The 56,479-nt window shown below is 69.0% G+C and carries 52 protein-coding genes (1 of these 52 running past the window's edge); 23 read left to right on the top strand and 29 right to left on the bottom strand.

What is annotated here, in order from left to right:
* Positions 1-113 carry the final stretch of a ribonuclease H gene (locus ACFYWJ_RS05780; protein ID WP_355275260.1) on the top strand. 409 nt of this gene lie to the left of the window's left edge, so the window shows 113 of its 522 coding nt (coding positions 410-522); its start codon lies beyond the left edge, outside the window; its stop codon occupies positions 111-113.
* A 91-nt stretch (positions 114-204) separates the two neighbouring features.
* Here ACFYWJ_RS05780 and ACFYWJ_RS05775 read toward each other — a convergent pair whose 3' ends face one another.
* The 9 genes from ACFYWJ_RS05775 to ACFYWJ_RS05735 all read right to left on the bottom strand — a co-directional run bounded on the left by ACFYWJ_RS05775 (position 205) and on the right by ACFYWJ_RS05735 (position 9,729).
* On the bottom strand, positions 205-960 hold the full coding sequence (locus ACFYWJ_RS05775; protein WP_355275262.1) for a hypothetical protein: 756 nt from the start codon (positions 958-960) through the stop codon (positions 205-207).
* A 130-nt stretch (positions 961-1,090) separates the two neighbouring features.
* Entirely contained in the window at positions 1,091-2,269 is a 1,179-nt protein-coding gene (locus tag ACFYWJ_RS05770) for an MlaD family protein (RefSeq protein WP_355275263.1), read from the bottom strand.
* Positions 2,266-3,357, bottom strand: coding sequence for an MCE family protein (locus tag ACFYWJ_RS05765; RefSeq protein ID WP_355275265.1), 1,092 nt, complete (start codon positions 3,355-3,357; stop codon positions 2,266-2,268). The genes ACFYWJ_RS05770 and ACFYWJ_RS05765 overlap by 4 nt, the downstream gene beginning before the upstream one ends.
* An 8-nt stretch (positions 3,358-3,365) precedes the next feature.
* Entirely contained in the window at positions 3,366-4,478 is a 1,113-nt protein-coding gene (locus ACFYWJ_RS05760; protein WP_355275267.1) for an MlaD family protein, read from the bottom strand.
* A complete protein-coding gene (locus tag ACFYWJ_RS05755) occupies positions 4,475-5,470 on the bottom strand; it encodes an MCE family protein (protein WP_355275269.1) in 996 nt (331 codons plus the stop codon). The genes ACFYWJ_RS05760 and ACFYWJ_RS05755 overlap by 4 nt, the downstream gene beginning before the upstream one ends.
* The gene (locus ACFYWJ_RS05750; protein ID WP_355275271.1) at positions 5,467-6,492 is read right to left on the bottom strand and encodes an MCE family protein; all 1,026 of its coding nucleotides are present in this window, start codon (positions 6,490-6,492) and stop codon (positions 5,467-5,469) included. The genes ACFYWJ_RS05755 and ACFYWJ_RS05750 overlap by 4 nt, the downstream gene beginning before the upstream one ends.
* Positions 6,489-7,967, bottom strand: a complete 1,479-nt coding sequence (locus ACFYWJ_RS05745; protein WP_355275273.1) for an MCE family protein — start codon at positions 7,965-7,967, stop codon at positions 6,489-6,491. Before ACFYWJ_RS05745 ends, ACFYWJ_RS05750 begins: the two co-directional genes overlap by 4 nt.
* Before the next feature lie 40 nt (positions 7,968-8,007).
* Complete coding sequence (locus ACFYWJ_RS05740; protein ID WP_355275275.1) at positions 8,008-8,871, bottom strand: ABC transporter permease; 864 nt, start codon at positions 8,869-8,871, stop codon at positions 8,008-8,010.
* 3 nt (positions 8,872-8,874) lie between these two features.
* Entirely contained in the window at positions 8,875-9,729 is an 855-nt protein-coding gene (locus ACFYWJ_RS05735) for an ABC transporter permease (protein ID WP_355275277.1), read from the bottom strand.
* A 461-nt stretch (positions 9,730-10,190) separates the two neighbouring features.
* Here ACFYWJ_RS05735 and ACFYWJ_RS05730 point away from each other — a divergent pair, with 461 nt between their 5' ends.
* Positions 10,191-10,865, top strand: a complete 675-nt coding sequence (locus ACFYWJ_RS05730) for a serine protease (protein WP_355275279.1) — start codon at positions 10,191-10,193, stop codon at positions 10,863-10,865.
* Between the two features lie 63 nt (positions 10,866-10,928).
* Here ACFYWJ_RS05730 and ACFYWJ_RS05725 read toward each other — a convergent pair whose 3' ends face one another.
* The gene (locus ACFYWJ_RS05725) at positions 10,929-12,380 is read right to left on the bottom strand and encodes an MFS transporter (protein WP_355275281.1); all 1,452 of its coding nucleotides are present in this window, start codon (positions 12,378-12,380) and stop codon (positions 10,929-10,931) included.
* A 38-nt stretch (positions 12,381-12,418) separates the two neighbouring features.
* Complete coding sequence (locus tag ACFYWJ_RS05720) at positions 12,419-13,039, bottom strand: hypothetical protein (RefSeq protein ID WP_355275283.1); 621 nt, start codon at positions 13,037-13,039, stop codon at positions 12,419-12,421.
* A 191-nt stretch (positions 13,040-13,230) separates the two neighbouring features.
* Here ACFYWJ_RS05720 and ACFYWJ_RS05715 point away from each other — a divergent pair, with 191 nt between their 5' ends.
* The 3 genes from ACFYWJ_RS05715 to ACFYWJ_RS05705 all read left to right on the top strand — a co-directional run bounded on the left by ACFYWJ_RS05715 (position 13,231) and on the right by ACFYWJ_RS05705 (position 16,829).
* The gene (locus ACFYWJ_RS05715; protein ID WP_355275445.1) at positions 13,231-14,439 is read left to right on the top strand and encodes a serine hydrolase domain-containing protein; all 1,209 of its coding nucleotides are present in this window, start codon (positions 13,231-13,233) and stop codon (positions 14,437-14,439) included.
* Between the two features lie 44 nt (positions 14,440-14,483).
* Positions 14,484-15,827, top strand: coding sequence for a cytochrome P450 (locus ACFYWJ_RS05710; protein ID WP_355275284.1), 1,344 nt, complete (start codon positions 14,484-14,486; stop codon positions 15,825-15,827).
* A gap of 81 nt (positions 15,828-15,908) precedes the next feature.
* Positions 15,909-16,829: an alpha/beta fold hydrolase gene (locus tag ACFYWJ_RS05705; protein ID WP_355275285.1), complete on the top strand. Its 921-nt coding sequence runs from the start codon at positions 15,909-15,911 to the stop codon at positions 16,827-16,829.
* 40 nt (positions 16,830-16,869) lie between these two features.
* Here the strand turns inward: ACFYWJ_RS05705 and ACFYWJ_RS05700 are convergent, their stop codons facing one another.
* Positions 16,870-17,310, bottom strand: coding sequence for a helix-turn-helix domain-containing protein (locus tag ACFYWJ_RS05700; RefSeq protein ID WP_355275287.1), 441 nt, complete (start codon positions 17,308-17,310; stop codon positions 16,870-16,872).
* Between the two features lie 63 nt (positions 17,311-17,373).
* The gene (locus ACFYWJ_RS05695) at positions 17,374-17,517 is read right to left on the bottom strand and encodes a hypothetical protein (RefSeq protein WP_355275460.1); all 144 of its coding nucleotides are present in this window, start codon (positions 17,515-17,517) and stop codon (positions 17,374-17,376) included.
* Between the two features lie 65 nt (positions 17,518-17,582).
* Here ACFYWJ_RS05695 and ACFYWJ_RS05690 point away from each other — a divergent pair, with 65 nt between their 5' ends.
* From ACFYWJ_RS05690 to ACFYWJ_RS05665, 6 genes are all read left to right on the top strand, one after another.
* Positions 17,583-17,972, top strand: a complete 390-nt coding sequence (locus ACFYWJ_RS05690; protein WP_355275288.1) for a hypothetical protein — start codon at positions 17,583-17,585, stop codon at positions 17,970-17,972.
* Positions 17,973-18,315: 343 nt separating this feature from the next.
* Entirely contained in the window at positions 18,316-19,200 is an 885-nt protein-coding gene (locus ACFYWJ_RS05685; protein ID WP_387160929.1) for a L,D-transpeptidase, read from the top strand.
* Positions 19,201-19,323: 123 nt separating this feature from the next.
* On the top strand, positions 19,324-20,274 hold the full coding sequence (locus ACFYWJ_RS05680; protein WP_387161415.1) for a carbohydrate ABC transporter permease: 951 nt from the start codon (positions 19,324-19,326) through the stop codon (positions 20,272-20,274).
* Between the two features lie 71 nt (positions 20,275-20,345).
* Entirely contained in the window at positions 20,346-21,137 is a 792-nt protein-coding gene (locus ACFYWJ_RS05675) for a carbohydrate ABC transporter permease (RefSeq protein ID WP_355275449.1), read from the top strand.
* A 20-nt stretch (positions 21,138-21,157) separates the two neighbouring features.
* A complete protein-coding gene (locus tag ACFYWJ_RS05670) occupies positions 21,158-22,486 on the top strand; it encodes an ABC transporter substrate-binding protein (RefSeq protein WP_355275290.1) in 1,329 nt (442 codons plus the stop codon).
* 63 nt (positions 22,487-22,549) lie between these two features.
* Entirely contained in the window at positions 22,550-23,626 is a 1,077-nt protein-coding gene (locus tag ACFYWJ_RS05665) for a sn-glycerol-3-phosphate ABC transporter ATP-binding protein UgpC (RefSeq protein ID WP_355275292.1), read from the top strand.
* Positions 23,627-23,637: 11 nt separating this feature from the next.
* Here the strand turns inward: ACFYWJ_RS05665 and ACFYWJ_RS05660 are convergent, their stop codons facing one another.
* The 5 genes from ACFYWJ_RS05660 to ACFYWJ_RS05640 all read right to left on the bottom strand — a co-directional run bounded on the left by ACFYWJ_RS05660 (position 23,638) and on the right by ACFYWJ_RS05640 (position 29,053).
* Entirely contained in the window at positions 23,638-24,813 is a 1,176-nt protein-coding gene (locus ACFYWJ_RS05660) for a Fic family protein (protein ID WP_355275293.1), read from the bottom strand.
* 105 nt (positions 24,814-24,918) lie between these two features.
* Positions 24,919-25,665 carry an MBL fold metallo-hydrolase gene (locus tag ACFYWJ_RS05655; RefSeq protein ID WP_355275295.1) on the bottom strand — a complete coding sequence of 249 codons (747 nt, stop codon included), beginning with the start codon at positions 25,663-25,665 and terminating at the stop codon, positions 24,919-24,921.
* 69 nt (positions 25,666-25,734) lie between these two features.
* On the bottom strand, positions 25,735-27,750 hold the full coding sequence (locus ACFYWJ_RS05650) for a M13-type metalloendopeptidase (RefSeq protein WP_355275297.1): 2,016 nt from the start codon (positions 27,748-27,750) through the stop codon (positions 25,735-25,737).
* A 75-nt stretch (positions 27,751-27,825) separates the two neighbouring features.
* Positions 27,826-28,191, bottom strand: a complete 366-nt coding sequence (locus ACFYWJ_RS05645) for a DUF397 domain-containing protein (protein ID WP_355275299.1) — start codon at positions 28,189-28,191, stop codon at positions 27,826-27,828.
* Positions 28,192-28,201: 10 nt separating this feature from the next.
* On the bottom strand, positions 28,202-29,053 hold the full coding sequence (locus tag ACFYWJ_RS05640; protein ID WP_355275301.1) for a helix-turn-helix transcriptional regulator: 852 nt from the start codon (positions 29,051-29,053) through the stop codon (positions 28,202-28,204).
* A 209-nt stretch (positions 29,054-29,262) separates the two neighbouring features.
* On the opposite strand from ACFYWJ_RS05640, the gene ACFYWJ_RS05635 reads away from it, so the two are divergent.
* Positions 29,263-29,790 carry a hypothetical protein gene (locus ACFYWJ_RS05635; protein WP_218722251.1) on the top strand — a complete coding sequence of 176 codons (528 nt, stop codon included), beginning with the start codon at positions 29,263-29,265 and terminating at the stop codon, positions 29,788-29,790.
* Between the two features lie 3 nt (positions 29,791-29,793).
* On the opposite strand, the gene ACFYWJ_RS05630 is transcribed toward ACFYWJ_RS05635, so the two are convergent.
* Positions 29,794-30,570 (bottom strand): pirin family protein, encoded by a 777-nt coding sequence (locus tag ACFYWJ_RS05630; RefSeq protein ID WP_355275302.1) that lies wholly within the window; start codon positions 30,568-30,570, stop codon positions 29,794-29,796.
* Between the two features lie 165 nt (positions 30,571-30,735).
* Here ACFYWJ_RS05630 and ACFYWJ_RS05625 point away from each other — a divergent pair, with 165 nt between their 5' ends.
* Positions 30,736-31,998, top strand: coding sequence for an MFS transporter (locus ACFYWJ_RS05625; RefSeq protein WP_355275451.1), 1,263 nt, complete (start codon positions 30,736-30,738; stop codon positions 31,996-31,998).
* On the opposite strand, the gene ACFYWJ_RS05620 is transcribed toward ACFYWJ_RS05625, so the two are convergent.
* Positions 31,967-32,425 (bottom strand): hypothetical protein, encoded by a 459-nt coding sequence (locus tag ACFYWJ_RS05620; RefSeq protein WP_355275304.1) that lies wholly within the window; start codon positions 32,423-32,425, stop codon positions 31,967-31,969. The genes ACFYWJ_RS05625 and ACFYWJ_RS05620 overlap by 32 nt on opposite strands.
* A 100-nt stretch (positions 32,426-32,525) precedes the next feature.
* Here ACFYWJ_RS05620 and ACFYWJ_RS05615 point away from each other — a divergent pair, with 100 nt between their 5' ends.
* Complete coding sequence (locus ACFYWJ_RS05615; RefSeq protein WP_355275306.1) at positions 32,526-34,076, top strand: DUF4185 domain-containing protein; 1,551 nt, start codon at positions 32,526-32,528, stop codon at positions 34,074-34,076.
* Here ACFYWJ_RS05615 and ACFYWJ_RS05610 read toward each other — a convergent pair whose 3' ends face one another.
* From ACFYWJ_RS05610 to ACFYWJ_RS05600, 3 genes are read right to left on the bottom strand one after another with little or no spacing between them, the layout of a single operon-like run.
* A complete protein-coding gene (locus ACFYWJ_RS05610) occupies positions 34,077-34,934 on the bottom strand; it encodes a biotin-dependent carboxyltransferase family protein (protein WP_355275308.1) in 858 nt (285 codons plus the stop codon).
* A gap of 55 nt (positions 34,935-34,989) precedes the next feature.
* Positions 34,990-35,700: an allophanate hydrolase subunit 1 gene (locus ACFYWJ_RS05605; RefSeq protein ID WP_355275309.1), complete on the bottom strand. Its 711-nt coding sequence runs from the start codon at positions 35,698-35,700 to the stop codon at positions 34,990-34,992.
* A 14-nt stretch (positions 35,701-35,714) separates the two neighbouring features.
* Positions 35,715-36,470 (bottom strand): 5-oxoprolinase subunit PxpA, encoded by a 756-nt coding sequence (locus tag ACFYWJ_RS05600; RefSeq protein WP_355275311.1) that lies wholly within the window; start codon positions 36,468-36,470, stop codon positions 35,715-35,717.
* 160 nt (positions 36,471-36,630) lie between these two features.
* Here ACFYWJ_RS05600 and ACFYWJ_RS05595 point away from each other — a divergent pair, with 160 nt between their 5' ends.
* On the top strand, positions 36,631-37,485 hold the full coding sequence (locus ACFYWJ_RS05595) for a hypothetical protein (RefSeq protein ID WP_355275313.1): 855 nt from the start codon (positions 36,631-36,633) through the stop codon (positions 37,483-37,485).
* Here ACFYWJ_RS05595 and ACFYWJ_RS05590 read toward each other — a convergent pair whose 3' ends face one another.
* Positions 37,486-38,922, bottom strand: coding sequence for a CCA tRNA nucleotidyltransferase (locus ACFYWJ_RS05590; protein WP_355275315.1), 1,437 nt, complete (start codon positions 38,920-38,922; stop codon positions 37,486-37,488).
* 223 nt (positions 38,923-39,145) lie between these two features.
* Here ACFYWJ_RS05590 and ACFYWJ_RS05585 point away from each other — a divergent pair, with 223 nt between their 5' ends.
* Together ACFYWJ_RS05585 and ACFYWJ_RS05580 are read left to right on the top strand one after the other, a co-directional pair.
* Positions 39,146-39,601 carry an NUDIX hydrolase gene (locus tag ACFYWJ_RS05585; protein WP_280346635.1) on the top strand — a complete coding sequence of 152 codons (456 nt, stop codon included), beginning with the start codon at positions 39,146-39,148 and terminating at the stop codon, positions 39,599-39,601.
* Positions 39,598-42,027: a DUF6049 family protein gene (locus tag ACFYWJ_RS05580; protein ID WP_355275316.1), complete on the top strand. Its 2,430-nt coding sequence runs from the start codon at positions 39,598-39,600 to the stop codon at positions 42,025-42,027. The genes ACFYWJ_RS05585 and ACFYWJ_RS05580 overlap by 4 nt, the downstream gene beginning before the upstream one ends.
* Before the next feature lie 387 nt (positions 42,028-42,414).
* On the opposite strand, the gene ACFYWJ_RS05575 is transcribed toward ACFYWJ_RS05580, so the two are convergent.
* Together ACFYWJ_RS05575 and ACFYWJ_RS05570 are read right to left on the bottom strand one after the other, a co-directional pair.
* The gene (locus tag ACFYWJ_RS05575; RefSeq protein WP_355275318.1) at positions 42,415-42,600 is read right to left on the bottom strand and encodes a hypothetical protein; all 186 of its coding nucleotides are present in this window, start codon (positions 42,598-42,600) and stop codon (positions 42,415-42,417) included.
* A 135-nt stretch (positions 42,601-42,735) separates the two neighbouring features.
* Positions 42,736-43,467 (bottom strand): hypothetical protein, encoded by a 732-nt coding sequence (locus ACFYWJ_RS05570; RefSeq protein WP_355275320.1) that lies wholly within the window; start codon positions 43,465-43,467, stop codon positions 42,736-42,738.
* A gap of 222 nt (positions 43,468-43,689) precedes the next feature.
* Between ACFYWJ_RS05570 and ACFYWJ_RS05565 the strand changes: the two genes are divergently transcribed.
* The 6 genes from ACFYWJ_RS05565 to ACFYWJ_RS05540 all read left to right on the top strand — a co-directional run bounded on the left by ACFYWJ_RS05565 (position 43,690) and on the right by ACFYWJ_RS05540 (position 52,110).
* Positions 43,690-47,508 carry a murein biosynthesis integral membrane protein MurJ gene (locus ACFYWJ_RS05565; RefSeq protein WP_355275322.1) on the top strand — a complete coding sequence of 1,273 codons (3,819 nt, stop codon included), beginning with the start codon at positions 43,690-43,692 and terminating at the stop codon, positions 47,506-47,508.
* 248 nt (positions 47,509-47,756) lie between these two features.
* The gene (gene sigM, locus ACFYWJ_RS05560) at positions 47,757-48,392 is read left to right on the top strand and encodes an RNA polymerase sigma factor SigM (protein ID WP_387160917.1); all 636 of its coding nucleotides are present in this window, start codon (positions 47,757-47,759) and stop codon (positions 48,390-48,392) included.
* Positions 48,393-48,488: 96 nt separating this feature from the next.
* The gene (locus ACFYWJ_RS05555) at positions 48,489-49,328 is read left to right on the top strand and encodes a hypothetical protein (RefSeq protein ID WP_355275324.1); all 840 of its coding nucleotides are present in this window, start codon (positions 48,489-48,491) and stop codon (positions 49,326-49,328) included.
* Between the two features lie 97 nt (positions 49,329-49,425).
* The gene (gene trxB, locus ACFYWJ_RS05550) at positions 49,426-50,412 is read left to right on the top strand and encodes a thioredoxin-disulfide reductase (RefSeq protein ID WP_355275326.1); all 987 of its coding nucleotides are present in this window, start codon (positions 49,426-49,428) and stop codon (positions 50,410-50,412) included.
* 41 nt (positions 50,413-50,453) lie between these two features.
* Positions 50,454-50,786 carry a thioredoxin gene (trxA, locus tag ACFYWJ_RS05545; protein WP_019050115.1) on the top strand — a complete coding sequence of 111 codons (333 nt, stop codon included), beginning with the start codon at positions 50,454-50,456 and terminating at the stop codon, positions 50,784-50,786.
* A 130-nt stretch (positions 50,787-50,916) separates the two neighbouring features.
* Entirely contained in the window at positions 50,917-52,110 is a 1,194-nt protein-coding gene (locus ACFYWJ_RS05540) for an N-acetylmuramoyl-L-alanine amidase (protein WP_355275328.1), read from the top strand.
* A 61-nt stretch (positions 52,111-52,171) separates the two neighbouring features.
* On the opposite strand, the gene ACFYWJ_RS05535 is transcribed toward ACFYWJ_RS05540, so the two are convergent.
* From ACFYWJ_RS05535 to ACFYWJ_RS05525, 3 genes are all read right to left on the bottom strand, one after another.
* Positions 52,172-52,897 (bottom strand): GNAT family N-acetyltransferase, encoded by a 726-nt coding sequence (locus ACFYWJ_RS05535; protein WP_355275330.1) that lies wholly within the window; start codon positions 52,895-52,897, stop codon positions 52,172-52,174.
* A 106-nt stretch (positions 52,898-53,003) separates the two neighbouring features.
* A complete protein-coding gene (locus ACFYWJ_RS05530; RefSeq protein WP_355275332.1) occupies positions 53,004-54,035 on the bottom strand; it encodes a ParB/RepB/Spo0J family partition protein in 1,032 nt (343 codons plus the stop codon).
* Positions 54,036-54,069: 34 nt separating this feature from the next.
* Positions 54,070-55,011: a ParA family protein gene (locus ACFYWJ_RS05525; protein ID WP_387160912.1), complete on the bottom strand. Its 942-nt coding sequence runs from the start codon at positions 55,009-55,011 to the stop codon at positions 54,070-54,072.
* Positions 55,012-56,479: the final 1,468 nt, after the last annotated feature.

The raw sequence follows: 56,479 nt of genomic DNA, 5'->3' as shown, positions 1-56,479 counted from the left end.
CCGCCCGCGAGGCCGCCGCCCGCCCGGCGCAAGTCGCCGAACCCACCAGACCGCGGACCACGGGGAAGCCGGTCGAGCCGGCGGCGCCGTCCGGGACACTCACCCTGTTCTGAGGCGCCGACGCGACCGGAGTTGGTCCGCACGAAAACGCCTCCGGCGGCAGAGTCGCTCTGCCGCCGGAGGCGTTCGCCGATTACTCGTCGATCAGTTGCCCGGCGTCGGCGCGGGCGCCTGCGGGGTCGGCACGGTCTGACCGGGGGCTGCGCCGCCGGGGACCTGGCTGCCGTTCTTGAGCAGCGGCGAGTCCAGCTTGCTGACCAGCCACTTGCCGTCGTCGGACTTCTCGAGGGTCATCTCGATGGCGAACATCATCCGGTCCGGTTCGGTCTGGGTGAAGTTGGTCCGGTACTGGGTCATGGTGACCATGGCCTTGACATCCTCGGTGCTGCCCGAGATGTAGGCGCACTGCACGTCCTCGCCGCGCGACTTCACCTGGGCCTGGACCATCGCGCCCTTGAGCGCCTCGCTGGCGTCGCTGAATTCCTTCAGGTAGTCGCCGGTGGCCCCCGCCTTCATCGAGGCGATGTAGCCGTCGAGGTCCTTGGAGTAGTCGTAGTTGGCGAGGATGTTGCCGTAGTCGCAGGCCGCCTTCGTCGACTCCGCGATGGCGTCGAGCTTGTCGCCCTTGTCGCTGCTCTGCAGGAAGAACACCACGGCCGCGGTGGCCGCACCGAGAGCGACCACACCGGCCACACCGGCGGCGATCCAACCCGTCGAGCTCGATTTCCCGGCCGACGCGGGCGCCGGCGCCTGCGCTTCGGGCACGGTCGCCGCCTTCACCGTCGGGGCGTCCGTTTCGGGGGTGGCCGCGGCGCCCTTGACGGTCGCGTCGGCCTTGGCCAGATCGGGCTTGTCCGCCGCGGCAGCTTCCTTCTTGCTCTCGGCGTCGTCGCTGGTCATCGAATCAATCCTGCTCTTTCCCGGCACACATATCGCACCGATATCCTTCATGGGCCCGTGAGCCGGACCACACGCTCTCCCCAGCGAGTATGCCCGGTCCGGTCCGCGAGGGACCGGGCCGGGCAGCAACTCAGTTCACCGGGATGGGTGTCCGCTCGTTGGGATCGACACCAGGGGGCATCTGCGCGCCGTTGTTGGGCACGTTCGGACGCGGCGCGTTGGCCGAACCGCGGATCTGCTGATCGGCGGGCGGGTTCACGCAGTAGTTCCACTTCGGGATCGACCCGTCCTGGACTTCCTCGTTGCGGCGGTACTCGGTGGCGTAGTAGCACGTCGGCCGCGGCCAGATGTCGATGACGGTGTGGAACTCGCCGTCGTGGGCGGGCACCGCGATCGACTCCAGACCCAGCGCCAGCGACGGGAACAGCAGTCGCAGCGCGGGCTGACGCAGCTGCGCCGCCCTGGTGATGGCGACGAAGTTGGCCGCCAGACCGGTGATCGGATCGGCCGTCTTGTCCAGCACGGCGCCGAGCGCCTCGAACTGCGCGGGCGCGTTGTCCAGCACGCTCTGCAGCTCGGCGTTGGCGTTGTTGAACTGGGTCAGCAGCGCGCCCGAGTTACTGGTCAGGGTCTGCAGATCCGGCTGCGCGTGCGAGGTGGTCTCGGCGATCACCCGCAGGTTCGCGATGAGGTTCACCGTCTGCGGCAGCAGGTTGTCCAGGCCCGCCACCACCAGGCTGACGCCGTTGATCAGGCCACGCAGCTGATCCGGGCCCGCGCCGAGCGCGGTGTCGAGCTCGGACAGGATCGTCTTGAACTGCTGCGGGTTGACCTGGGCGATCAGCGCGCTGGTGTCGTCGAGCACCGCCCACACCGGGGTGGGGGTCTTGATCTGCTCGGGGTTGTACTTGATCACCGCGCCGTCGCCGAGGAACGGGCCGACATCGCTCTTCGGACGGAAGTCGATGTACTGCTCGCCCGCCGCCGACAGGGCCGCCACCTGGATCATGGTGTCGACCGGGATCTTGTAGCTCTTGTCGATCTGCGCCTTGGCGGCGATCGACTGCCCCTGGTCGATCAGCTCGACCGAGGTGACCTTGCCGATCCGGTGCCCGCGCAGGGTCACGTCGTTGCCCGGCTGCAGACCACCCGACCGGTCCAGGTTGACCGTCACCGCGTACTCCGAGCGCAGCGGGTTCACCCGCATGACGTTGACCAGCAGGTAGGTGGCACCGACGATCAGCACCACGACCAGCGCGGCGTTGGCCAGCAGGATCTTGTTACCGAAGAACTTCTTCGCCTTGCTCATCGGTGGCCTCCCACTCGGCCCTGAACGATCTGCAGCACCTGGATGAAGGTGCCGACGAAGTCGTTCACGTCCTTCAGATCGGGGAACTTGCTGTTGGCCGGATCGGTGAGCAACCCGATGTCGAGGTTGGTCAGCGTCGCGTACGGCGCCAGCGACTTGCCCTGGAACGTGGCGTTCGCGCCGGGCCGGATCGCGTGCAGCTGATCCAGCACGTACCCGAAGTTGTCGCCGGAGGCCGCCAGCGCGGTCATCAGGTTGTCCAGGTTGGTGAGCAGCTCGGAGAGCTGATCACCGGTGGTGTTGGAGTAGTCGCCGAGCGCGGCGCTGGCCGTGGCCACCTTGGTGAGCAGGTCACCGATCGCCTTGTTGTTCTCGGCGATGGCGCCGATGGCCTGCGGCAGGGTGTCGGCCACCTGACCCAGCTGGGTCTTGTTGTTCTCGATGGTGTTGGCGAGGGTGTTGAACTCGGTCAGCACCGTGTCGACCTTGGCGCTGTTGTTGTTCAGTTCGCCGATGACGCCGGTCATCTCGGTGATCAGGTGCGACAGGTTGCCGCCCTGCCCGTTGAGGATCGAGCCGAGTTCGGTGCCGAGCCGGCTGAGGCTGGCCACGCCACCGCCGTTGAACAGCATCGACACCGAGATCAGCAGCTCTTCCACGGTGGCGCCCGCGGAGGTGTACTCGCGGGTGAGCGTGGCGCCGTCCTGCAGCGGCGGGCCCGTGGGGGCGCCGTTCTTCGGCTTGGACAGCGCGATGAAGACGTCACCGAGCGGGGTCGCCTGGCGCAGCTCGGCCGTGCTGCCCTGGGGCAGCACGATGTCCTTGCTGATCTGCATGTCGATCTTGGCTTGGAAGTTCTTGGTGGAGATGCCGGAGACCACCCCGACATCGGAACCACCGATCTTCACCTTCGCCTGATCGGGCAGGTTCAGCGCGTTGTCGAACTCCGCGTGGATCGTGTAGGTGTCGCCTTCGGCGCCCGGCTTGGGCAGCGGCAGATCCTCCACGGTGAATCCACACCCGGAGGTGATCGCCACGGTGGCCGTCGCGGCCGCGGCGACCAGCGCGCGGCGGGCTTTCATCGTCATACGTAGGGTCATTTCGTCAGTCCGAGCAGTGCGGCGGTGAGCCCGTAGTCCGGGCCGAAGTCCTGCATGTTCCCGGAACGGCAGCCATCGGACTTCATCTGGACCCGCTCACAGAAGACGCTGACGATCTCGCCGGAGAGGGCGGTACCGATCAGGCCGTGCAGGCGGACGAAGCGGCCTTCCTTGTTCATCGCGCCGTCGATGTTCTGCATCAGCAGCGGCACGATGTCGACGATCTCGACCATCGCGCCGGAGTTGGCGCGCAGCTGGTTGGTGACGTTGGTCAGCCCCGTCAGCGAGGTCTCCAGCTCGTCGGCGTGCTCGCCGAACATCGTGGAGGTGTTGGCCAGGAACGCGTTCAGCTGATCCAGCGTGGCTTGCAGGCCGGGAGCCTGTTCGGCCAGCAGGCCCGACATGGCGGTGACCCGGTTGCTGAAGTCGCGCACCGACTGGTCGTTGTCGGCCAGCATCGTCGTCAGCTCGTTGAGCTTGATGATGATGTTGGAGATGGCGTCCTTGTTGTCGACACCGATCTTCAACGCCGAAGACAGGGCGTCGAGGGTTTCGCGGATCTTCTGGCCATTGCCATTGAGCACCGGGTAGAGCACCCGGCCAGAGAGTGGGCCGAGTCCTTCCTGACCCGGTTCCGGCTTCAGCGAGGCGGAGAACTGGTCGATGGTCTTGATCATCGTGTCCAGCTCGACCGGGGTCCTGGTGCGTGCCTTGGGCAGGTGCTCACCGGACTTCATCGACTCACCGCCGGTGAAGGGCGGGGTGATCTCGATGTGGCGGTCGGTCACGATCGAGGGGGAGATGATCGCGGCGATCGCTTCCTTGGGGATCTTCACGCCACCGTCGATGGTCATGTGGACCTCGACGTAGGTGCCCTTGGGAATGATCTTGTCGACCTTGCCGACCGCCAGGCCCAGGACCATGACGTCGTTGCCCTCGTACATGCCCGCGATGTTCTCGAAGTCGGCCGTGATCTTGGTCGACATGCCGAGCGCGTCGTTCACCTGATTGGGCAGCAGCGAGCAGCTGCCCAGGGTCAAGGCGGTGGCGCCGATCATGAGCGATCGGGCCAGCGTCTTGCCGCCGCGGAATCTCGAGGTCAGTTTCATCCTGCGCACCCCTGAATCACCTGAACGAAGCACAGCCAGTTGTCGGGGAACAGCCACGGCAGCGAGACGTCGCCGTAGTTGCCGTTGCCGAGCGCGTTGTTGAAGTAGCGCGCGGTCGGCTGCCCGATCTGCAGCAGGCGGTCGAGGTTGTCCTTGTTCTTCTGCAGACCCTCGGCCATGGTGTTGAGCTGACCGATGGTGCCGCCGAACTGGTTACCGTTCTCGGCGCCGATCTCCTCCAGCTGACGAGTCAGCGTGGCGATGTTGTCGAGCAGCTGCCGCAGCAGGTTCTGCCGCTCCATCACCCGGTTGGCGATGGCCTCGCCCTGGGTGATGACCAGCAGGATCGAGTTGCGGTTGTCTGCCAGCAGCTGGGTGACCCGGTTCAGGTCCTTCAGCAGGCTGTCGACCTCGCTCTTGCGTCGGTCGACGACCTTGGCCAGGGCGCCGACGCTGTCGATCGCCTGCGCGACGAGCTCCGGCGAGTCACCGAGCTGGCTGTTGATCGTGTTGAGCGAGGCGGCCAGCTTCTTGGTGTCGAGTTCCTCGAACTTGGGCGTACCGACCTGCACGACATCGGCGATGTTGTACGGCACGTCGGTGTTGGAGCGCGGGATGGTCTTGTTCTTCAGACCCGACCCGTCGCCCGGCTGCAGGTCGACGTAGCGCGCGCCGAGCAGCGTGGCCATCTTGATCGCGGCGTGCGCGTCGGGGCCGAACTTCAGCGACTTGTCGACATCGAGGGTGATCACCACGTGATCGCCCTCGATCTTGGCGCCGGTGACCGTGCCGACCTGCACACCCGAGACCGCGACCTTGTCGCCGGTCTTGATGCCCGCGGCCTGCACGAACTCCGCTTCGATCGACTGCCTGCCGATCCCGATGAACTGGTAGACCGTCGAACCGACCAGCAGCAGCACGATGACCAGCGAGCCGATCACACCGAGCCAGAAGTTGCGGTTGCCGAGGAAGGTCTTCTTGAGCTTGCTCATCTGCAGACCTCCGAGTGGGAGGTGCCACCGATCTGGCTGAACAGACCGCGCGGGAAGAGCACCCCGTAGAGCGAGACGTCGAGGCTGCACAGGTAGGCGTTGGCGTGCGTGCCCTCGGAGGTCATCCGGCCCAGGTCGGCGAGCATCGACGGCATGTCGATCGCGGCCTGGTCGAGCTTGGCGCCGTTGGCCAGCAGCAGGTTCAGCGCCGCGGTGGTCGAGTTCTGCGCCGCCGACAGCTTCGGCTGGATCTTGCCGACCATGCCGACCAGCGAGGTCGTCGCGTCGGCCAGGGTGGCCGTGGACGCCTGCAGCGACTGACCCTGTTCGTAGAGCCCGCCGATCAGCGCCCGGGTCTGGGTGACCAGGGTCTCCAATTCATCCCCTCGCTTGGCCAACCCGGCCATCACGCCGGACAGGTTGGTGATCACGTCGGAGAGAATCGCGTCCCGACGCTGGAAATCCGTGGCCAGCTGCGCGGCCTGGACGATGAAGGACGACAGCGAGACACCGTCACCCTGCAGCGCCTGGATCAGCGTCTCCGACATGGCGTTGACCTCGGCCGGCTCCAGCGCCTGGAACAGCGGCTGGAAACCGTTGAGCAGCGCGGAGATGTCGAACGAGGGCTCGGTGCGGTCGATCGGGATGACCGAACCGCTCTTCAGCTCCTGCGGGCTCGGCGCCGAGCCCGGGGTCAGCGCGACGTAGCGCTGGCCGATCAGGTTCTGGTAGCGGACAAGGGCTTTGGTGTCGTCGAAGACCGTCTGGTCGCTCTGCACAATGAACGACACCTTGGCGTCGTTCTTGCCGTCGAGCTCGATCTTCTCGACCTTGCCGACGCGCACGCCCGCCATGCGGACGTCGTCGCCGGGGCGCAGGCCCAGGACATCGGTGAAGATCGCGGTGTACTTGCGGGTGTCTCCGTCGACCGTGCGGGCGAGCGTATTCCACACGACCACGATGACCAGCATGGAAACGATCGCGAAGATACTGAACCCGATCAGTGGCTTGCGGATGCTCATGCGCCACCCCCGTTTTCGGACACTTGCAGGGTTCCGCCCTTCAGAATCGGACCGAGCAGCAGGAATTCGGATGCCGTCGGCTTACGCCCCAGCAGTTGAGTCATCGCCGCTTCGCCCTGGTAGGAGATCGGCTTGGCGGCCGGGGCCACCGCTGGCTGCGGTGCGTCGGCCGGGGCAGCGGGACCGGCGGCGGGCGCGGGGGCGCCACCGCCGAGCAGACCCGGCAGGCCCGGGATCTGGATCGACGGCACCAGGCCCTCGAGCGGCGTCCCGGCGAACGGCTTGACCTCGGTGCCGTTGGCGGTCTGCATCGGCGCGAGGCCCGGCGTGGTGAGGCCGGGGATGGCGGGCATGCCGGGGATCGCGACCAGCGGCGGCAGGCCGGCGGCCGACGCGAGCGCCTTCGGGCGCACGCTCTCCGGCATCGGCGGAAGGCTGACCGTGGCTGGCGCGGTGAAGCAGCTCGGGCCGAGCAGTTCGCCGTAGCGCGGGCAGTCGGCGACGGTGTTCGGCTTGTACGGGGTGAACGTCAGGCCCGCGTTCCAGACCATCTGCTTGGACGGACCACCGTGCATGGTGGTGTTCAGCGCCGCCAGCGACGGACCGAAGACCTCGAAGGTCTTGGTGATCGAGCTCGGATCGGCGGCCAGCGCGCCCAGGGTCGCGTTCATCCCTCCGGTGACCTCCTTGCCGACATCGGGGTTGGTCGCGAACAGGTCGTTCACCTGGTCGGTGGTGGCGCTCGCACCGGCCAGCAGCGCGATCAGCTGATCCCGCTTGGTGGCGATGGTGTTGGCGGTCTGCACCGAGCTGCCGAGCACGTCGAGCAGTTCCGGTGCCGACTGGTTGAGCGCGTGCGCCGAGGCCGCGAAGTTGTCGAGCATGCCGCCCAGGTTCGGGCCGGCGTCGGCGACGGTGGTGAGCCAGTGGTCGAGGCGCTGGATGGTGGAGCCGGGGACCCGGCCGCTGCCGTCGAGCGCCTGGGTCAGGGTGCCGAGCACCCGGCCCAGCTGCACCGGGTCGACCTCGTTGAGGATGTCGCGCACCGTGGTGAGCGTGTCCTGCAGCGCGATCGTGCCCTGGCTGGTGTCCTCGGGGATCTGCGAACCCTCGTGCAGGTACTGGTCGGACGCGCCGTTGAAGACCAGCTCGACCGAGGTGACGGCGAACAGGTTGCTCGGCACGACGCGAGCGGTGACGTTGGACGGGATGTCGCCCGCGAACTCGGGCTTGAGCTCGATGTTCACCTTCTGGGTGGCGCCCTTGTCGGTGATCTCGACGTCCTTGACGGCGCCGACGAGCACGCCGCGGAACTTCACGTCGGCGTCCGAGGGGAGGCCGTCACCGGTGGTGGTCAGGTTGGCGGCCACGTTGACCTTGGGCACGAAGTAGCCCTGGTACCTCGCCATCAGGAACCCGAGGATCACCGCGAAGACGATGACGCCACAGGTACCGGCGATGTACAGCTGTTTCATCGTGGGACCGCGCCCACTGGGATCGATGATCATCGCGCGCCTACCCCGAGATCCGGATTCCGGGGTTGACGCCCCAGATCGCCAAAGTCATGAACAGGTCGGCGAACACGACCAGGATGATGCACATCTTGATCGCGCGGCCGGCCGCGACGCCGACGCCCTCGGGACCACCCGAGGCGAAGAAGCCGTAGTAGCACTGGATGAAGGTCGTGATCATGACGAACACGACCGCCTTGAGCAGCGAGTACAGCACGTCGGTCGGTACCAGGAATTGGTAGAAGTAGTGCGAGTAGGTACCGGCCGCGGTGCCACCTATCAGCTGGACCGTGATCGAGCAGGACACGTAGGCCATCACCAGGCCGATGCAGTACAGCGGCACGATCGCGATGACCGCGGCCATCATCCGGGTGCTGACCAGGTAGGGCAGCGGCCGGATGGCGATCGAGTCGAGCGCGTCGATCTCCTCGGAGATGCGCATGGCGCCGAGCTGGGCGGTGAATCGACAGCCCGCCTGTGCCGCGAACGCCAGCGCCGCCAGCAGCGGGCCGAGCTCGCGGGTGGTGGCGAAGGCCGAGATGGCACCGGTGATCGGGCTCAGGCCGAGCAGGTTCAGCGAGGTGTGACCCTGGATGGCGACCGTCATGCCGCCGAAGGCGCTGATGATCAGGATGACGCCGATGGTGCCACCACCGACGACGATGTTGCCGTTACCCCAGGTGACGTCGGAGAGCAGCCGCCAGACTTCCTTCGGGTACTGCTTGAAGGCCAGCGGAATCGAGCCGACGGAACGCAGGAAGAAGAAGACCTGGTGGCCGAGCCGCGCGAGCAGATCGATGGGCGCCTTGCCGACCGCCTTGAGCTGGCGCAGCGGCCGCAGCAGCGGGGGTACATACGTTGATGACATGGCTCAGACCACCTGTGGGGGGAAGACTGCGGCGTAGATCTGGGTGATCGCCACGTTGACACCGAGCAGCATCACCATGGAGCTGACCACCGCCGAGTTCACCGCGTTGGCGACGCCACCGGGGCCGCCGCGCGCGTTCAGGCCGGAGTCGCAGGCGATGATCGCGGCGATGATGCCGAAGATCACCGACTTGAGCAGCGCCACCGCGAGGTCGCGGGTGACCGCGAACGAGGCGAAGGTGCTCATGTAGGAGCCGGGGGTACCCGCCTGGGCGAAGATGTTGAACATGTAGCCGGTGATGAAGCCGACGAAGACGACGAAGCCGCAGAGCAGGAAGCTGACGATCATCGCGGCGCCGAGCCGGGGGGCGACCAGCCTGCGCAGCGGATCGACGCCCATCACCTTCATGGCGTCGATCTCTTCACGGATGGTGCGCGAGCCGAGGTCGGCGCAGACCGCCGAGCCGACCGCGCCGGCGATCATGATCGAGGTGACCAGTGGCGCGCCCTGCTGGATGATGCCGAGGCCGTTCGCCGCGCCGATGAACGAGGTCGCGCCGACCTGACCGGCGACCGCGCCGACCTGGATGGAGACGATCACCGCGATCGGGATGGCGACGAGCAGGGTGGGCGCCGCGGCGACGTTGGCCATGAACGCGCATTGCCGCACGAACTCGTCGAAGGGGAAGCGGCGACGGAAGATCGCGACGATCAACTCCGTGATCGCTTCGAAACCCATCGTGATCTGTCGACCGAAGGTCTCGAGTGACTTCTTCGGATGGTCGTCCCAAAGGCCCTTGGTCCGGTCGACAGCTTCGCTGACTCGTGAACGGGCGGGTGGACTCTCGGTCGACTGCACTGCTTTTACCCCTCTCGACGCCAGGTCATCAACACCCCGACGACTTGTTTGCTTGACGCACCTTACTACGGAGTAGCGCAGAACACACCACCGACATGTGAGCGCCGTCATAGACAGAGGTCACCGTCACGAACAGCTATGAGTCCTGCCATGTCGGACCATACAGCCCACAATTGTGGCGGTATCGACGATTGCGTCGGATGTCGTTTTCCGCGCGGATTCCCAGCACTGGCGGCTGCGCCGAATAAATATTGCGGAAAACTGTCATTCATAACGAACCCCCCGACCGAATACTCCGGCAGATCACAGACCGATGGCATAACTGGACAATTGATCATTCCATTGATAGATATCAGCTATCACTAAGAAGTGCGCCGTGGGCGGGGCGCGCCCGGGACGGAATACAGGCACGATAGGCAGAGCGAATTGATATCGTGCGGGCTTCCGACGTCTGGAGGGACATGTTCACCACACTCGCCAAGGTGGCCAACGCCGCCTTCGCCGTCGCCCTCGGTGCAGCACTGCTCGGCACCGGCGCGGGCGCTTCGCAGGCTCAACCCGGCCCGCCGGTGATCGGCGGCGGCTCCGGAATCGTCATCGACAGCATGTTCGAGTGCACCGTCACCACGGTCGGCTACGACGGTGCGGGCAGACTCGTCGGACTGACCGCGGGCCACTGCGGCGACGCGGGCGCGAGCGTCACCGCCGAGGTGGACCGTGGCTACGGCGAGATCGGCCGGTTCGCCTACAGCAACTCCGAACTCGACTACGCGATCATCGAGTTCACGCCGGGGCGGATCATCCCGGTGAACCGGATCGGCAACGTCACCATCACCGGCATCGGCGGGCCAGCCCAGTTCCCGACGATCGTCTGCAAGGAAGGCCGGACCACCGGCAACACCTGCGGCATCACCTGGGGTGACGTCTTCCAGACCAATACCGAGACCTGGGCCCAGATGTGTGTGATCGAAGGCGATTCCGGTGCGCCGGTGGTCGTCGGCTCGACCCTGGTGGGCATGGTGAACGCCTACCTGGCCGTGGCCTGCTTCGGCCCCGAGGTCGGCACGAACATGAGCGCGATCATGAACGACGTCAACGGCCGCGGCGGCGTCGGCGCGGGATTCCATCCCATCTAGCCCGCCCGTTCGGATCGCCGGAAGCACTGCGGGTCGCGTGGATTCACCTCCACGCGGCCCGCTTCATTTCTGTCCGAGGGGCGCCAGCGCCGGACCGTCGGCGCCCGCGCAGTGCGGCAGGCAATCGACCCGGTCGGGTTCCGGCGCGCGCCGCGGGACCCGCAGCAGCACCCCGGCCACGACCGCTCCGACCAGCAGCAGCGCAGCGCACCAGCGCATCGCGGTGTCGAAGCCGGCGGCGAAGGCGACCGGATCGTCGAAGGCGCCAGCCAGGCCCGCCAAGCCGGGCAACGCGGCGACGGCCAGCAGCTGCGCCGTCCTGGCGACGGCGTTGTTGACCCCGGAGGCGATGCCAGCGTCGGCGGTGGGCACCGCGGCCAGCACCGCGCCGGTCAGCGGCGCGACCATGATCGAGAGCCCGAGCCCGAAGATCAGCACGCCGGGCAGGACATCGGTGAGATAGTTCGCGTCGGCCCCGACCCGTTGCAGCGCGAAGACACCGCCCGCGGCCAGCAGCGGACCCACGGTCATCGGGATCCGCGGCCCGTGCCGTTGCGCCCAGCGCCCGGCCGGGGCCGACAGCACCAGCATCAGCACCGTCACCGGCAGACTCGCCGCGCCCGAGGCCATCGGCGAATACCCGGAGACCAGTTGCAGCTGCAGGACCAGCAGGAAGAAGACGCCGCCCAGCGCGGCGTAGACGAAGAACGTCACCAGATTCGCGACGGTGAACACGCGCGAGCCGAACAGCGAGGGCGGGACCAGCGGATTCGGGCTGCGCAGCTCGACCACCACGAACAGCGCCAGCGCGACCAGCCCGACCCCGATCAGCACCGGAAGCGCCTCGATCAGCCCGAGCGTGAGCGCCCCGAGCGCGATGGCGACGATCACCGCGCCCGGCACGTCGATCCGCGACGGCGCGTCCGGATCCCGGCTCTCCGGCACGAACCGGATCGCCACCACCGCGACGACCAGCGCCAGCGGCACATTGAGCAGGAAGATCGCGCGCCAGCCGACCAGATCGATGAGCCCGCCGCCGAGCAGCGGCCCGAACGCGCCCGCCACGCCGCCGAAACCGGACCACAGGCCGATCGCGCTGCCCTGATCCTCGTGATCGATCGACGCCGAGATCAGCGCGAGGCTGCCCGGGGTGAGCAGCGCGCCCGCCAAGCCCTGCAGCAATCGGGCCACGACCAGCAGCTCGATATTCATCGCGACCGCGCACAGCAGCGAGGTGACCGCGAATCCGGCCACCCCCCAGACGAACACGCGCTTGCGGCCGAGCCGGTCGCCCAGCGACCCGCCGAGCAGGATGAACGAGGCCAGGGTGAGCGTGTAGCCGTTGACCGTCCACTGCAGACCCGCGACATCGGTGTGCAGCGACTCGCCGATGCGCGGCAGCGCGACCGCGACCACCGTGGCGTCCAGCGACGCCATCGAGGAGCCCAGGATGGTGGCGAGCAGGATCCACCGCCCCGTGGCCGAATTCAGCCGAACCGTCTGGGTCGGGGGCACCTCACCAAACTAGCGCCTCGCGCCGGTCTTTCGCCTAACTACAGGCTCTGGACGCAGACCACGACTTTGCGCTCGGGGTACTTGAAGCCCGAATCGGCGACGTCGGGGCAGTCGTCGACGCTGTCGGTGCCGGTCTTGATCGTGATGACCTTGACCGCCTCGGACCCGGACTCGGTGCACTCGATGCGCTTGGGCTCGTCGCCGCCGACATCCATGCAGCCGCCGACGACCCAGTCGATATCCAGGCACAGCGCGCCGGTCTCGATGCCGTTGAGGGTCTCGGCGTAGAAGTTGTCGCGGTCGCTGACGCAGCCGGTGCTGTTCTTGGCCTTGCCGATGACCTTGTAGTTCGACGACCGGCTGCCGCACGACGCCTTGGCGATGGTGGCGTCGTTGACGGTGCCACCGAGTGCGACGCAATCGCCGACATTGGCCTGGAAGTCGGTGTTGCCGCCCCTGGTCGAGGTCTGCGCGGGTTTGCTCGTGGTCGGCTTGCCCGAGGGTTTGGTGGTGGGGCCGGCGCTGCTGGTCGCCGGGACGACATCGATCGCGGGCTGCGCGTGGCCGTCGATGGTGCCACCGCATCCACTCGCGACGAAGGCGGTCACCGTGATGGCGACCGCGCCGACGAGCCGGCCGATGGACAGGTCTGCAAACACCTACTGTGAATACACCACCGGAGCCACCGGCGTCGACTCCATCCCGATGGTCGGGGTGCTGGGTTACCCTTGGGATTCCGGCCCCCCGGCCGTACCTGCATCAGGAGGTGAACCCGATGGTGGCAGCAACGGCGGGAGATTTCGGCCCCCTGACCCGGCCCGGCGGCACGCCGATCGCGGCGCCGCGCCAAATGCTGGTCGATCCCCGGTTCATCCGGCTGGCCGACCATTTCTTCGGACTCTTCCCGCAGCCCAGCCGTGGCGGCGGCGCGCTGGCCATCTATCTGGACGGCAGGCCGGTCGTCGACATCTGGGCGGGCTGGGCGGCCAAGGATCAACGCTGGAACGGCGAGAACGTCGCGCTCACCTTCTCCACCGGCAAGGGCGTCGCGGCCACGGTCGTGCACCGGCTGGCCGAGCGCGGCCTGATCGACTACGAGGCGCCGGTCGCGCGGTACTGGCCGGAGTTCGCCGCGCACGGCAAGCACGACATCACCGTGCGCGACGTGCTCTCGCACCGCGCGGGCCTGCACCGCGTGCGCGGGCTGGTGCCGGGCCGCGAGGGGATCCTCGACTACGACAAGGTGGTCACCGCGCTGGCGGAGAGCCCGGCCGACCCGCGCCGCATCCGCACCTCGGGCTATCACGCGATCACCTTCGGCTGGCTGGTCGCCGAGATCGTGCAGCGGGTGACCGGCGAGCCGTTCACCACGGTGCTGGAGCGAGAAGTGGCGCAGCCGTTGGGAACCGACGAATTCTGGTTCCAGGTGCCCGCCGCGCAGCGGTACCGGATCGCCAAGATCTTCCCGCACCTGGCACCGCCGGGAATCCGGTGGAACACCGCGTCCTCGGTGCTGTCGTGGGTGCGGCCCGCGCGCGGATTGGCCGAGGCGGGCATGCCGGAGAGCTTCGACGAACTGGTGCGCGACCCCCGGGTGCACGACGCGGTGATGCCGGGCTGGAACGGCGTCTTCTCGGCCAGGGCGCTGGCCAGGCTGTACGGCGCTCTCGCCAACGGCGGTGTGGTGTACGCCGGCGACGCCGAGCACCGGCCCGCGCGTGGCGACGCGCCGGTGCGGTTCCTGCGTCCCGAGACGATCGAGGCCGCGAACGTGACCCAGCAGACCGACAGCCGCGACTACGTCCTCGGCCTGCCGCTGCGCTTCACCCTCGGCTATCACCGGCCGGTGCTGATGACCAAGCAGCAGCCGCGACAGGCGTTCGGCCACTATGGAATCGGCGGCTCCGGCGCCTACGCCGACCCCGATCTGCGGATGTCGATCGCGTTCGTCACCAACCGGCTCGGCAACTCCTTCACCGCGCTCGGTGACGCGCGGCTGGCGAAGCTGTCGGCGATCGCCCAGGGCACGGTGCGCCGCCTGCGCGCCGAGCAGACCTAGGTGCCGGTTCGAACCGGCCGCGGGCGCGCGCCGTAGTAACGGGCATGACAGCGCTGAGCCCGGCACCCGCGACCCCACGCTGGTCGGTGCTGCACGGCGTGGCGGCGGGCCGCGATTTCGAGGGCTACCTGCGACGACGCGCGGCCCACAGCGATCCGTTCGCGGTCGGCTTCCCCGGCTTCCCGCCGGTGCTGTTCACCGGAACGGCCGAGGGCGCGCGCGAACTGTTCCGCGCGCCGGCCGCGCTGCTGACCCCGCCGCGGCCCAATCCGATCGAACCGATGGTCGGCGCCGCCTCGCTGATCCTCAGCTCCGGCGCGCGGCATCGCACCGACCGCGCGCTGCTGGCGCCCGCCCTGCACGGTCCGCGGGTGCGCGCGCTGGCCGGGGTGATCCGGGACGCGACGCTGCGCGAGATCGAGCACGGTTGCGGCACAGCGGGTTCCTGGCAGGTGGGCAGCCGGATCGACGCGCTCGACGCGGCACGGTTCATCACGCTGCGGGTCATCCTGGCGGCCGTGTACGGACCCGAGGTCGATCGTGCGCCCGAATACGCCGGTGCCGTCACCGATTTCCTCGCCGCCTTCACCACGCCGCTGCTCGTCGCGCCCGTATTACGCCGTGGCATAGCCGGATTCGGGCCGTGGGAGCGTTTCGTCGCCGCCCGCGCCCGACTCGACCGGGTGATCCTGACCGATATCGCCCACCGCCAGCGCACCGGTCCCGGCTCGGGCGACCTCCTCGATCTACTCCTGGCCACCCGCTACGACGACGGCAGCGCCCTCACCGACACCGAGCTGTGCGAGCAGCTGCGGACGCTGCTCGTGGCCGGTCACGAGACGACGGCCACCACCCTGACCTGGGCGCTCTATCACCTGCACCGCGAGCCGGGTCTGCTCGACCGGCTCACCGCCGAACTGGCGACGGCCGGTGACGACCCCGCCGACCTCGCCGCGCTGCCGCTGCTCGGCGCGGTCTGCCAGGAGACGTTGCGCCTGCATCCGGCGGTTCCCATCGTGCTGCGCACGCTGACCGGACCGCTGCGCTGGCGCGGGGTCGACGTGGCGGCCGGACAGACGATCGGCCTCGCCGTCGGCGTCCTGCACAGCGACCCGTCGACCTGGCCCGCGCCCCGCCTGTTCCACCCCGACCGTTTCCTCGACCGCAAGTTCTCGCCGTTCGAGTACGCCCCGTTCGGCGGCGGACATCGCCGCTGCATCGGCGCCACGCTGGCCGAATACGAGCTCCGCATCGTGCTGGCAACCCTGTTGACCACGGTCGGCCTGGCCCTCGACCCCGCGCTGGCCCTGGGCGCCCGCCCCCGGACCGTGCCCCGGAATCTGGCCACCGCGCCGGATCGGCCGATCCGGTTCACCCGCGAACGGTAGTGAACCAGCTCATATCCCGTCACAGCGATGCCTCCTGCCTCGTCCAAGGTGTGTCCACCGCAATCGACGAGGAGTCGAGTCATGCAGTACAGCACCGTTTTCCCCAGGATCGCGCTGGTCGTCGCGATCCTGTTCGGCACCATCGGCGTGGTCGCCGGGCCCGCGGCCGCCGCGCCGGAGGCACGGTTTCCGGGCGGGCTCGCGTCGAACTACGTGGAGACCGACCTGGCGAAGTTCCACTACGTCCGCGCGGGGTCGGGTACCCCGGTCGTGCTGATCGCGGGCGGTGGCCTGTGGGGCTATTCCTGGCGCGACGTGCTGCCCGCGCTGGCGGCCGAGCACACCGTCTACGCGGTGGATCTGCCCAGCCAGGGCTACACCGAAGCGCGCCGCGCCGACTTCGCCTACGACCTGCCCGCGATGTCGGCGGCGATCGCGAGTTTCCTCGACGCCGTCGGCCTCGCCCGGACCACCCTGGTCGGGCATTCGTGGGGTGGCGCCTGGAGCATGTACTTCGCCCAGGAGCACCCGGATCGGGTGGAGCGGCTGGTCCTGCTCGACGCACCGGGGCTGGATGCCGAGAAGGCACCAGTCACGCCGCTGTTCACGACTCCGCTGCTCGGTGAGCTCGCCACCGAGCTCACCACGCGGTCGTTCTACGCCGAGAACATCCGCGCCACCTTCGCCCATCCGCGGCTGGTCACCGACGAGATCGTCGACGCGTACTACCTCCCGTTCGCGCGACCGGCGAACCGGGCCGGGTTCCTGGCGCTGTGGCGCAACCTCGACTACCGCGTCACCGATGCCGGGCTGCACCGGATCACCGCACCGACCCTGGTGCTGTGGGGTGGCGCCGACACCTGGCTCCCCGCCACCCAGGCCGGCGCGCTCGCCGCGCGGATTCCGGACGCGACCGCGCACGTCCTGCCCGGCTGCGGGCACGCCCTGCACGAGGATTGCCCGGCGCTGGCCGTGCCGCTGCTGAGCGACTTCCTGCGGTAGTGGCCCGCGATTCTCATATCAAAATCAAAAGTGGTCGAAATTAGATTTTGAGACAGCGGTACACAGTCGCCCTGGATATCCCGAATCTAGTGGCGATCTCCGGCACCGCCAGCCCGTCCGCGTGCAGCGCCTTCGCCTGCTCGACGAGGTCGGCGGAGAGCTTGGCCGGGCGGCCGCCGTTCCGGCCGCGGGCGGGTCCGCGCGGCCGGTCGGCGGCGGGCCCGCCCAGCAGCGCACGGGCACCGTCGAGGATCAGCGGGCGCAGCGTCTCCGCCGGCAGATCGCGGAACAGCAGGACCGGATCCGCGAGTCCCGCGACCGCCTGCGACGCGCGGACCCGCTCCTCGATGTCGGCCGACGGCCCCGCGACCAGCTCGTTGGCCAGCGCGATCGCGGTCCGGAACCGATCGGCGATCGGCGCCTGGACCGGCACGGACCGGGTCGCCTGCGTGGTGCTGTGCCACGGCTTCAGCGGCACCATGGACCGGCTGTTCGACTACGCCGAACGCTTCGCCGCCGCGGGGTTCGCGGCGCTGGTCTTCGACTATCGCGGTTTCGGTGCCACCAGGTCCCCACCGTCGACGGCCAGCTCGACGACCTGCGCGGCGCCGTCGCCTTCGCTCGCGCACACGCCCGCGTCGACCCCGATCGCGTTGCGCTGTGGGGTAATTCGCTCGGCGGCGCGCACGCGGTGACGGTGGCCGCCGGTGATCCACGGATCGCGGCGGTGGCCTGCGACCGCACTACATCCCGATGGTCGGCGCGCCCGGCACGGTCGCCGTCACCACGACCGACGAGGCCGAACAGCACATCCGCACGCTCACCGGCGGCCAGGACACGCTGTGGCGAAACAGCATCGCGCCCAGAGCCCTGCTGACGATGCTGACCCGCTATCGCCCGGCCGAGTCCGCGGCGCTCGTGCGCTGCCCCCTGCTGGTCTGCGCCGCCGCCGACGACCGGGAGACCCCACCGGACACCGGCCGTGCGCTGGCCGACCGCGCGCCCCTTGGCGAGCTGCGGGTCTACCCGGGCACCCATTTCAGCTTCTACACCGACCCGCTGCTCCGGGATCGCGTCGTCGGCGAGCAGATCGAGTTCCTTCGTTCCGCGGTCACGCGCCCCACCCGGAATTCCGGGGTGTGAGCGCCGATCCGACGCGAGCCAGTTCACAAGTGACCAGTGATTTCGATCACTCGGGGTTTGAGGCTCACAACCATGTGTTTCACCCGTCGCCGACATCACCGTCGCCGACTCGCCGCCGTGAGCGCGGCGTTTGACGAAAGCCGGTGTATAACAGCGCGTTATGTGACCTGGGACACAGAGTTGCCGGTCCGTTATCGCCGGGAAACGCGGCTGGCACGTTGTCACCCCGGGCGGGTAGGAATGGACGGTCAGGGTCGGGGCGTCGTTACCCCGTGGAGACCCGTTGCGGACTCCGCGTCAATCACGAAGATCTCGCGCCGCCGCAGGCGGAACGAGAGATGGAATGGACGAGAAACCTATGCACTACGAGGCAAATATGCAGCAATCGCGCTGGCTGCGCCGGGGCCTGCTGCTGTCAGCGGCAGTCGCGGCGGCGGGCGCTTTGATCGTCATGCCCGCGCAGGCCCAGCCGACCCTCCCGGGCTCCGGTTCCAGCCAGCCCGCGGTGAACGAGCCGGCGCCGCAGGCGCCGTTCGCCCCGCCGAACATCAACATCGCCGACGGCGAGACCGTCGGCGTCGCGCAGCCGATCATCATCAGCTTCAAGGAGCCGGTCGGCGATCGCGCCGCCGCCGAGAAGGCCATCAAGGTCACCTCGAGCCAGGCCGCGCCCGGCCACTTCTACTGGACCGGCGACAAGCAGGTGCGCTGGAAGCCGAACGAGTTCTGGCCCGCCAACACCGACGTCACCGTCGTGGCAGGCGGCACCACCAGCTCGTTCCGCATCGGTGACGCCTTCATCGCCAGCGTCGACGACAACACCAAGATGATCACCGTGACGGTGAACGGTGAGGTCGTCAAGGAGATGCCGACCTCGCTGGGCAAGAAGGGCTACGAGACCCCGAACGGCACCTACATCGTGGGCGAGCGGTTCGAGAAGATGACCATGGACTCGTCGACCTACGGCGTGCCGGTCACCGATCCCGAGGGCTACAAGCTCGAGGTGGAGTACGCGACCCGCATCTCCAACAGCGGCATCTTCGTGCACGCCGCGCCGTGGTCGGTCGGCCAGCAGGGCTACTCCAACGCCAGCCACGGCTGCCTGAACGTGAGCACCGAGAACGCCAAGTGGTTCCTGGAGAACTCGCGCCGGGGCGACGCCGTCGTCGTCACCAACACCCAGGGCGGCACCCTGAGTTCCGGTGACGGACTGGGCGACTGGAACTGATTCGCTGAACAAAAGCCGAACAATACGATCAATCGCGGTCGTGTTGTTCGGCTTTTTGCTGTACTCGCCCTTGTGCGCCCGATGTTCAGAGCTACGGCGGCCAGGGTTAACCGGCAGTTCGCCATGCGCCGTAAAACTGCCGCGGTGCGAAGCAGTCCAGAGCGGGTCCTCCCCGCGCCACGAGGCCGCGGGCTGAAAAGCCGCCCGTGGCAGGACTATGCGCTGTTCCTGGTCCTGGTCGTGCCGAACCTGGTGCTGCTGACGCTGTTCGTTTACCGGCCGCTGGCCGACAACATCCGGCTGTCGTTCACCGACTGGAACATCGCGGATCCTGTTGCCACTCCGATCGGTTTCGACAACTACGTCGAGTGGTGGGGGCGCGAGGACTCCTGGAAGGTCGTCTCCAACACGGTGATCTTCACCGTCGCCGCGGTCGTCGTGAGTATGGCGCTCGGACTGGCGCTGGCCCTGTTGCTCGACCGAAAACTGTTCGGGCGCAATGTGGTTCGTTCGGCTATTTTCGCGCCTTTCGTTATCTCGGGCGCGGCGATCGGCGTGGCTTTCCAATTCATCTTCGATCCGAGTTTCGGTCTGGTACAAGATGTTCTGCACCGCGTCGGCGTCGACCGTGTTCCGGATTTCTATCAGGACCCACACTGGGCCCTGTTCATGGTGACGATCACTTACATCTGGAAGAACCTCGGCTATACCTTCGTCATCTATCTGGCCGCCCTGCAAGGCGTGCGCGCGGAGTTGATGGAAGCCGCCGAAATGGACGGCGCGAGCCGCTGGACGACTTTCACCAAAGTGCTACTGCCCCAGCTTCGTCCGACGACTTTCTTCCTTTCGATCACCGTGCTGCTCAACTCGCTGCAAGTCTTCGACATCATCAATGTGATGACCCGCGGCGGGCCGCTCGGTAACGGCACGACGACCATGGTCTTCCAGGTGTACGAGGAGTCGTTCCGCAATTTCCGGGCCGGCTACGGCGCCACCGTCGCGACCATCATGTTCGTGGTGCTGCTGGTGGTCACGCTGATCCAGGTGCGCGTGATGGATCGAGGCGAACGGTGAAACACGTAGGACCGCAGACACTCTCGTACCGACGCCGCGAACGCGCCGTCACCGTGCTCGGTTACGCCGCGATGGTGTGCGTGCTGATCCTGGTCGGCGTCCCGCTGTTCTGGATCCTGATCACCTCGTTGAAGGACCGCGCCGACATCTACACCCAGCCCGCGGTGTACTGGCCGCACAGCTGGCACCCGGAGAACTACGGCGAGGCCACCACGACGGTGCCGTTCTGGACCTTCCTGCGCAACTCGCTGATCGTCACCGGTGTGGTGTCGGCGGTGAAGTTCGCGCTCGGCGTGTTCAGCGCGTACGGCCTGGTGTTCCTGCGCTTCCCCGGCAAGAACATCGTGTTCCTGGTGATCATCGCGGCACTGATGGTGCCCAACCAGATCACCGTCATCTCCAACTACGCGCTGATCGCGCAGCTGGGCTGGCGCAACACCTTCCAGGGCATCATCATCCCGCTCTGCGGCGTCGCCTTCGGCACCTTCCTGATGCGCAACCACTTCCTGTCGCTGCCCGGCGAGGTCATCGAGGCGGCGCGGATGGACGGCGCGAACTGGTGGCGGCTGCTGACCAGGGTGGTGCTGCCGATGTCGGGACCGACCATGGTGGCGTTCGCGGTGGTCACGCTGGTCAACGAGTGGAACGAATACCTCTGGCCGTTCCTGATGGCCGACTCCGCCGAGGTCGCCACGCTGCCGGTGGGCCTGACCCTGCTGCAGAACACCGAGAACCCGTCGGTCACCAACTGGGGACCGGTGATGGCCGGCACCGTGCTGACGATGCTGCCGATCCTCATCGTGTTCCTCGCCCTGCAACGTCACATGATCAAAGGCCTCACCTCCGGTGCGGTCAAGGGTTGATTCTCGAACAGGAGATCCACGTGTCCAGTCAACGATTCCCGGCGCTGAGCCGCCGCGGCTTCCTCGGCCTCACCGGCGCGGCCGCCGCGGGTCTGGCGCTCACCGCCTGCGCGGGCACCGGCGGCGGATCCGGTGACGGCGGCGACGCCAAGACCATCACCTTCTGGTCCAACCACCCCGGTACCTCCAAGGAGCTGGAGCTGGAGCTGATCAACCGGTTCCAGGCGAAGTACCCGGATCTCACGGTCAACCTGGTCGACGCGGGCAAGAACTACGAGGAGGTGGCGCAGAAGTTCAACGCCGCGCTCACCGGTGGTGACCTGCCCGACGTGGTCGTGCTCTCCGACGTCTGGTGGTTCAACTACGCGCTGACCAAGGCGATCGAGCCGCTGGACAGCCACTTCGGCGCCGCGGGCGTGCAGCTGAGCGACTACGTCGACTCGCTTGCCGCCGACTACCTGTTCGACGGCAAGCACTACGCGCTGCCGTATGCCCGCTCGACGCCGCTGTTCTACTACAACAAGGACGTGTGGGCGAAGGCCGGTCTGCCCGACCGCGGCCCGAACTCCTGGCAGGAGTTCGACGAGTGGGGCCCCAAGCTCCAGTCGGTCGTCGGCGCCGACAAGTTCGCGCACGCCTGGGGCGACGCCAAGAACTACCTCGGCTGGACCTTCCAGGGCCCGAACTGGACCTTCGGCGGCGCGTACTCCGATCAGTGGAAGCTGAAGTTCACCGACCCGGGCTCCATCGCCGCGGCCACCTACCTGCGTGACTCGATCAACGTGAAGAAGTACGCGGCGATCCGCCCGCAGATCGCCGTCGACTTCGGCACCGGCGTCGCCGCTTCGACGATCGCCTCGACCGGTGATCTCAAGGGCATCAAGAAGAACGCCGACGGCAAGTTCGAGTTCGGCACCGCCTTCCTGCCGCACCCGAACGGTCCCGGCGTCACCACCGGCGGTGCCGGTCTGGCGATTCCGTCGCGGATCTCGGACGCGCGCAAGGCCAACGCCCTGAAGTTCATCGAGTTCATCACCAACGCGGCCAACACCGCGTACTTCACCCAGAACACCGGGTACATGCCGGTGCGCAAGTCGGCGGTGACCGACCCGTCCGAGGTGGACTTCCTGGCGAAGAACCCGAACTCCAAGGTCGCCATCGACCAGCTCTCGGTGGCCAAGTCGCAGGACTACGCCCGCGTGTTCGTGCCCGGCGCCGACCAGATCATCGGCACCGGCTACGAGCAGATCGGCCTGCAGAACGCCGATCCCGCGACCGTTCTCGCGAAGGTCGCCGCCGACGTGCAGGCGATCATCGACCGGCAGATCACGCCCAAGCTGCCGAAGTAGTCACCCCCGCGGGCCGGTGGTCGTGGCGACCACCGGCCCGCCTCGTTCGCAGGAGAATTCGCCATGGCGACAGTGCAGTTCGACGGTGTCACGCACCGCTATCCCGGTGCCGACACCCCCGCGGTCGACGCACTCGATCTCGACATCGCCGACGGCGAGTTCCTCGTGCTGGTCGGGCCGTCGGGCTGCGGCAAGTCGACCAGCCTGCGCATGCTGGCCGGCCTGGAATCCGTCGAGGAGGGGACCATCCGGATCGGCGACCGCGACGTCACCGGGCTGCCGCCGCGCGCCCGCGACGTGGCGATGGTGTTCCAGAGCTACGCGCTGTACCCGAACATGACCGTCGCCGAGAACATGGGCTTCGCCCTGCGCAACGCCGGAATGAGCAAGGCCGACACCCTCGTTCGGGTCAGGGAGGCCGCCGCCATGCTCGAGCTGGAGGCGCTGCTCGACCGCAAACCGGCCAAGCTGTCCGGTGGTCAGCGGCAGCGCGTCGCCATGGGCCGCGCGATCGTGCGCCGCCCGCAGGTGTTCTGCATGGACGAGCCGCTGTCCAACCTCGACGCCAAGCTGCGGGTGAGCACCCGCTCCCAGATCGCCGCGCTGCAACAGCGGCTCGGCACCACCACGGTCTACGTCACCCACGACCAGGTCGAGGCCATGACCATGGGCCACCGCGTCGCGGTCCTGCGCGACGGCACCCTCCAGCAGATCGCCTCGCCGCGGCAGCTCTACGACGACCCGGTGAACACCTTCGTCGCCGGATTCATCGGCTCGCCGGGCATGAACCTGCTCGAAGCGCCGGTCGTCGACGGCGCCGCCGTCCTCGACGGCCTGCGAATCCCGGTGCCGCGCGGCGTGTCCGGTGCCCGGGTGATCCTCGGTATCCGGCCCGAGTCCTGGGCAGTGACCACCGATCCCGAGGGCATCACCGTCGTCGCCGAACTGCTCGAGGAACTCGGCGCCGAATCCTTCGTCTACACCCACGGCGCCGGCACCGACTGGTCCACCCGCTCCGGCAAGATCGTCGTCCGCGTCGACCGCCGCTTCCGGACGACCCTCGGTGACACCCTGCACCTGCGGCCGAAACTCGACGAGGTGTTCTTCTTCGACGCGGCGACCGAGACCCGGGTGCGCTGAGGTCGACCGCGCTACGACAGACCGGCCGTGGTGCGGCGGCCGATGGCCGCGTCGAGGGCGCCGAGTTCGGCGAAGACGTCGGTGGCGGCCCAGACGCGGTTGCGTTTGGAATCGGAGACGACCTCGAGGATGCCGGCGTCGACGAGTCGCTCGATGGCGCGGTAGGTGGCCGAATCGGTGGTCGCGGTGAGCTTGTTCGCGACCGCGATCGTCAGGATCGGGTGCTCGAGCAGGTTCGCGAGCAGGGCCTCGTCGGCGGAGCCGCCGCGCGGGCGGGCGCGGTCGCGCCAGCGCTGGGGGAGCGCGGCCAGGGCGCGGGCGGAGTCGATGGCGGCCTCGCTGGCGTACACCGCCGCGAGCGCCAGGTACACGACGAACTCGTCGGCGGCGCCGCCCCGGTAGGCATCCAGCTGCGCGAAGTAGCGCGAGGAGTCGGCGAGCATGACCGAGGAGAAGGGCACCGTCACCCGATCGGTCAGCCCGCGCCTGCGCAGAATCGCGCTCACCAGCGCGCGGCCGATCCGGCCGTTGCCGCTGACGAACGGGTGGATCGAGACGAACTGCGCGTGCGCGATCGCGGCCTGCACGAGGATCGGCAGGTCACCGCGCGCGACGAAGGCGAGCAGGTCGGCCACCAATTCGGGCACCAGTTCCGGCGGCGGGGGGACATACAGCGCGTGCAGCGGGGTGTAGTCGCTGCCGCCGATCCAGGTCTGCGCCGTGCGGAAGCGGCCCGCCTTCTCCCACTCCGGGGCGATCAGCACGCGGTGGGCGCTGAGCAGATTCGCCTCGGTGATCCGGCCGGTGGCCCCCGCGTCGACCAGGCCGGCCAGGCTGCGCACCGCACTCACCTGTGCCTCCGCCTCTGGCCGGGTCGCCGCGCCACCGAAGGCTTTGCCGAACGCTCGCCAGCCCGCGTCGACGTGCTCGATCCGCGACGACGCGACCGCCTCGGCGCGCAGCAGGAATTCGCGCAGCGACGCCGAATACTGGCCCTGGCCCGCCTCGAGATGGGTCACCGCGATCAGCGCGGCCTCACTGGCCGATGTCGTTCGCCGGGAATCGAAGTCGAGATCGGCGATGCGCGGCGGGATGGACACCGCCACCGACTCGGGCGCGGGGCCGGCTCGCGATCCGTCGCGCGCCGTCCAGGGACGCTGCTCGACATGATGAGCAGGCCAATTCATGAGCTATTACTGTACTTTCACTATCCGGAACGCGACTACTTCAGTGGCTATCCGCGTTTGCGGCTGCCGACGCCACCAATGAGATGGCTACTCGCTGTTGGCATTTCAAGGCTGAATGGGCGTCGTGCGGGCTCGGGCGACCGCCTCGGCGATGCCGCCGCGGAAGGGGAGGCCGTGACCGGGCAGGACCAGCTCGGCCGGGACGGATTCGAGGGTGGTGAGCGCGGCCAGCGTGGCGGGGGTGGAGTGGTTGAAGAAGCTCGGAAGTAGCTGCGGACCGACCGTTTTCGAGGTCGGATGCGCGGTGACGAGGGTGTCGCCGGTCGCGATGGCACCCGCCGCGGGGAGGTGGAAGGCCGAGTGGCCCGAGGTGTGCCCGGGACAGGCGATCGGGACCGGGTTGCCCGGAAAGTCCAGCGCCCCCTCGGCGAGGAAGGGCTGGATGTGCGCGACGGTGTTCTTGCGCAAGCCACCCGCGGCGGTGATCCGCGCGGCCCACCCGATCGTCGCGCGATCGTTGAGCCGCTTGATCACATCCAGCGGAGTGGCCGACTCATGACACTCTCCCCGCGCGTGCCGCACCTCGACGGCACTGGTGTACGCGGGAATCCCGTACCGCCGGTGCAGATGATTCAGCGCCCCGACATGATCGAGATGAGCGTGCGTGAGCAGCACCGCGACGATGTCCTCCGGCCGATGCCCGAGCTCCCGCACCACCCGCTCGATCACCCCGGCATCCCCCAGCCAGCCGGCATCGATCAGCGTGAGGTCCCGCCCGTCCCGCAGCAGCACCATATTCACCTCGGTGCCCCGAATGGTGAACACCTCGTCACCAACTTGCTGGTAGCGCATGAGCGAATCCTCCCTGGAGCAACAGCTCCCGACCCTACCGACCGTCGAGGCCGGTAGGGAGGAGTCGCCTCACCAGATCGTCACGCGTTCGGCGGGGGACAGGTAGAGGGTGTCGGTGGGGGTGACGTCGAAGGCTTCGTAGAAGCTGTCGATGTTGCGGACGACGGCGTTGCAGCGGAACTCCGGTGGGGAGTGGGGATCGACGGCGAGGCGGCGGATGGCTTCCTCGGGGCGGGCCTTGGTGCGCCAGACCTGGGCCCAGCCGTAGAAGACGCGCTGCAGGCCGGTGAGGCCGTCGATGACCGGGGGTTCGGTGCCGTCGAGGGAGATCTTGTAGGCGGCGAGGGCGATCGACAGGCCGCCGAGGTCGCCGATGTTCTCGCCGATGGTGAACTCGCCGTTGACCTTGTGCTCGTCGGCCAGGTCGGCCGGGGAGAGCACGCTGTACTGGTCGATCAGCGCCTTGGTGCGCTTGCCGAACTCGGCGCGGTCGGCGTCGGTCCACCAGTCCTTCATGTTGCCGTCGCCGTCGTACTTGGCGCCCTGATCGTCGAAACCGTGGCCGATCTCGTGGCCGATCACCGCGCCGATACCGCCGTAGTTGGCGGCGTCGTCGGCGTTCATGTCGAAGAACGGCGGCTGCAGGATCGCGGCCGGGAAGACGATCTCGTTCATGCCGGGGTTGTAGTAGGCGTTGACCGTCTGCGGGGTCATGAACCACTCGCCGCGGTCCACCTCACCGCCCAGCTTGCCCAGGTCACGGTCGTGATCGGCGGCGTAGCCGCGACGGTAGTTGCCGACCAGGTCGGCCGGGTCGACCTCGACCGCGGAGTAGTCGCGCCAGGCATCGGGGTAGCCGATCTTGGGGGTGAACTTCTCCAGCTTGGTGAGCGCGGCGGCGCGGGTGTCCTGGCCCATCCACTCCAGGTCGGTGATGTTGCGGCGGTAGGCCTCCTGCAGGTTGGCCACCAGCTCGACCATCCGCGCCTTGGCCTGCGGCGGGAAGTGCTCGGCCACATACAGTTTGCCGACGGCCTCGCCCAGCAGCTCCTGCACCAGCGAGACACCGCGCTTCCAGCGCTCGCGGTTCTCCTGCGCGCCGGTGAGGGTGCGGCCGTAGAAGTCGAAGTTCTCCGCGACGATCTCGTCGGTCAGGTAGGGCGCCCTGGCGCTCAGCACCTGCGCGACGGCCCAGTCCCGCCAATCCGCCTGCGGCACCGCGGCCCACGCCTGCGCGAAGGCCCGCACGTAGTCGGGCTGACGCACCACGAGCTCGGCGAACAGCTCGGTCCCGCTCCGGCCGAGACCGGACGCGACGGCGTCCACCCAGGCGGCCCAGTCGAATTCGGGGTTCGCTGCGGCCAGCTCGGCGAGAGTGGTGAGGTTGTAGCTCTTCTCGGCATCGCGACGGCGCACCACGTCCCAGTGGCCCGCGGCCAGGGTGCGTTCCAGCTCGAGCACGCGGCGGGCCGCGTCGGCCGGATCGGCGGGGACCAGGCCGGCCAGCGCCGGATCGGCGGCCGCGATGGTGAACATCTTCGCGAGATGGGCCTGGTAGGCGGCGCGGATCTCGGCGAATTCGTCGGAGCGGTAGTACGACTCGTCCGGCAGGCCGATACCCGACTGGGTGGCGTGCACCAGGTAGCGGGTGGAGTCCTTGTCGTCGGTGTCGACGTAGTAGCCGAGCGCGCCGCGCACACCGGTGCGCTGCAGGCTGCCGAGCAGCGCGGCGAACGCGCTCGGTCCGTCGACCTCGGCGATCTCGCGCAGCTCGGCGGCGATCGGGGTGAGACCGGCCGCGGTCACGGCGTCGGTGTCCATGAAGCTGGAATACAGGTCACCGATCTTGCGGGCGTCGGCGTCGTCCGACGCGTTCGCCGCGCTGTCCTGGATGATCGCCTGCACGTCGAGCTCGGCCTGGTCGTACAACGTCCGAAAGGCGCCGTCCACCGCGCGGTCGGCCGGGATCTCGTACCCGGCCAGCCACTGCCCGTTGACGTGCGCGAACAGGTCGTCCTGGACCCGCACCTCCTGGTCGCGGAAGGACAGATCGATACCGGAGGGACTGATCGGATCGGAAGTCACGCGCTCCAGTATGCCGACAACCGCCGACGCGTGCGGCGGCCTCGGACGAGGCCGGGCCGCGGACCGGCGCCTGCTTCAGGCGCAGACGAACTCGTCGTCACGGACACCGGCCACGAAGGCCTGCCATTCACCGGCGGTGAAACGGAGCAGGACGTCGTCGTGGCGGAGGGTGGCCGAGCCGTCGGGGGCGACCTGGGCGACCAGGTCGGGGTGGCGGCGGGTGCTGAGCAGGCAGTGCAGGAACGCGGTCCACAGGGCGGTCTCGACGGTGATGATCGGCTCGACGAGACCGGCGTTGTTCGGATCGCGACGGAATTTGCTGTCGCGTATCTGGACGATGTCGCCGTCGAATCGGACCTCGACACACTGGTTACCGTTGTTGGAGCGTGACGAAGTGAACCAGCCGTGATCGGCCGGGCGGCGACGAGCGGTGGTGGACATACCCCGAATCTTACACGCTGGCATAGCCCCTGATCAGAGCGAGAGATTCGGCGCGGGAAAGGGATTGCTCCCTGGCGCGCACGTAGGCGAAGCCCAGATCGCGCACCTGCTCGGCATCGTCGACCGGGCCACCGAAGACGGCGCTCTCGGCCCACGCGAAGGTAGGTAGCTGATCGCTTGCGAAGTCGATCAGATGGAAGCTGGAACCACCGAGCACCGCCCCTTCGGGAGCGCTGAACGGGATGACGCGCACGTCGACGGTGTCCAGTTCACGCATCAGCTCCACCAGGTGCCGCAACTGTCCCCGCAGCACCTCGGCGCCGCCGGTCTGCTGACGCAGCGTCGCCTCACCGAGGACCGCGGTGAGCTCGAGCGGCTCCGGCCCGCGCAGCCGCTGCTGGCGGCGCAACCGGATCGCGACCAACTGGTCCACCTGGACCGGCCGGATCATCACATCGGCGCTGATCAGGGCACGGGCGTAGGCCTCGGTCTGTAACAGGCCGGGCACGAGCAGGCTGTCGTAGCTGCGGATGCTCTGCGCGCCCGCCTCCATGCCGTAGAGGCGTTGCAGTTCGGGACCGATCAGCGCCGAGGCCGTGGTCCACCAGCCGCGCTGCTTGCTGGTCTCGAGCAGCGCGAGCAGTTCGGCGCGTTCGTCGGCGGTGACATCGAGGACGTCGAGGACCGGTTCGATGGTGGTCCGGGTGAGGACCCGCCTGCCCTTCTCCACATGCGACCAGTTGGCCGGGGTGAAACCGACGCGACGGGCGAATCCGGCCGAGTCGAAGCCGCGCTGCTCACGCAGTTCGCGCAGGCGCAGCACCAGTTCCCAGCGCGCGGCGGTCGGCGAAACGGGGGACATGTCCGAATATGCTACGCCGACAGACACGCCAGCTACTGACTATTGTCAGCGTGGTTGTGCGGGATTACGCTGTGTAGAACGGCAATTTTCCCCTAGGTCCTGCCGTTATGAAAAAGTTTCCCGCTCCACCCGTTCGTGATGAAACGCTCCCATCCAGTCGAGCGAATCCACAGCTACATCGAGTCAGCGTCGACAGAGACGAGGTCGTGATGAGCACGTCGCGCACAGATGACAAAGGCGGGTATACCGCGGCCGAGGAGTACTCGGCCACCCAGGATGCGCTGGCGCGCTGCCGTCACTACCGCAAGCACAACGGGCTCTACGGTGTGGTCGACTCGACGCTGGGCCGGATCATGCTGGAGATCGGGGCGGTCGGGGCGGTGGTCATGCCGTCGACGCTGGGGGAGCGGGTGCGCGGGCTGCTGATCGGCCGCGGACAGCGCTGCGGGCCGATCATCGCCCATCCCCGCTCCGGCCGCTGGACCTTCCTGACCGGCCCCACCGACAATTCCTACCTGGACACCGTGCTGTTCGCCGACCTGTTCCGGGTGTGCGCCTCGGTGGCCTTACCCGGCAGCGAGATCGTGCTGCCCTCACCGGCCGACGAACGCAGCGGCTACCGCACCTGGATGCAGGAGCCCGACGGCGACTACCGGCCCGACTTCGCGCAGATCGTCGCCGCCACCCGCACGAACGCCAGGTCGGCGGCGCTGCTGCGGGAGCCCGGCTCGGCCTGAGCCCTACTGCCCGCCGAGGCGCGCGTGCATCTCCCAGATCAGGACCTCGGCGTCGCCGTGCGGTCGCACCAGCTGCCCGCCGGAACGGGTCAGCCGGACCGCGTCGCCCTGCGCCAGCGTGCCGACACCTTCCAGCTCGACCTCGCCGCGCGCCACGAAAACATGCAGGTAGGGGGCATCGGGCAGGGTGACGCCCGGACTGTCCGCCGACAGCCGCGCGACATGCATGGCCGCGTGCGAGGAATTGATCGCGATGGCGGTGCGATCGCGGTAGCGGGGTAACCCGGAGGCGACCGTCACCAAGCCGCCGCCCGCGAGCTCGTCGTCGATCTCGAGCTGCTGATAGCCCGGATCGACCCCTGGCTCGTCGGGCACCACCCACATCTGGACGAAATGCACCGGTTCGTCGTGCGCGGGCAGCGCGCCGTCGAGGCGCCACGAGTCGTTCTTCTCCGAGTGCAGGATCCCCGTGCCCGCGCTCATCCGCTGGGCCAAGCCCGGATAGATGATGCCGTTGTGGCCCAGCGAATCCTGGTGCACCAGGCTGCCGCCGAGCACCCAGGTGACGATCTCCATGTCCCGGTGCGGATGGGTGTCGAAGCCCTCGCCGGGCAGCACCACGTCCTCGTTGTTCACCAGCAGCAGCCCGTGATGGGTGTTGTCGGGGTCGTAATGCTCGCCGAAGGAGAACGAGTGTTTGGAATCGAGCCATGAGATCCGGGTCTTCATCCGGTCACCACCGCGGTGCAGTTCGATCCGCGGTGTCGTCGATGTGGACATACGTTCCTCCTGCTCGCACCCGTACCGCCGCCTCAATTCTGGCACCACTATTCTCACGAGGTGTCGACTCATCGCCTTGACGGCTCGAATCCGGCGGATGAGTCACCGGCCTCGCTGCGACATCTGCTGCGCGAGAGCCGCGGTGTCTTCCGGCGGAATCCGCAGATGCCGCGCCTGGCGCTGCTGCGGCTCGCGGCCCAATTCGGTGACGGGATGTTCCAGGCCGCGCTCTCGGGCGCGATCCTGTTCAACCCTGAGCGCGAGACCGATCCGCTGGCGATCGCCGCCGGTTTCGCGGTGCTGCTGCTGCCGTACTCGCTGCTCGGGCCCTACGCGGGCGCGTTACTCGACCGCTGGGACCGGCGCAATGTCCTGCTGACCGCCAGCATCGCGCGGGCGGTGCTGATCGGGCTGGCCGCGATCGGGCTGGCCGCCGGGATCGGCGAGACACCGCTGCTGCTGCTCGCGCTGGCGACCGTCGGGATCAGCCGATTCGTGCTGGCCGGGGTGTCGGCGGCGCTGCCGCGGGTGCTCGAACAGCGCTGGCTGGTGCCGATGAACTCGGTGCTCGCGACGGTCGCCTCGGTCTGTGCCGGGGTCGGTGCCGCCGCGTCGGTGGCGGTGATCGCGCTGCTCGGCGCCGGCGATGCCGCGTCGGCGGTCGCGGTGGCGCTGAGCGGGATCGGTTCGGTCGTCGGCGCGGTGCTCGCGGTCGGCTTCCGGCGCGGTGTGCTCGGGCCCGAGAGTGGTTCGGCGAGTTCGGAGAGCACGGTGCACGCGATCGCCACCGGGCTGCGCACCGGCGCGGCCGCGGTCTGGCACGCGACACAGGTGACGACGGCGATGATCGGCATCGGCGCGCACCGCATCGTGTTCGGCATGAACACCCTGATCATGGTGCTGGTCCTGCGCCAGCCCGCGGGCAACGACGAGATGAGCGGCGGACTGGTCGGATTCGGCGTCGCGATCGGCTTCGCGGCGGCGGGCATGCTGCTGGCCGCGATCCTCGCGCCGGTGCTGATCCCGCGGCTGGGCAGGCCGCGCACGGTGCTGCTCGGCCTGGTGACCGCGGTCGTCGTGCAGTTGACGCTGGTCACCCCGATCGCGCTGGCGACCGGCGCGGCCGTCGACAACGCGCACCGCCTGCTGCTGGCCGGCGCCTTCGGGCTCGGCCTGGCCGGTCAGACGATCAAGCTGACCGGCGACGCGAGCATGCAGATCGACATCGACGACGATCAGCGCGGCCAGGTATTCGCCCTGCAGGACACCGTCTTCAACATCACCTTCGTGCTCGCGATCGCGGTGACCGCGCTGGTGATCCCGGCCGACGGCCGCTCGATCGGCGTGGTGCTCGCCGGCGCGGCCGTCTACGCCCTCGGGATCCTGGCGATCGCGCTCAATTCTCGTCGAGCCAGGGCGGCCGGCTGAGCGCGGCCGGTTCCTGGGCCAGCACCGCGCGGTGGTCGACCGCGAACAGCGGGATGTCCGGCAGCGGGTCCACCGTGGGCGCGGCGGGCACCGCGTTCACCACCGTGTCCGCGCGTTCGACCCAGGGCAGTGGTTCCTGCTCGGCGCTCTCGGGCGCGCCGGTGACCTGATGCGACCAGGTGCCGTCGCGGGCCGGGTCGGTGAAGAAGTTGTCGAGGACGCCGTCGTCGTCCAGGTCCAGGGCGGCGACGTCGGCGATGCCGTCGCGATCGGAGTCCCACAGGGCGTCGTCGGTGCTGGTGTCACCGTCGAAGTCGAGCCATAGCGCGTCGGCGACGCCGGTTTCGGCCAGGGCCAGTTCGGCCTGCCCCGACCAGTGGTGCACGATGCCGTCGCCGGTTCCGAAGACGTACTCGATGTCGTTCACATAGGGATTGGACGCGCCGGGACCCGGATCGGTTCCGGTAAATTCAGAACTACATCGGTGGTATTTGTTTGTTCGTTCGGATACCCATTCGAGGGAGCACATGCGCACAACGCTGGTACCGCACGGTTCGACCGCACTCGGCGCCTTGCTGGCCGTCGTGCTCGCCGCCCCCGCGCTCGCGACTCCCTTCCCCTGGGCACCGCCACCCGTGAACATCTGTGGCGAAACGGGATTCGACCCGCTCAACCGGCTGCCCGACCCCGCCGCGCCACCACCGCCGGTCATCGCGCCCAGCATCGACATCCCGGTCATCGTGCCGGAGCTGACGCCGGTGCCGCTGCCCGATCCGCCGCACGACAACACCCGCGTCGCGCAGGCGCCGCTGCCGTCGGACCCGTGCCGCAACCCGTGCCCTGAGGTCAGGGACACGCCCGAACCCGACGACGGGATCGACGAGTCCGGCGACGCGTCAACGGGTTCGGGGTCGGGCTCGGGCTCCGGGTCGGCGATCTCGTTGCCGCGCATCCGGATCAAGCCCGAGATCGAGCCCATCCCGATCCCGGTACCGGGTGGTGAGGGCGAGCCGGCGCAGGAACCGCCCGCACCCGTCGTGCGACCGGTCGAACCGGGACCGGCGCAGCCCGCGGTCGCGGCACCGACGGTGGAATCGGTGCGCCTGGTCGAGCAGGTGACCGGGCACGGGTCGAACAATCGGACCGACATGCGCTGGCAGGTCGACGGCACCGACCTCGGCCTGTTCTGGGAGACCGAACCGGGCAAGGTGGCCATGGTGTTCGGCGACACCTTCGGCGAGGGCTGGACCTACGGCGGCGCGGGCGCCGACAGCGCCGACTGGCGTTCCAATGTGCTCGCCTACAGCACCGACCGGAACCTCGACGACGGCCTGGTCATCGATTCGATGGTGCAGGACAGCCCCTGTCACGCCGCCGAACTGCTCGGCAGCCGCAAGATCAGGAACTGGGAGACCACCACCATCCCCACCTCGGGGTTCGCCATCGGGCAGCGCCAGTTCCTGAGCTACATGTCGGTCAACCACTGGTCGCGGGTGCCGGGCATGTGGCTGACGAACTACGGCGGCCTGGCGTATTCCGACGACGGCGGGCAGACCTGGACCAAGGATCAGCACGCCCGCTGGGAGAACATGTTCGGCGTCGGCCGGTTCCAGGTGGCCGCGATGGTGCCGCACGGCGACTACGTCTACATGTTCGGCACGCCCAACGGGCGGATCGGCGTGATCGGCCTGGCCAGGGTGCGCAAGGACGACGTCCTCAACAAGACGGCCTATCAGTACTGGGTGGACGGCAATTGGGCGCCCGCCGCGGAGAATTCGGCGACACCGCTGGTGATGGGCATGGCCAGCGAACTGTCGGTGCGGTTCGACGCGGAGAGCGGGCAGTGGCAGATGGTCTACCTGGACCCGGCCGCGAACCAGATCGTGCTGCGCACCGCGGCGCACCCGCAGGGACGGTGGACCTCGACGGTGCCGCTGGTCTCCACCGCGGACTATCCCAAGGCCTACGGCGGGTTCATCCATCCCTGGTCGACCGCGCGTGACCTGTACTTCACGATGTCGGCGTGGGACAGCTACAACGTGTACCTGATGCACGCCCGGCTGAATCCGCCACGCTGATCAGCGCGCGGGCACGAACCGTAGTCGCTCGCCGGGTCTGGCCTGGGCCACCCGGTCCACATCCGCGTCGAGCACCACGGCGATGACCGGATACCCACCGGTGATCGGGTGATCGGCGAGGAAGACGACCGGCTGACCACTCGGCGGCACCTGGACCGAGCCGAGCGCGACGCCCTCCGCGGGTAACTCGCGGGTGATCGAGCGGACCAGCGGCGGGCCATCGGCGCGATCCAGGCGCGCGCCGATGCGATCGGTATCGGTGGAGACCACCCACGAACCGTGGAACAGCTCACCGGGATCGGCGAACCAGTCCGCGCGCGGGCCGGGCAGCGCCCGCACGGTCAGGATCTCGGGTGGCACCGGCACGGGCGCGAACTCGACGGTCGGCAGGGTGCGCGGGGGCGGGCCGATCGGGAGCTGCGTGCCGACCCGCAGCGGCTCGGGGCCGATGCCGGACATGGTGTCGCGGCTGCGCGACCCGAGCACCTTGGGCACGTCGATGCCGCCGCGCACCGCCACATAGCTGCGCAGGCCGGACAGGGCCAGACCGAGCCGCAGCACCTGGCCCTCCGCCAGTTCGAGCACGCTGGCGTGCCCGACCGGCGTGCCGTCGACGGTCGCCGGGGCGACGGCGCCGGTGACCGCGACGGTGAGATGGACGTCGGCGCGCAGGGCCAGGCCGCCGAGCAGCACCTCGATGGCGGCCAGATCCTCCGGATTGCCGACCAGTCGGTTCGCCAGGCGCAGCGAGGCCCGGTCGGCCGCCCCCGCCTGACCCACCCCCGAGTCGAACCAGCCGGGTCGCCCCAGGTCCTGGACCGTCGCGAGCGGCCCCACCCGCTCGATGAAGATCAGCATGCGATCACTCCCCGATTCGCTGTCGAGGCGGCGCATCGTTGAGCAGCCCTGGTAGTTATTCCGCGGTCGCCGTGTCGACGAACCGTACCGCCGTCCCCGCCCGCACCAGCGCGGGCGGATCGCGCTCGACCACCCACATCCGCAGATCGGTACTGCCGATCAACTGCCATCCACCCGGCGTGCCCCGCGGATACACCGCCGAGTAGCCGCCCGCCAAGGCGACCGCGCCGGGTGGGATCGCGGTGCGGGCCTGGGCCCGGCGTGGCACCGACAGCCTGCCGTCGGGCGAGGTCAGGTAGCCGAAGCCGGGCGCGAAACCGACGAACGCGCACCGCCAGACGGTCCCGGTGTGGGCCGCGATCACCTCGGGCACCGACAGCCCGAGCAGATCGGCGACCTCGGGCAGATCGGCGCCGTCGTAGCGCACCGGAATGTCCACCACGTCGTCGGGAATCGCGCTGTCCGGCACTGTTCCACGGGAAACATCGGGCGAATCCGGCTGCGGCGGTTCCTGATCCAGCCGGTCGAGCAGGGCGACCAGCTCGCGCCGCACCTGGACGCCGTAGCTCACCGAATGCATCGTCACCAGTACGGTTTCCGCGGCGGGCAGCACATCCTGGACACCCGCGATGGCGTGTACGCGCAGGGCCGAGGCGAGGCGCTGCACCGGGCGTGGATCGTCGAGGGTGATGAGCATCGCGCGATCGCCCGCGGGGCGGATGCGCGCGTTCCAGTCGCCAGCCGAGTCCCTCGTTGCCTCGTCCATCCTGCCTCCCACCCTCAGCCGAACGGCTCCACCGGTATTCCGGCGTCGTCGAGCGCCCGTCGAATCCGGCGGGCCATCTCCACGGCGGCGGGGGAATCGCCGTGCACGCACACACTCGCCACGGACACGGCGACCGTACCGGGACCGTCTACGGTACGCGCGGTCCCCGACAGCGCAAGAGAAACCGCCTGCGCCACGGCATCATCGGGCGGCAGCACCGCGCCGGCAACTCCGCGCGGCGCCAGCGTGCCCGTCGCGGTGTAGGCGCGATCGGCGAAACCCTCACCGACGAACCGCACGCCCACCCGGTCGGCGGCCCGTGCCAGCTCGGTGCCCGCCGGGCCGAGCAGGGCCAGCCCGGCGTCGGCCTCGGCCACCGCCGCCAGCACCGCGTCGGCGAGCAACCGGTCCCGGGCCGCCGCGTGATACAGCGCGCCGTGCGGCTTGACGTAACGCACCCGGTCACCGGCCGCGCGAGCGAAGGCCGCCAGCGCGCCGATCTGGTACAGGACCTCGTCGCGCAGGTCGGCCGGGGCGATCGCGATGTCACGGCGGCCGAAGCCGACCAGGTCGCGATACCCGACGTGCGCGCCGATCCGCACGCCCTTGGCGACCGCGAGTTCGCAGGTCCGCCGCATGATCGACGGGTCGCCCGCGTGGAAACCGCAGGCGATGTTGGCGCTGGTGACGATGTCGAGCATCGCGGCGTCGTCGCCCATCCGCCAGGGGCCGAAGCCCTCGCCCAGGTCACTGTTCAGGTCCAGCGGCATGTGCTGCCCTCCGGTCTCCGCGTGTCACTCCCAGGTGGGTGCTTCGGACGGCGTCCGCACCCCGGTGATTCGAGCATGAACGACTCCGTTCCAGCGATCGTCACCGGGGCGAAGTTTCCACACCGCCCCATTGTGACGCCGCCCCAACACGCCGCGGACCATGGCCGCCGCGCCCGCGGCCAAGTACGCTCGGACCATCATGGCCACGTATTTCGATCCGAAGTCCTGGTCACTGTCGGGCGCTGTCGACATCGGCAAACGCCTCCTCGACCCGTCATGGATCGATCAGTGGCTCGGCTTCACCACCTCCTGGGCCGACCCCGTCGCCGACCTGGGCTCGGGCACCGTGACCGCGCTCATGCCCGACGTGCTGATGACCGTGCTCAGCGAGGGCATCCTCAGCCGATTCGGCGGCCAGGAAGTCAGCGCCACCCTGCTCGGGCACGACCTCACCGCCACCCTCGACGTGTTCAAGGTGCGCAGACGCGGCGCCCATTTCCAGAGCAAGACGGTGCTGTCGAACCTGGTCTGGGACTCGCATCCGTTCGACACCGTCACCGTGATCGCGCACGGCGTCCGGCTGATTCCCGGTGTGCCGACCAAGATCCGGGTCCAGCAGCTCGACATCGAGGGCACCATCGACCTCGCCGCCCTGGTCGAGTGGGTGGACGCGCAGAACCTCGACTGGCGGCTGCACCTGGACGAGCGCGCCCGCATCGTCGCCACCCACCGCACCCGCAAGATGCGCGCCCTGGTCGACGCGCAGGTCTACGACAACCTGCTCACCATCGACATCCGCAAGGCCAGCTGGCACGGCATCCGGCTGCCGAAGCGCGCGGTGCCAGCGCCGGCGCTGCTGCTCGACGACCTGCCCAACCGGGCGAGCATCTCCTACGCGCACCGGCGCGGCGACAAGGTGCGCTTCCGGATCGAACTGCCCGAGACCACCGGTTCGTTCGACCTGGCGCAGATCCGCGCCGCCATCGTCGCCGGGACGACGCTGATCGTCTTCTGATCAGGCGTTCTCGGCGGCCCACCACTCGAGCAGCGCGGCCTCGGCTTCCTCGCGGGTCATCGGGCCCCGGTCCAGCCGCAGGTCCTTGAGGTACTTCCACGCCTTGCCGACCTGCGGGCCCGGCGGCAGGCCGAGCAGCTCCATGATCGAGTTGCCGTCTAGGTCGGGCCGCACCCGCGCCAGATCCTCCTGCTCCCTGAGCGTGGCGATGCGGTCCTCGAGCTCGTCGTAGGTGGCGCGCAGGGCCGCCGCGCGGCGCTTGTTGCGGGTGGTGCAGTCGGCGCGGACCAGCTTGTGCAGGCGCTCGAGCAGGTCGTCGGCGTCGGTGACGTAGCGGCGCACGGCCGAGTCGGTCCACTGTCCCTTGCCGTACCCGTGGAAGCGCAGGTGCAGGAACACCAGGCGCGCAACCTCTTCGGTGAACGCCTTCGGATATTTCAAGGCGCGCATGCGCTTGCGCACCATCTTCGCGCCGACCACCTCGTGGTGGTGGAAGCTCACGCCGCCGCCGGGCTCGTTGCGCTTGGTGTCGGGCTTGCCGATGTCGTGCAGCAGCGCGGCCCAGCGCAGCACCAGGTCGGGATCGCCTTCCTCCTGGTCGATCGCCTGCGAGAGCACGGTCAGCGAGTGCTGGTAGACGTCCTTGTGCTGGTGGTGCTCGTCGATCTCGAGCTTCATCGCGGGCACCTCGGGCAGCACCCGCTGCGCCAGGCCGGTGTCGCACATGAGGTTGATGCCGTCGATCGGGTGCGCGGCGCCGATCAGCTTGTCGAGCTCGGTGCGCACCCGCTCCGCGGTGATCCGGTCGATCTGCTCGGCCATCTCCACGATCGCGGCGCGCACCCGCGGGGCCACGTCGAAGCCGAGCTGGGCGACGAAACGCGCGGCGCGCAGCATCCGCAGCGGATCGTCGTCGAACGAATCCTGCGGCGCGGCAGGAGTATCGAGCACGCCCTCGAGCAGGGCGTCGAGACCGCCGAGCGGATCGACGAATTCGAGCGAGCCGTCGGCGGCGATCTTCACCGCCATCGCGTTGACCGTGAAATCGCGGCGGACCAGGTCGCCCTCGAGCGAGTCACCGAAGGTGACCTCGGGATTGCGCGAGACCCGGTCGTAGGTATCGGCGCGGAAGGTGGTGATCTCGAGCTGCTGATCGTCCTTGGCCGCGCTCACGGTGCCGAAGGCCAGACCGCCGGTGTCCCAGAGGTGATCGGCCCAGCCGCGCATCAGCTCCTGGACGACCTCGGGCCTGGCGTCGGTGGTGAAGTCCAGATCGTTGCCGAGCCGCCCGAGCACCGCGTCCCGGACCGAGCCGCCCACCAGATAGAGGGAGTGCCCGCGCTCGGCGAACATCTCGCCCAGCGGCGTCAGCACATCCGATAGCTGTCCCAGTGTCACCGCCGCCGCGGCCAGCAGCCGCGCGCGCCGATCGGCCACAGCATCAGGGACAACGTTGGGGGAAACCACGAAAAGCCAGCCTACTGGGCCGCCCACCCGCGTATCCAGGAGGTATCCGCCCGTTGCCCCGGCTCCAGCGAGAATTCGGTGGGTTGCGCTCGACCTATAAGCTTGCTGGGTGTCTCCTCCGGCCGATCGCGCGAACAGTCGACGCCGCCAGCCGCGGCGGCGCGGTTCGGCGAGCAATGCCGGCAAGCCACGGATGCGCACGGTGCGCGAGACCTCCGCGGGTGGCCTGGTCGTCGACGGGCTCGACGGCCCGCGTGAGCAGCGCTCCGCCGCGCTGATCGGGCGTACCGATCGCCGCGGCAGGCTGCTGTGGTCGCTGCCCAAAGGGCATATCGAAGCGGGCGAGACCTCCGAGCAGACCGCCATCCGCGAGGTCGCCGAGGAGACCGGGATCAACGGTGAAGTGGTCGCCGAACTGGGCAGTATCGATTACTGGTTCGTGACCGAGGGCAGACGGGTACACAAGACCGTGCACCATTTCCTGCTGCGCTCGCTCGGCGGTGAACTGTCCGACGCCGACGTGGAAGTCACCCAGGTTGCGTGGGTTCCGTTGAGCGAGTTGGATTCCCGATTGGCCTACGCCGACGAACGCCGGCTGGCCGAAGTGGCGAATCGAATGATCGACCGGATGGAGACCGGCAAGCGATGACGGGTGGACTGTTCCGGCTGATCACGGCGGTCCTGACCATCTTGGGTTCGGTGACGCTTCTGCCTTCGGTCGCGCACGCGCAGCCGAACGGGTCGGGCACGAGCACACCGAAGTTCCTCAAGCTGACGCTGGACGCCGTCGCGCCGGGCACGGTCACGACGAGCAGCGATCCGATGCTGACGGTGTCGGGCACGGTCACCAATATCGGCGACCGCGTCGTCGACGACGTGAGCGTGCGGATCCAGCGGGCCGCGCCGGTGCAGTCCCCGAGCGGGCTGCGCAGTTCGCTGCGGCTCGATCAGGTGAACTACGAGGTCACCGGGCCGTTCCAGGATGTCGCCGAGCGGTTGAGTCCCGGTCAGCGCAAGCAGTTCTCGGTGCGCATCGCGTTGCGCGCCGGCGGTGAGGGCGCCTCGCTGGGGCTGACCGATCCCGGGGTGTATCCGCTGCTGCTCAATGTCAACGGGGAACCCGCCTACGGCACCCAGGCCCGGCTCGACGACGCCCGCTTCCTGCTGCCCGTGCTCGGCCTGCCTGGCGCGGGCGGCGACGCGACCGGCGCGGCGAGCGAGCCGGTGCCCCCGCCCGCGGACGCGTCGCCGGTGGCCACCACGCTGATCTGGCCGCTGGCCGACCGGCCGCGCATGGTCGCGGGCAAACCGGGCTCGGTCAACGGGCAGCCGGAGCTGCTCGACGACGAGCTGGCCGTCTCCGTCGGCAAGGGCGGACGGCTCGAGCAGCTGGTCGCGGCGCTGGAATCGGTCGCGCCCGGTCCCGGCCGGGAGCGCGGCGTCGCGAGCTCGGTGTGCATCGCCATCGACCCGGACCTGGTCTCCACCGTGCAGACGATGACGCACGGCTACCGCGTGCTGGCCAGCCCGTCCGATCCGGGCGGCGCGACCAGGGAGGGCACCGGCGCGGCGAGCGCGCTGGCCTGGCTCGACCGGTTGCGCGCGCTGGCCGGGTCGATGTGCACGGTGGCCTTGCCGTTCGCGCAGGTCGACGTGTCGGCGCTGGCCGCAGTCAACGACCCAGGCCTGTCCGCGCGCGCGCTCACCGCGCCCGCCGACGTGGTCGACGCGATCCTGGGCACCCGTTCGCTGCGCGGGGTCAGCCTGCCCGACTCCGGCAGCATCGACGACCCGGCCGGGCAGCTGCTGCGCGGCCACGGCTACGGGACGGCGGTGCTGGCGAGCACGGCGGTGTCGTCCGACGGCGCGGCGAGCGCTACCGAGAACGCGCTGACCTCGGCGCCGGTGACATTGGAGCCGGGTGTGGTCGTCGGCGGGGAGCAGGCGGCGCCGGATGTCGTGCGGGTGCCGACGGTGAGCGTGGAACCGCCAGCCGGCGCGCCCGCGGGCACCGATCCCGCGCTGCGCGTCACCACCTTCGACATCTGGTCGGCGACGGCGCTGGCCGCCGTAGGCTCGAATCCGCCGACGCCGTCGTTCACCCCGTCGAAGGTGCGCTTCGACGTCACCAACGACTCGCGCGCCGCCCGGTTGCAGGACGCGCTCGGCGCGATCGCGTGGTCGGCGCTGAACCCGTCACCGGAGCGGCCGCGCTCGCAGCTGCTGATGCCACCGCAGCAGTGGGGCGCCAACCGGGAAGAGGGCATCGCGCTGCTCAAGCAGGTCGAACTGCTGACCCGCAACAATCTCGCGAGCCCGCGCGGTTTCGCCGAGCTGGTCGCCCAGGCGCCCGATCCGCACCCGTATGCGCTGGAGTACCTGCCGCGCGCGGCCCAGGACGCGGCGCCGGAGCGGTTCGTGCCGCCGGTCCACGCCCAGGGCGCCCGGATCACCGAGCTGATGCGCGCGCTGGTCGAGCTGCCGGAGTCCGAGCTCACCCCGCACGCCTTCCTGACCCCGGCCCGCGAGGACCTGCTGCGCGCGCTCAGCCTGTCCGACCGCAGGGCCGACGACGACACACTCGCCGATCTGCACGCCCAGCGCCGCATCGATCAGGTCACCAAGGAACTCGACACCATGTTCTCCTCGGTGTCGGTGCTGCCGCCGGGTGGGGTGTACACGCTGGCGTCGGAGCAGAGCCCGTTGCTGCTGGTCGCCCGCAACGAACTGCCGGTCGCCATCCGGGTGCAGTTCCGGATCGAGGCGCCCGCCGAGACGAACATCACCGATATCGGCGAACAGCTGCTTCCGCCATCGGGTACCCGGTCGTTCCAGATTCCGACCGAGGTGAGCGACAGCCGTAAGCTGGTGATTCCGATCTCCCTTACCACGCCGGACGGTGTAGCGCTAGGGGAGCCGACGTCGGTCTCGGTACGCTCGAACGCCTACGGGCAGGCCTTGGCCATAATTACGGCATGTGCCGGAATATTGCTGTTGCTGTTGGCCGGGCGCCGGCTCCTGCGCCGGTTCCGCGGGCAGCCCGACCCCGCCGACGAGGGGTTCGAACGGCAGTGAACGCCCGCGCCTGAGACGCGGGCGGGGGAACATGGCAGACAAGGACGAGAGTGGCACGGGTGAGCGAAACGCTCACCGGACCGGCGGGATTCGCGGGTTACGCCGGGTACAGGAGGCATGATGGGCGACGATGATTCCGCTCATCGGCACGACAACGACGATCGCCGCGACGGACCGGAACGCCCGGCCCCGGTCGCGCCGTGGGAGCGTGGCATGACGGGCGGGGAGCACGAGGGGAACGTCGCCGCGCCGCGTCCGGGGGTGCCGGAAGGACGGCCGTATCGGCCCGCCGATCCCGGCTTCGAACCACGTCAGCCCGGATATCGTCCCGCCGACCAGCCGCCACCCGGATTTCGGCCCGTACCCACCGATCGGCCGGGTGACCCGTCACGCGCGGCCTACGGCGATCGGCCGGACGGTCCGTCCGGCGAGGGTGTTCCCCGGGTTCAGCTGCCCGGTGAGTTCCCGCAGCAGCGTCCCGGACCGGGCGGTCGTCCGGGTGTTCCGCCGCAACGCCCCGGGCCGCCCGCGGGTCGGTCGGGTGAGTTCCCGCAACAGCAGCGACCCGGTCAACCGCCGCATCCGGCGGCCGGGCAGTCGGGGGAGTTCCCGCTGCAACAACGGCCGGGTCAGGCGCCGCGCCCCGGGCGCTCGGGAGATTTCCCGCCCGCGCACCCCGGTGCCGACGAGTTCCGGGGACAGCGACCGCTACCCGGCTCGGGTGGTTTGCCGGCTGAGCCCCGCGCGGGCCACCCCGGCGCTCGCGCCGACGAGTTTCGGCCGCAGCGCCCCGGACCGAGTTCGGGAGAGTTCCCGCAGCAGCGCCCCGGCCAACCGCCGCGTCCCGTAGGGGGTCAGTCGGGCGAGTTCCCCCGGCAGCAGCGACCCGGCCAGGCCCCGCGCCCGGAAGCCGGTGCCGGCGAGTTCCCGCCACAGCGACCTGGCCAGGGCTCGCGCCCACAGGCGGGTGCCGACGAGTTCCCCCAGCAACGACCCGGCAGGGCTCCGCGCCCCGTGGCCGGTCCCGGCGGACAGTCGGGCGAGTTCCCCCAGCAGCAGCGACCCGGCCAGGCCCCGCGCCCGGAAGCCGGTGCCGACGAGGTCCCGCCACAGCGACTCGGCCAGGGTTCGCGCCCAGCGGCCGGCGCCGACCAGTTCCCGCAGCAGCGTCCGGGCCAACCGCCGCGGCCCGTAGCAGGGCCCGGCGGGCAGTCGGGCGAGTTCCCCCGGCAGCAGCGGCCCGGGCAGGGTTCGCGCCCGGGGGCTGGTGCCGACGACTTCTCCGCGCAGCAACGACCAGGTCGTCCGCAGCGCCCCGGTGAACTCCCGGCTGAGCCGCGTTCGGGTCGTCCAGGCGTGCGATCCGACGACCTCCGGCCGCAGCGGCCCGGGCAGGGTCCGGGCTCGGGGGAGTTCCCGCAGCAGCGGCCCGTGCCGCACGGGTCGGCGTCCGGGGCGATTCCGCGCCAGGCGCGTCCCGATCTCGACGCGGGCGCACGTCCTCAGCGGCCGCAGGAAGGTTCGGTGCCGCCCGGTTCGGGTGGTCGCTCTGGTGTCCCGCGCGGGTCGCAGTCAGGGGCGATTCCGCGGCAGGGCAGGCCCGAGCAGCCGGGCGGAGACGCCGGGCGCCGCAACGCGCCGCAACGTCCCTCCTATCCGGGCATGCCGGGCACCCCGGTCGGCGCGCAGGCCGACGCCGATCGCCGTGGTCGGCGTGCGGCCGTCGTCGACGACGCGTCCGCCGCCAAGACCCAGCGGATCGCGCGCCCCGCGCGGGTGTCGACCGAGAAGCAGGCGACCCCGCAGAGCGCCAACGCGAAACTGCTCAAGGACTCCGGCTCGATCGCGATCGCGACGCTGGTCAGCCGGGTCACCGGCTTCGCCAAGCAGCTGTTGCTGCTGACGGTGCTCGGCCCGGCCATCGCCAGTGCGTTCATCTCGGCGAACCTGATCCCGAACATGGTGGCCGAGCTGGTCCTCGGCGCCGTGCTGACCGCCATCGTCGTGCCGACCCTGGTCCGCGCCGAACACGAGGACGCCGACAACGGCGCCGCGTTCGTCCGCAGACTGGTGACCGCCGCTTTCGCGGTGCTGTTCGCCGCGACCGTGCTGACCCTGGCCGCGACTCCGATCCTGGCCAGCCACGTGCTGGTGGCCAGCGACGGCAAGGTGAACACCCACCTCACCACCGCGCTGACCTACCTGCTGGCGCCGGCGATCCTCTTCTACGGCATGTCCGCCCTGTTCACCGCGATCCTCAACACGCGGCAGGCGTTCAAACCGGGCGCGTGGGCGCCGGTGCTCAACAACGTCGTCGTGCTGGCCGTGCTGGCCGTCTACGCATTGACCCCCGGCGAGATCACCCTCGACCCGGTGCGGATGAGCGACCCGAAACTGCTGGTCCTCGGCATCGGCATCACGGTCGGTGTGGCCACCCAGGCCCTGAGTCTGCTGCCCGCGATCCGCAGGCACGGCATCAATCTGCGGCCGCTGTGGGGTGTCGACGCGCGCCTCAAGCAGTTCGGCAAGATGGGCGCCGCGATCATCCTGTACGTGCTGATCAGCCAGATCGGCCTGGTCGTCGCGAACAACATCGCGTCCTCGGCCGACGAGGCCGGTCCCGCGATCTTCGCCAACGCGTGGGCACTGCTCCAGCTGCCGTACGGCGTGCTCGGTGTCACCCTGCTCACCGCGATCATGCCGAGGCTCAGCCGCAACGCCGCCGCCGACGACACGCCCGCCGTGGTCGACGACCTGTCCGTGGCCACCCGCCTCACGATGATCGCGCTGATCCCCGTGGTCACCTTCCTGACCCTCGCCGGTCCGGAGATCGGCCAGGCGCTCTACGGCTACGCCCGCTTCTCCGGCGACGCCGAACGCCTCGGCAGCGCGGTGAGCTGGTCGGCGTTCTCGCTGATCCCGTACTCCCTGGTGCTGATCCACCTGCGCGTGTTCTACGCGCGCGAGCAGGCGTGGACGCCCACCTGGATCATCCTCGGCATCACCACGATCAAGATCCTGTTCTCGGCGCTGGCCCCGGTGCTGGCCCGCGACAGCGACGACGTGGTGATCATCCTCGGCGTCGCGACCGGCCTCGGTTTCACCGCCGGCGCGATCATCGGCGGCCTGCTGCTGCACCGCAGCCTCGGTGACCTGCGGATGGCCAATGTCGGCCGCACGGTGACCCGGGTGCTGCTCGCGTCCGTGGCGGGTGGCGCGGTGATGCTGATCGTCGACACGGTGACCGGCCTGGACCGGGTCTCCGGCGGCGCGGGCTCGCTGCTGCGCGTCGTCATCGACTCGGTGGTCATGTTCTCGGTCGCCTTCGGCCTCATGCGCCTGGCGGGCATCCCCGAGGTCGTGGCGATCACCGTGGCCGTCTCGCGCAAGCTGGGGATCACCCCGCCCGCGCCGGATCTCGGCCTCGACGAGACCCCCGCCGAGGACATCTACGCGACCACGATCCTGCGCAGGCCCGACACCTACGCGTTCCCGTCGTATGGGCCGTCGATGGACACCCAGACGATGGTGCTACCGGTGATCCGGCCCGGTGCTGTTGACATCACCGGTCAGGCACAGTTCCCGTACGCTGTTCGGCATACCGACATGGGTGGCGATGACGCCAGCACGCGGAAGATTCCGCGAGATCAGGCCGAAGGAGGACCGAGGGTGAGCGATGACGCGGTGGGCGGCGTCCCGGCCGCTGATTCTGCGGCGCGCGCAGCAGGAGGAATGTCCACCGATGTCGATCCTGCCGCGTCCGGCGCGACAGGATCCGAGCAGGCCGACACGCCCGACGAGGCCGAATCGCCGCATAACAGCTCGGCAGAGGACCGGGGACCGGCGGACGACGCGCGCGCGATGCCGCCGCACGATCCGACCCACGACACCGGCATGTTGCCGATCCCGCCGCAGGTCCCGCCTGCCGCGGCGGCGAACCGCGCCCAGCGTGGCCCCAAGCTGATCCCCGGCGCGTCCGTCGCCGGCGGCCGCTACCGTCTGCTCGCCGGTCACGGCGGCGCGCGTGGCCTGAAGTTCTGGCAGGCGCTCGACATCAAGCTCGACCGCGAGGTGGCGCTGACCTTCGTCGACGCCGACCAGAAGTCGGGGGAGAACTCCGGGCACGACGGCCCGCAGGCGATCCTGTCGCGCACGCTGCGCCTGGGCCGGATCAACTCGCCCGGCCTGGCCAGGGTCCTGGACGTGGTCCGCGGCAGCTCCGGCGGCATCGTCGTTGCCGAGTGGACGCCCGGTCGCTCGCTGCGCGAGATGGCCGAGACCGTGCCGTCGCCGATCGGCGCGGCCAGGGCCATCAGGGCACTCGCCTCGGCGGCCGAACTGGCCCATCGTGGCGGCGGCTCGCTGTCGATCGATCATCCGGACCGGATCCGGATCAGCGCCTCCGGTGACGCCGTCCTGGCGTTCCCCGGCACCCTCGGCGATTCCGACGCCCAGGGCGACGTGCGTGGCCTCGGCGCCATGCTCTACGCCCTGATCACCGCGCGCTGGCCCATCCGGGTCGGCGGCGTCACCGGGACCGCGGCCACCATCGGCGGCCTGCACCTGGCCGACTTCGGCCCCGACGGCACCCCCGTCGAACCGCGGCAGATCCGCCCGGAGGTCCCGTTCGAGATCTCGGCCGTCGCGGTCCGTTCGCTGGAGTCGAACAAGGGCGTGCGCACCGCGGCGACGGTGCAGCACGTGCTCGAGCAGGCCTCGGTCGTCGACCAGAAGACCGATTTCATCCCGGTCCTGCGGCTGGGTCAGCGGGCGGTCGCGGGCGGACCCGATTCGCTCGCCGACCCGGAACTGCTCGCCGCCGAGCGGGAACGCTCGCAGCGGATGATGTGGATCATGGTCGGCCTCGGCGTCCTCGCGGCGCTGGTCGTCGGCATTCTCATCTGGTGGATGGTCAGCATCTTCGCGCCCGGCGCGTCGGACAAGCCGCTGGACGAGCAGATCAACATCGGGCTCACGTCGAGTGTCGCGCCGCCGAGCGCGGCCCCGCCCGCCGGGCAGACCCCGGCCGCGCCGCCGACCAGCGTGCCGGTGCCCGTCACCGGTGCCGCGGTGTTCTCCCCGGAGGGCACCCCGGACGGCGCGGCGTCGGCGGGCGCGGTGCTCGACCAGAACCCGGCGACGGTCTGGCGCACCGACCAGTACTTCCAGCAGTTCCCCGCCCTCAAGAAGGGCGTGGGCCTGCTGGCCACGCTGCCGACGCCGGCCAAGCTCACCAACGTCTCGATCACCTCGCCCAGCGCGGGCAGCACCGTCGAGATCCGCACCTCGCCGACCGAGACCCCGACGCTCGACCAGACCCAGCTGATCGGCTCGGCCAAGCTGGTCGACGGGGTCACCGACATCGCCGTGCAGACCGACCAGGCCGCTCGTTTCGTGCTCGTATGGATCACCGGACTCGCGAATTCGGGCGGTCAGTTCCAGACCGCGATCGCCGACGTCCGTTTCGACGCCGCGCCCTAGTCGGCGCCGAACTCCGCCCACCGCTATCGACGCAGGTGGCCGCCGTCTTCCGCGCGTAGATCGGTCGTTCATCGAACTGCGGTCCGGTTGGTGCGCAATTGTTATCGACGATATGATCGGGCCGCGCTCTCCGCAGGGAGCTACCCAGGATTTGTCGACGTCGATCCTGGACGCCGCAGTAGTCAGGTGATGGATCGGCCTCGTTCGCCGACGTGAAGTCGCCGAATGAGCGCTGTCCAAGGGGTCAGGTGTCGCCGGAAGTCAACGAGCAGGTACGCGGGGGGAGAACGCGGCAGGTCGCCGCACACCGCGATCGCTCGTTCGTGCTCGAGAACGGCAGCGACAAGGAACTGCTGGCCGCCCATGTCCGGGGTGAGCCGCACGCTTTCGCCGAGCTGCTGCGCAGGCACAAGGACCATCTCTGGCAGACCGCGCTGCGCACCTCCTACAGCCGCGAGGACGCCGCCGATTCGCTCCAGGACGCGCTGCTGTCCGCGCATCGCACCGCGAGCTCGTTCCGGGCCGAGGCCGAGGTACGCAGCTGGCTGCACGCCATCGTCGTCAACGCCTGTCTGGACCGGATCCGCCGCAACAAGACCCGCCGCGCGATCTCCATCACACCCGAGACGATGCCCGAGGCGATCGAGCCGCGCGACGAGTTCGCCGAGTACGAACTGTCGACCGTCGTCGGCGAGGCGCTGTTCACACTGCCGGAGGATCAGCGGCTCGCCCTGGTCATGGTCGAAATGGAAGGCCGCAGCGTGGCCGAAACCGCTGCCGCGCTCGGCGTGGCGGAGGGCACTATCAAGAGCCGATGCTCCCGAGCGCGCGTACGTTTGCAAGAACGTTTGGAATTTTTCCGGGATCCGGGGAACCGGATCTAGCCCGGATGCGTCATTAACAGTGACGAACAAGTCAGCGATGTAAATCCTGCGATCCGATATCGACAGAACAGGGGAGGTGCGAGGGTGTCTCGATCCGTGCCGCAGCCTCCGTTCCCGTCGGAACTGCTGGCCGATCTGCATGGCGACAACCTCGCGGCCGAACTGCGCGAGCAACTCCTGCCACAGGTCAGCGCCGACCCAGACGCGCTGCACTACCTGAACCAGCTCGACGAGGTGAACACGCACCTCCGCGCACTCGGCGCCGACGACCGGATCATGCACCGCATGCCCGACGACATCGCCGACCGCATGTTCCGATTCGTCGCCGATCTGGACGCCGACACGGGCGACGGACCGACAGACCGCTTGACAACAATTTCCCCGCCGGACGGGCCGACCGACCGCCTGACGACCATCCCGCAGGCCCAGCCGGACGGCCCCACCGACCGGCTGTCGACGATGTCGATCCCGCTGCCCCCGCCGCGGCCACCCGTCGACGCGCCGGTCTCGCTGGCGCGGTACCGATCCCGGCGCCGCGCGGGCTGGCTCGCCGCGGCGGCCGCCTCCGTCGCCGTCATCGCGGGTGTCGGCGCGGTCGTCACCACGATCGACACCACCGATGGCACCCCGACCGCGGCACCGTTCACCGAACCGGACACCCCGGGCGACGAGCTCACCACCGCCGCGGCGCTCAGCGCGCTCGGCAAGCGCGAGGTGACCGGCCCGCTGGCCGACGAGGCGGCACTGGCCCGCTGTGTCCAGGCCAACGGCGTCGACCGCACGGTGCTCGGTGCGTCGAGCATCACCTTCCGCGGTACCGACGCGGTGCTCGTGCTCGTTATCGGGCCCAAGCCGCCGACCATCACCGCGCTGGTCGTCGGTGCCGGCTGCACCACCGGGGCGCCCGAACAGCTAGCCCTGCGCGATATCGGCTGACACGGTGCTTCCCGGGCAGTCCCGCAACCCCGGGAACAACACCGTTTAGGCTGTTGTTGACCGACACGTCCCCAGCTTGTCTTTTCGGAAGGGCCCCATGAGCACGCCAGTTCGCGACCTGATCATCGTCGGCTCAGGACCCGCCGGTTACACGGCAGCCGTCTACGCCGCCCGCGCGGAACTGCAGCCGCTGGTCTTCGAAGGCACCCAGTTCGGTGGCGCCCTGATGACCACCACCGAGGTCGAGAACTTCCCCGGCTTCCGCGAGGGCATCATGGGCCCCGACCTGATGGAGCAGATGCGTGAGCAGGCCAAGCGTTTCGGCGCCGACCTGCGCACCGAGGACGTCGACGCGATCGACCTGTCCGGCCCCATCAAGAAGGTGACCGTCGGCGACGAGACCTTCGAGGCCTACGCCATCATCCTCGCGATGGGCTCGGCCGCCCGCTACCTGAACGTGCCCGGCGAGCAGGACCTGCTCGGCCGCGGTGTGAGCGCCTGCGCCACCTGCGACGGCTTCTTCTTCAAGGGCCAGGACATCGTGGTGGTCGGCGGCGGTGACTCGGCCATGGAGGAAGCGACCTTCCTCACCAAGTTCGCGGCCAGCGTCACCGTGGTGCACCGGCGCGAGGAGTTCCGCGCCTCGCGGATCATGCTCGAGCGCGCGAAGGCCAACGAGAAGATCAAGTTCCGGCTCAACGCCGAAGTGGTGAAGGTCAACGGCGAGACGAGCGTCACCAGCCTGACCCTGCGCGACACCCGCACCGGCGAGGAGTCCGAGCTCGCCGCGACCGGCCTGTTCGTCGCCATCGGCCACGACCCGCGCAGCGAACTGGTCAAGGGCCAGGTCGCGCTCGACGGCGAGGGCTACGTGCAGGTCACCGATCCGGGCACCGCCACCGACGTGGCGGGCGTGTTCGCCGCGGGCGACCTGGTCGACCACACCTACCGCCAGGCGATCACCGCCGCGGGCACCGGCTGCCGCGCCGCGATCGACGCCGAGCGCTGGCTCGCCGAGCAGGGTGACATCACCGCCAACACCCTCGAGAACGCCGACGGCCCGGCAGCGGTGTCCACCAACTGATTTCGAGCACTTCGAGTTCCACCCCAGCAAGGAGTACAGCCATGGCCGAGAGCGCCAACACCATCACCGTCACCGACCAGTCCTTCGCCGATGACGTTCTGCTCAGCGAGAAGCCGGTGCTGGTCGACTTCTGGGCCGACTGGTGCGGTCCGTGCAAGATGGTCGCCCCCGTGCTGGAGGAGATCGCCGGCACCCACGCCGACAAGCTGACCATCGCCAAGCTCGACACCGAGGCCAACCCCGGCGCGGCGCGCGATTACCAGATCCTGTCCCTCCCGACGATGATCCTGTTCCAGGGCGGCAAGCCGGTGAAGCAGATCGTCGGCGCCAAGGGCAAGGCGGCACTGCTGCGCGAACTCGACGGTCTCATCTGACCAGCGGTCTGATAAAGCACCTCCTACCGGCCGACGCGCCGTAGGATGCCTGGACCCGGGATTCCCGTAATACGGCCCGGGTCTGAGACAATCGAGGCGACGCTCCGGCCGAAGGAAAGGGCTCTCAAGCATGCACCGACTTCGTCACGGCGATTCAGGACCAGCCGTAGCAGAGGTTCGGAGCACCCTCGCAAGCCTGGGCTTCCTGCATCCCCAGCACGGCGATTACTGGAAGGACACCGACGCGGAGTTCGACCGGCCGCTGGACTCGGCGGTGCGCGCGTTCCAGCAGCAACGCGGTCTGCTCGTCGACGGTGTGGTCGGTCCGGCCACCTACCGCGCGCTGAAGGAAGCCTCCTACCGCCTGGGTGCCCGCACACTGATCTACCAGCTGTCCGCGCCGCTCTACGGTGACGATGTCGCGACCCTGCAGCGCAAGCTGCAGGACCTCGGCTTCTACGTGCACCGGGTCGACGGATACTTCGGCCCGCACACCCACGACGGTCTCAGCGCCTTCCAGCGCGAGATCGGGCTGTCCGCCGACGGCATCTGCGGTCCCGACACGCTGCGTTCGCTGGATCTGCTCGGCGCGCGCGTCACCGGTGGCAACCCGCATCGCATCGCCGAGGAAGAGGTCGTGCACCGGGCGGGCCCGCAGCTCACCGGAAAGCGCATCGTCATCGATCCCGGGTTCGGCGGCGCCGACAAGGGTTTCGCGGTGCCGACCGAGTTCGGTGACGTCTTCGAGTCGGAGATCCTCTGGGATCTGGCCTCGCGGCTCGAGGGCCGGATGGCCGCCACCGGCATGGAGACGTTCCTGTCCCGGCCGTGGGGCGCCAACCCCACCGATGTCGAACGGGCCGACACCTCCAACGCCTTCGACGCCGACCTGATGATCTCGCTGCGCTGCGCTACCAGCGACAACCCGTCCGCGAAGGGCGTGGCCGGCTTCTACTTCGGCAACTCGCACGGCTCGGTCTCGATGATCGGCCAGGTGCTGGCCGGCTTCATCCAGCGCGAGGTCGTCGCCCGCACCTCGGTGCAGGACTGCCGGACCCATCAGCGCACCTGGGACCTGCTGCGGCTCACCAAGATGCCGACCGTGCAGGTCGACCTCGGCTACCTCACCAACGAGTACGACGCCTCGGTGCTCACCAACCCGCGCATGCGTGACGTGATCGCCGAAGCCATCCTCATCTCGGTGAAGCGGCTGTATCTGCTCGGCCAGGACGATCAGCCCACCGGCACCTACACCTTCGCCGAGCTGCTCGCCGAAGAGCTGGCCGCCGCGGACGCGGGCAATGTGCCCGCCCCGCGCGTCTGATCAGACCCCGAAACGACCAACGGCCCTGCGGTTTCCGCAGGGCCGTTGTCGTCTGTCCGTCTCAGTGCGCGCCGACGCGGGTGGGCGGCACCATCGACGCCGCCGCGAGAAGCTGGTCCAGGGCGCGCTCGACGTCTTCCTTCCAGCCGTGGTCGGAGTCGAGCTCCAGCCGCAGCCGGGGGAAACGATGATGCGGGGCCACCACTTCGAAACCGACGTCGGCCAGGAAATCGGCGTCGATCATGCAGGTTTCGGGGGTGCACTGGGTCGCCGCCGCCGGATCGCGCAGCGGTGCCGCGATCCGTTCCATCAGCCGCATGGACGAGCCGAGCCCACGGTCGGCCAGCGAACTGGTCGATGGCCCGTTGCGAATGCCGAACGCCTCGATCGCGCGCACGCCACGACGCACCAGATCGGCCACCACGCCCTGAATCAGCCGGTGGGCTACATCGGCCTCCTCGTAGGGGAATTCGGCCTGCAGCGTGGTCAGCAGGACCGCGTCCGGGCTCACGGGGGAGGTGGGGAACAGCGTCGACCGGGGGACCGCGCTAGGGGGCGAGTACAGCGCGCAGCCGGCGATGTTGTTGTCGACATGCGCCAGCTGACCACACGAGCCCCACTCGAGCATCACGGTCGAGAGCCAGGCCTCCTTCTCGAAGACCGGATCGCTGAAAGCATGGGAGTCGGCAGCGACGGCTGGATCGAGCTCCCAGAACACACACCGCCGGGTGTGCGCCGGGAGCTGATCGAGTCGATCGAGGGTCAATGCCGTGACGCTGGTCGACACCGCTCTGCTCAGCCTCCAGCTGTCCGATTCATCCACGCTCACGCCACATCACTATCCACAGTAATGCCGCCTCTTTCAATTATGTAGAAAGAATGGGAGTGCCCCGTCACAGTGACGTTTCAGGGCCGGATTGCTCCATCAGCGCCACAATGCGCTCGAGGTCTTCGACGGAACCGAACTCGACAACGATCTTGCCTTTACGCTTTCCGAGGCTGACCGTGACCCGGGTGTCGTAGGAGCCCGACAGCCGTTCGGCCACTTCTTGCAGACCCGGCATATGGATCGGCTTACGCTTCGGCGCCGGGGGAGCGACCTCCGAAGGGTTGCGGTTCGCCAGCGTCACCGCTTCCTCGGTGGCCCGGACCGACAATCCCTCGGCGACGATCCGCGCCGCCAACACTTCCTGCGCGTCGGCTCCGGCATCCAAGCCGAGCAGCGCCCTGGCATGTCCGGCCGAGAGCACCCCGGCCGCCACCCGACGCTGCACGGGGATCGGCAGCTTCAGCAATCGGATCATATTCGTCACCACCGGCCGCGAACGACCGATTCGCGAGGCCAATTCCTCGTGGGTGACATCGAATTCCTCGAGCAGCTGCTGATAGGCAGCCGCCTCTTCGAGCGGGTTCAGCTGCACGCGGTGGATGTTCTCCAGCAGCGCGTCGCGCAGCATCGAGCCGTCGGCGGTGTCGCGGATGATCGCCGGGATCGTCGTGAGGCCGGCTTCCTGGCACGCGCGCCACCGGCGCTCGCCCATGACCAACTGGAACTTGTCGACGCCCGGTTCGAGCCGCCGCACCACGATCGGCTGCATCAGGCCGAACTCGCGGATGGAGTGCACCAGCTCCGCCAGCGCCTCCTCCTCGAAGACCTGACGCGGCTGCTTGGGGTTCGGCTCGATCTGCTCGGCGGGCACCTCGCGGTAGACCGCGCCGCCGGGGGAGACGAGCTCTTCCTCCTCCGGTTCGGGTTCGGCATCCGGGACGCGATGCAGGAACGCCTCGGCCGGCTGCGGGCCGATCGGATTGATCCCGATCACGCTCGCCGCGGCACTACTGAGACCCGGCGCCGTCGCCGCCGGACCCGTCGGGATCAGTGCGGCCAAGCCGCGCCCGAGACCGCCCTTTTTCGCCTGACTCATCGGCTACCGATCCCTTCCTCGTTCCAACACACCACTACGACGCGTCCTGGCGCAGTTGGGCGCGGGCGGCGAGCTCGCGCCCCGCGTCCAGGTAGCTCATCGCACCGCGGGAGCCTGGATCATAATCGAGCACGGTCATTCCGTAGCCCGGCGCCTCCGAGACCTTCACGCTGCGCGGGATCATCGACTTGAGGACGACGTCGCCGAAGTGGTTGCGCACTTCCTCGGCCACCTGGTCGGCCAGCTTGGTGCGGCCGTCGTACATCGTCAGCAGCACGGTCGAGACGTGGAGTTGCGGGTTGAGGTGCGCCTGCACCAGCCCGATATTGCGGAGCAGCTGACCGACGCCCTCCAGTGCGTAGTACTCGCACTGAATCGGGATCAGCACTTCCTTGGCCGCGACGAGCGCGTTCACCGTGAGCAGGCCGAGGGAGGGCGGGCAGTCGATCAGGACGTAGTCGATGTCGTATCCGGCGAGGGCCGCCTCGTGGATGGCGGTCTTCAATCGCCCCTCGCGCGCGACCATCGAGACGAGTTCGATCTCGGCGCCGGCGAGGTCGATCGTTGCCGGGATGCACAGCAGCCGCTCGCCATGCGGGCTCTGCTGAATCGCGTCCTTGACCGACACCTCGCCGATGAGCAGTTCGTAGCTCGACGGCACCCCGGAGTGATGCGCGACGCCCAGCGCCGTACTCGCATTGCCCTGCGGATCGAGATCGACGACGAGAACCGTCATGCCCTGGTGCGCTAGCGCCGCAGCGAGATTGACCGTCGTCGTGGTCTTACCCACGCCGCCCTTCTGGTTCGCGATGGTGATGATCCGTTGCTCGCGGGGTTTCGGCACAGTGACCTTTCCTGGATGCAGAATCTGGCTGGCGCGTTGCGCTTCCGCCGCGATCGGGGTCTCGGCCGGGGAGATGTGCCCGAAAGGAGTGTTCCCGAACGTCTCCGCGTCGAAGTTGCTGGAATCCAGCATCCCCGGGACCCGCGACGCTGTTTCCCGTGAAACATTCGCCGGACCGCTCGACATAGACAGCTCCTAACCCGAGAAACTTCAGATCACGTTCTCCCGACCGAGCGTCGGCGCCGTGTCATCACAAACAAGATCGGCGGCGTCCGGCCACTGCCACGGTGGCTCCCGGCGCGCACGCCCGACTGTGAACAGCTTGCCAGCACTGCGACAGATAGGAAAGCTGAATCGCGGCACGCCGAGAAGGACACACCCAAGTTCGCGCAAATCGGTTTCCGGATCGATGTTTCACGGGAAACACTGGGGAGTGGTGGGCCGAAATCGGATGGCCGATCAGCCCTTCCAGCCCGCCACGCGATCCCTGGGCGCGCCCGTCCGAACTGCCCTTGCGGTGATCACCACCGGGTACAGGTTCGCGGCGAGGCACCGACTTTCGCCACTCCCGCGGCACCGTCTTTCCCCGCTCCCGCGGCACCGTCTTTCCCCGCTCCCGCGGCACCGTCTTTCCCCGCTCCCGCGGCACCGTCTTTCCCCGCTCCCGCGGCACCGACTTTCCCCGCTCCCGCGGCGGCGTGATTCCCCGCTCCCGAGTCAGCGGCGTGGCACGACACCTGGCCGGTGTGCCAGCACCTCACCGCAGCCCCTCGGCGCAAACTGCGGTGAAGCACTTGCTACCCCGGCGCAGAGAGATCGGCACGATAGCGCCGGCGGTTGTGGCTGATCTCCCGACACCTGACCGAGCCACATCGCAGCGCGAGATCAAGCGGGCGGCCCTCGTCACGTACCACGTCTAGACGCTCGAATGTCCGGCCACCGCACAAGAACCGCGACGGTCCCCGCCGCCGAACTTCGAGCCGCATCCACGCCGTACCCGTGGGCAAGGTCGGCGACGCTCTGCGCAGCGCTGGCATACGCGTCCAAAATCCGTCGACGCCACCGGACAACCAGAACAGGCCAAGTCCTGAAACCTCGATGCGGTCTTCCGAATACCGACCGCCAACGGTCCGTCCAACCGAACGATCGCACACCTCCAGACAGGCCGCGCACGGTGATCACCCTCGCAGACCGAACCGACACCGTCACCGACTCGCGGACCCGACCACCACGGCGAGACTCATTGCGCGACTGCCGTGCTGGATGATCCCAGCCACGTCCTCGGAACCGACCGCCGGATGTCACCACGAGAAGTCCTCGACCGCCACCGAGCGGAAACCCGTTCAGCGACTGCCGGTCCAGACCTTCCTCCCGGCCCCGGTCCCCGTGCACTCTCCTCGCCACCACCGCGGCACTGCTCGACGGCAGAGTGGCGAGCCAGCCGTCCATGCCGCAGTGGCGAACCAACCGTTCGCACCGGAGCGGCAAGCCAGCCGCCCACGCCAGAGCGCCGAGCCACGCGCCCACGCCAGAGCGCCGAGCCACGCGTCCGCGCCAAAGCGCCGAGCCACGCGATCGCGGCGGAGCGGCGGGCCTGCCG

Origin of the sequence: Nocardia sp. NPDC003269 (genome assembly GCF_042888005.1) — a bacterium.
Lineage (GTDB): Bacteria > Actinomycetota > Actinomycetes > Mycobacteriales > Mycobacteriaceae > Nocardia.
The sequence above is the reverse complement of the archived record's forward strand: the minus strand, read 5'-3'. Positions and strand labels throughout refer to the sequence as shown.

What these genes read in the sequence shown, in the direction of transcription:
- ACFYWJ_RS05775 (WP_355275262.1), bottom strand. Translation starts at nt 960, where the DNA reads ATGACCAGCGACGACGCCGAGAGCAAGAAGGAAGCTGCCGCGGCGGAC.
- ACFYWJ_RS05770 (WP_355275263.1), bottom strand. Translation starts at nt 2,269, where the DNA reads ATGAGCAAGGCGAAGAAGTTCTTCGGTAACAAGATCCTGCTGGCCAAC.
- ACFYWJ_RS05765 (WP_355275265.1), bottom strand. Translation starts at nt 3,357, where the DNA reads ATGACGATGAAAGCCCGCCGCGCGCTGGTCGCCGCGGCCGCGACGGCC.
- ACFYWJ_RS05760 (WP_355275267.1), bottom strand. Translation starts at nt 4,478, where the DNA reads ATGAAACTGACCTCGAGATTCCGCGGCGGCAAGACGCTGGCCCGATCG.
- ACFYWJ_RS05755 (WP_355275269.1), bottom strand. Translation starts at nt 5,470, where the DNA reads ATGAGCAAGCTCAAGAAGACCTTCCTCGGCAACCGCAACTTCTGGCTC.
- ACFYWJ_RS05750 (WP_355275271.1), bottom strand. Translation starts at nt 6,492, where the DNA reads ATGAGCATCCGCAAGCCACTGATCGGGTTCAGTATCTTCGCGATCGTT.
- ACFYWJ_RS05745 (WP_355275273.1), bottom strand. Translation starts at nt 7,967, where the DNA reads ATGAAACAGCTGTACATCGCCGGTACCTGTGGCGTCATCGTCTTCGCG.
- ACFYWJ_RS05740 (WP_355275275.1), bottom strand. Translation starts at nt 8,871, where the DNA reads ATGTCATCAACGTATGTACCCCCGCTGCTGCGGCCGCTGCGCCAGCTC.
- ACFYWJ_RS05730 (WP_355275279.1), top strand. Translation starts at nt 10,191, where the DNA reads ATGTTCACCACACTCGCCAAGGTGGCCAACGCCGCCTTCGCCGTCGCC.
- ACFYWJ_RS05715 (WP_355275445.1), top strand. Translation starts at nt 13,231, where the DNA reads ATGCTGGTCGATCCCCGGTTCATCCGGCTGGCCGACCATTTCTTCGGA.
- ACFYWJ_RS05710 (WP_355275284.1), top strand. Translation starts at nt 14,484, where the DNA reads ATGACAGCGCTGAGCCCGGCACCCGCGACCCCACGCTGGTCGGTGCTG.
- ACFYWJ_RS05705 (WP_355275285.1), top strand. Translation starts at nt 15,909, where the DNA reads ATGCAGTACAGCACCGTTTTCCCCAGGATCGCGCTGGTCGTCGCGATC.
- ACFYWJ_RS05700 (WP_355275287.1), bottom strand. Translation starts at nt 17,310, where the DNA reads ATGGTGCCGCTGAAGCCGTGGCACAGCACCACGCAGGCGACCCGGTCC.
- ACFYWJ_RS05690 (WP_355275288.1), top strand. Translation starts at nt 17,583, where the DNA reads ATGGTCGGCGCGCCCGGCACGGTCGCCGTCACCACGACCGACGAGGCC.
- ACFYWJ_RS05685 (WP_387160929.1), top strand. Translation starts at nt 18,316, where the DNA reads ATGGACGAGAAACCTATGCACTACGAGGCAAATATGCAGCAATCGCGC.
- ACFYWJ_RS05680 (WP_387161415.1), top strand. Translation starts at nt 19,324, where the DNA reads ATGCGCCGTAAAACTGCCGCGGTGCGAAGCAGTCCAGAGCGGGTCCTC.
- ACFYWJ_RS05675 (WP_355275449.1), top strand. Translation starts at nt 20,346, where the DNA reads ATGGTGTGCGTGCTGATCCTGGTCGGCGTCCCGCTGTTCTGGATCCTG.
- ACFYWJ_RS05665 (WP_355275292.1), top strand. Translation starts at nt 22,550, where the DNA reads ATGGCGACAGTGCAGTTCGACGGTGTCACGCACCGCTATCCCGGTGCC.
- ACFYWJ_RS05660 (WP_355275293.1), bottom strand. Translation starts at nt 24,813, where the DNA reads ATGAATTGGCCTGCTCATCATGTCGAGCAGCGTCCCTGGACGGCGCGC.
- ACFYWJ_RS05655 (WP_355275295.1), bottom strand. Translation starts at nt 25,665, where the DNA reads ATGCGCTACCAGCAAGTTGGTGACGAGGTGTTCACCATTCGGGGCACC.
- ACFYWJ_RS05645 (WP_355275299.1), bottom strand. Translation starts at nt 28,191, where the DNA reads ATGTCCACCACCGCTCGTCGCCGCCCGGCCGATCACGGCTGGTTCACT.
- ACFYWJ_RS05640 (WP_355275301.1), bottom strand. Translation starts at nt 29,053, where the DNA reads ATGTCCCCCGTTTCGCCGACCGCCGCGCGCTGGGAACTGGTGCTGCGC.
- ACFYWJ_RS05635 (WP_218722251.1), top strand. Translation starts at nt 29,263, where the DNA reads ATGAGCACGTCGCGCACAGATGACAAAGGCGGGTATACCGCGGCCGAG.
- ACFYWJ_RS05630 (WP_355275302.1), bottom strand. Translation starts at nt 30,570, where the DNA reads ATGTCCACATCGACGACACCGCGGATCGAACTGCACCGCGGTGGTGAC.
- ACFYWJ_RS05625 (WP_355275451.1), top strand. Translation starts at nt 30,736, where the DNA reads ATGCCGCGCCTGGCGCTGCTGCGGCTCGCGGCCCAATTCGGTGACGGG.
- ACFYWJ_RS05615 (WP_355275306.1), top strand. Translation starts at nt 32,526, where the DNA reads ATGCGCACAACGCTGGTACCGCACGGTTCGACCGCACTCGGCGCCTTG.
- ACFYWJ_RS05610 (WP_355275308.1), bottom strand. Translation starts at nt 34,934, where the DNA reads ATGCTGATCTTCATCGAGCGGGTGGGGCCGCTCGCGACGGTCCAGGAC.
- ACFYWJ_RS05605 (WP_355275309.1), bottom strand. Translation starts at nt 35,700, where the DNA reads ATGGACGAGGCAACGAGGGACTCGGCTGGCGACTGGAACGCGCGCATC.
- ACFYWJ_RS05600 (WP_355275311.1), bottom strand. Translation starts at nt 36,470, where the DNA reads ATGCCGCTGGACCTGAACAGTGACCTGGGCGAGGGCTTCGGCCCCTGG.
- ACFYWJ_RS05595 (WP_355275313.1), top strand. Translation starts at nt 36,631, where the DNA reads ATGGCCGCCGCGCCCGCGGCCAAGTACGCTCGGACCATCATGGCCACG.
- ACFYWJ_RS05585 (WP_280346635.1), top strand. Translation starts at nt 39,146, where the DNA reads ATGCGCACGGTGCGCGAGACCTCCGCGGGTGGCCTGGTCGTCGACGGG.
- ACFYWJ_RS05580 (WP_355275316.1), top strand. Translation starts at nt 39,598, where the DNA reads ATGACGGGTGGACTGTTCCGGCTGATCACGGCGGTCCTGACCATCTTG.
- ACFYWJ_RS05565 (WP_355275322.1), top strand. Translation starts at nt 43,690, where the DNA reads ATGCCGGGCACCCCGGTCGGCGCGCAGGCCGACGCCGATCGCCGTGGT.
- trxB (WP_355275326.1), top strand. Translation starts at nt 49,426, where the DNA reads ATGAGCACGCCAGTTCGCGACCTGATCATCGTCGGCTCAGGACCCGCC.
- trxA (WP_019050115.1), top strand. Translation starts at nt 50,454, where the DNA reads ATGGCCGAGAGCGCCAACACCATCACCGTCACCGACCAGTCCTTCGCC.
- ACFYWJ_RS05540 (WP_355275328.1), top strand. Translation starts at nt 50,917, where the DNA reads ATGCACCGACTTCGTCACGGCGATTCAGGACCAGCCGTAGCAGAGGTT.
- ACFYWJ_RS05530 (WP_355275332.1), bottom strand. Translation starts at nt 54,035, where the DNA reads ATGAGTCAGGCGAAAAAGGGCGGTCTCGGGCGCGGCTTGGCCGCACTG.
- ACFYWJ_RS05525 (WP_387160912.1), bottom strand. Translation starts at nt 55,011, where the DNA reads ATGCTGGATTCCAGCAACTTCGACGCGGAGACGTTCGGGAACACTCCT.